This is a genomic window from Streptomyces sp. NPDC002125 (assembly GCF_053593715.1).
On sequence record NZ_JBSFDD010000003.1, the window covers coordinates 394,026 to 451,696 of the forward strand.

Here is a 57,671-nt window from a genome sequence, read left to right on the forward strand (position 1 = left end):
TTCAACCACAGCGCGGTCCCCGCCCTCAACCAGCTGCTGCTGCCGTTCCTCTCCCTGGTCTCCGTCGCAGAACTCGGCCGCAACCCCACCGTCAAGGACGAGATCGCCCACTCCCGGCAGGCCGCCGTCAGCGGACTCATGTACACCTACCCGGTGCACCAGGCCGCCGACATCCTGTTCTGCAAGGGCGACGTCGTGCCCGTCGGCCAGGACCAGCTGCCGCACCTGGAGATCACCCGCACCATCGCCCGCCGCTTCAACGAGCGGTACGGAGCCGTCTTCCCCGAACCCGACGCGCTGCTCTCCGCCGCGCCCCTGCTGCTGGGCACCGACGCCACCAAGATGAGCAAGAGCCGGGGCAATGCCATCGCCCTCGGGGCGAGCGCGGACGAGACCGCCCGGCTGATCAGGAGCGCGACCACCGACGCCGACCGGCACATCACCTACGAACCCGAGCGCCGGCCCGGGGTGTCCAGCCTGGTGCTGCTGGCAGCGCTCTGTCTCGGCCGCGACCCGTCCGAGCTCGCCGAGGAGATCGGGGACGGCGGTGCCGCGGGTCTCAAGCGGACCGTGACGGAGGCCGTCAACGCCCGCATGGCCCCGATCCGGGCCCGGCGGGCGGAGTACGCCCAGGACATGGGGTACGTGCGCGACGTGCTGCGCACCGGGAACGAGCGGGCCAACGCTGTGGCCGAGGCCACCCTCCGCGAGGTCCGGGAGGCGATGGGGATGTTCCGCTAGGCGGGAGACGGCCCCCGGACAGGGCCGCGCCGACCGCCCCGGGCGTGGTTCAGCGCCGGGCCACGGACCGCTGTCCCCGCAGCAGTTCGGCCAGCCCGCGCCGGGTCGCTGCGATCACGACGCGGTCGTCCGGCCGCAGCACGTAGCCCGGGTGCAGGTCCCAGACCAGCCCGGACGGGCGGTCCGGAGTCCCCTGCCCCGAGGGGTCGAGGGGGTCGTACGGGGGTACGGCGGCCAGGTCCGGGAGGCGGTCGGCGGGCGGGGTGGCGTCCAGGGCCAGAATCCGCCAGGCGCCGGCCCGGAAGGCCTGGTCGACGGTCCTCCCCTCCAGCTGGGGGTGCCCGGCCACCTCCAGCGCGGCGAACAGCATCACCTTGCGCTCGACCGGGACCGCGCCGAGGATCTGCCGGCCCATCATGGCGACCGCGAACGACGGGGCGGCCAGATGCGACACCGACCGGGACCGGGTCAGGGCCTGGGGGTGCGCCGTGCGCAGGGTGCGGTAGACGGCGGTGGCGAACTCGTCGTCGTACAGCCGCAGGGCGACTCTCAGGTCGGGCTTGACGGAGCGGGCGTACAGCGCGGCTTCGAGGTTCGTCGTGTCCACGCTGGTGAGCGCGAGCAGTGCGCGGGCGCGGCGGATCTTGGCCGCCTCCAGGACGCCCTCCTGGGTCACGTCGCCGATGACCGTGGGCACGTGCAGGCTGCGGGCCAGCGGGATGCCGCGCGCCTCCGGGTCCTCCTCGACGACCACCACGGGGATGTCCAGCTCGCGCAGCCGCACCAGCACCCTCGTGCCGATCTTGCCGAGTCCCAGCAGGACCACGTGGCCGGACAGTCCGCGCGGCGGGCGGCGCAGCGAGGAAGCGGTGCGCAGCGAGCCGAAGGCCTCCAGGACGGCGGCGACCAGCAGCGGCAGCAGCAGGAGCCCGGCCATGCCGGAGAGCAGCTGGATGACCTGGCGGGACGCCGAGTCGGTGTCCTCCACGGCGGGGTCGCCCATGGCGAGCAGGTCCAGCAGGGTCAGATAGGCCGCGTGCAGCGGGCTCTCCCCCGTGGTGATCACCGAGGCGACGGCGAGGGCGACCACGGCCGCCGCGACCCCCAGCGCCGACCAGCGCAGCCGGCGCGAGAAGACCTGGCCGAGCGGCGCGCCCCTGCCTCCCATCCGGGCGGGTCCCCGGTCGGGCCCGGCCTGGCTGATGGCCTCCAGGACGACCGTGCCCCGGCCGGTCGCCGCGTTGACGGTGGCCCGGTCGGGCAGCAGCTGCGGCCCTTCGTCGCCGCTGCTGTCGGAGCCCTCGGTGCCGGCCGGGTCCTGGCTGGTGGCGGAGAGCAGGGCCAGCGTGCACAGGCCGGGGTCGGCGAGCTCGCCCGGCCGGGGCGGGGTGCGCTCGACGGCGCGCAGGAGCAGGCCCTCGGCCTGGATGACCTTGCTGCTGCCGGTCAGCGCGGTGGCCGCCAGCGCGGGGGCGGCGGTGTCGGCGTCGGACAGGACGGTGGTGGAGGCGTCCAGCGCGGCCGGGTCGAGACCGGGCATGGAGACGGCCGCGGCCTGGTCGAGGAGCGTCTCCAGGTGCTGGCCGAGCTTGCGGTTGTAGAGCCGGATGACCAGGCGCAGACGCGGGTTGAGCCGACGGGCCGTCAGCGCGGCCCGGATGTTCCGCTCGTCGTCGTCGTAGACGAGCGCGAGCGCGGCGGCCCGGTCGACGCCCGCCTCCTCCAGCACCTCGTCGGAGGGCTCGTGCGCCTCCATGATGCGGACGGCCTCGACCCCGGCGTTCGTGTCGCCGTCCCCGCTTCCGGCGCCCCCGCCGTTGCGGTTCATCGCCGCCGACATCCGGCCGAACAGGGCACCCGCGCGGGCCCGTTGGGTCAGCGGCAGCTCCGGCCTGCTGGTGTCGCGGCCCGGCGGGAGCAGGAGCGTGACCCGCTCCCCGTACACGTAGCGCAGCTCCACGGCGAGCCGACGGGCGAGCGTGTCGTCGCCGCAGACCACCATGTGGCCGCTGATCGTGGGGCGTTGGGGTTGCTGAGGAAGTGATGACACGGAACCCAGCATGCCTTGGTCCCTCCGGTTCGGTCGTGTGAATGATCACCGCGTGAGGGGTCCGCCGAGTGCCTGCGTGCGCACCTTCGACGGGCGCGCCCGTGTGACGGCACGCGGAACCACGGGCCCCTGGGGGCCCGGCGGCGAGGAAGCGGGTCAGACGGCCTTGCGGGGCAGGGGGCGCGGGGCGAGCTCCGCGTCGTACGGCGAGACCCAGAAGAACTCGCCGTCGGCGTCGTACGCGTGGAGGAGCCCGGTGCTGCCGGAGGTGAACACCTCGTCCGGCACGGACGGCCTCCGTACCTGCCTCACTTGCACGATCGCGGTCGACCCGTCGGCCGCCGCGACCTCGGCCCGGCCGAAGTCGGAGCTGACGGAGCCCGTGCGGATCGTGCAGACCCGGCCCACGAAGTCCGCGCGGGATGGAGGAGGTTCCGCGGGGAAGAACCGGCGGAATCGGCGCAGGAGCATGCGGACCACCCCCCAGGCGATCAGAAGCGCACCCGCCAGGACGGCGAGGTGGAGTGCGGCCCGCGCGGTGCCGGTGGCTCCGCTGCGGAGCACCAGGACGGAGCCGGTGAGACCGGCGAACCAGGAGAGGACGACGAACAGCGTCACCGACACGGAGACCGGGACCCCGCCGAAGCCGACCGCCTCGGTGTCGAGGTCGGTGTCGAAGGTGTCGTGCCCGGCCGCTCCCACCAGCACCAGCAGCCAGAAGCAGATGACGACGACCAGCGCGCCGCCGAGGACGACGGCGGGGAAGGTGACCGCCGCGGAAAGGAACTCGTTCATCCGGTCCACCCCCCTGTGATGCCGGTGTACGGGCCGGGGGCCGGGCTGTGCCGGGCGGGACGGGGGTGGGGGGGCACCGGCGACGCGAGACCGCGAACGGTCCCGCGGCCACCGGTTCCTTCCCCCGTGATCCCCCGTGATTTCCCCCGTGTGCTGCTGAAGTGATCCTGTCAGCGGGCCCACCCGGGCGCACTGCCGCATTCCGGCAGACTTCGACGGCCGGCCCTGCCGGGCACCGGCACCGGACCTCGTGCGTTGACGGGATGACGTGCTGGTGAGGGCGGAGGAGAAAGACGTGGCGGAGCCGGAGATCCCCGAGAGGTTCCTGGAGGGCTATGCCCACATCCTGTCCGAGGCGGCGGACACCGGCCGCCGGCTGACCAGGGACGAACTGGAGACGCGGCGCACGCTCGGCCGGGAGGCCGCGGAGGCCGGGCACCAGCTGCGGGCCCTGGTGAATCTCCACCTCGCCGTCACCCGCACCGCGTGGCCGCTCTCCGCCTCCGCGTCCGGCAGGGCCGGCGCCGACGCGGTGCTGGCCGCGGTGGAGCAGGCGGTGGACGCCTTCGCGGAGGGCTTCGAGCGCGCGCAGCGCCTGACCGTGCGGAGGGAGGAGGCGGCGCGGCGGGAGTTCATCGACGACCTGCTCTACGGGCGCAGCGACCTGGGCCGGCTGGCGGAGCGCGCCACCCGCTTCGGGCTGCGGCTCTCCCGGGCCCACGCCGTCGCGGTGGCCGCCGGTCCCGAGGCGTACACCGAGTCGGACCCGGTGCCCCGCAGTGTGGAGGCCGCTCTGCTCGCCCGCTTCAGCGGCCGGAAGATCCTGCTCACCACGAAGGACGGCCGCCTCGTCTGCATCGCCCCCGGCAGCCAGCCCGACGTCCTGCGGTACTTCGCGAAGCAGGCGCACGCCGCGACGGACGGGGGGCAGGTCGCGGTCGGCCGCCCGCACCGTGGCCCCGGCGGCGTCGTCCACTCGTACGACGAGGCCCTCGACGCCCTCGACCTGGCCGAGCGGATGGCCCTGGACGACCCGGTGCTCTACGCCGACGATCTGCTGGTCTATCCGGTGCTGACCAGGGACAGACAGGCGATGGCGGACCTCGTCCGCAGCCAGCTCGGCCCGCTCAAGCGGGCACGGGGCGGCGCGGAACCGCTGCTGCGGACGCTCGCCGAGTACTTCGACGCGGGCTGCGTGGCCGCGGAGACCGCCCGCCGGCTGTCGCTGAGCGTGCGCGCGCTGACGTACAGGCTGGAGCGAATACACCAGCTGACCGGCTCCGACCCCTCCGACCCGATGCACCGCTACGCGCTCCAGACCGCGGTGATCGGCGCGAGGCTGCTGGACTGGCCGGCGAAGGAGCTCTGACGCGCGCCGTCCGGCCCGGGCGCGCTCCGGGCCGGACGCTCCGGGGACAGCCCTTAGAGGTCGAACTCGTGCGGCGGCAGGTCGAGCGCGAAGCACGCCTCCCGCACGACGGCCTGCTCCGACTTGTCGAAGTCGCCGTCGGCGCCGCCGATCACGATGCCGATCTGGATGACGGCACGCGCCTCGGCCGGCTTCTTCTTCGCCTTGGCGATCTCCTGGAGCACGCTGACCTTGCCGAAGGCGAAGTCCGCGGTCAGCTTGTCCACGTAGGCGTTGAAGCGGCGCTGGAGGTCGTCCGCCGGGAAGTTCTGGAGCACGTCGTTGGTGGAGATCAGCGTGGCGACGCGCTGCCGCTCGGACGGGTCGATGGAACCGTCGGCCGCGGAGACCAGGGCGCACATGGCCATGCTGGCGTCCCGGAACGCCCCGCTCTTCAGGTCGTTCTTCTTCGCCTCCAGCTGCGTCTGCATCGTCGACGCGGATTCCTTGATCCGATCCCAAAGGGCCATGTCGTCTCTCCATACGTTGCGGTGCGTGTGGTGCGGGAACCATCCGAACTCTACAGCTGTGTAGAAGAAGCGTGGGCGGATACCCGCAGTACGACGGACGACCCGCCCGCGCGCGGGTACTCAGTAGGATGCGGCGGATGAACAGGCCACGAGCAACGGACGACGACGGGGCACCGGACGGCCCACGGCTGCCCAGGCGCGGCCAGGGGCAGCTGGAGTCCCAGGTCCTCACCGTGCTGCGGTCGGCGGGCGGCCCCGCGACGGCCGGCTGGGTTCAGGAACACCTTGACGGCGACCTCGCCTACACCACCGTCATCACGATCCTTTCCCGCCTCTACGCGAAGAACGCCGTGACCCGCACCCGCCAGGGCCGCTCCTACGTGTGGACCTCCGCGTCCGACGAGGCGGGCCTCGCGGCGCTGCGGATGCGCCGCGTCCTGGACGGCGAGCGCGACAGGGAGGCGGTCCTCGCCCGCTTCGTCTCCGCGCTCACCCCGGGGGACGAGGCCAGGCTGCGCGAGCTGCTCTCCCGGGCGACGGACGATCCCGGGGGGCCGGCGGGGTCCGAGGGGCCGGCGGGGGAAGGCTGAGAGCCACCACGATGGGCGTCTTCGTCTACCTTCCCCTGATCCTCCCGCTGACCGCGCTGCCCATGGCGCGCCTCGCCGAACAGCATCTGCACCCGAGGAGCGCCACCCGGCTGCTGGCCGCGGTCGGGACGACGCTGGCCCTGTGCAGCACGCTCTGCCTGGCCCTGCTCATGGTGGTGGGCACGGCCCAGCTCCCCGGCAACCCGCTGCCAGACGGCTGGTCGGACCCCGAGGTGCGCGCGGCGGTGCCGTACGAGGAGAAGTCGGGCCTGGTCGCGATCGGCGTCCTGGGAGCGGTGCTGGCGGCCTGCGGAAGCACGCTGGTCCGGCACATCAGGACCCGGTTCCGCGCGGACCGCGCCCTGCTGTCCGCCGAGGACCACGGCGACCTCGCGCTGGTGCCGTCCGCCGACCCGTTCGCGTACGCCCTGCCGGGGACGCGCCGCCGGGAGGGCCGGGTCGTCGTCTCCACGGCGATGATGGAGTGCCTCGACGCCCGTGAGCGCCGTGCGCTCGTCGCTCATGAGCGCGCGCATCTGAAGGGCGGGCACCACCGCTATCTGCTGGTGACGCAACTGGCGGCGCGCGCCAACCCGTTCCTCCTGCCCCTGCGTACGGCGGTGGCGTACAGCACCGAACGCTGGGCGGACGAGGAGGCGGCGTACACGGTCGGAAGCCGGCGGGCGGTCGCCACGGCCGTGGGCAAGGCGGCCCTGTTCTCGCACGGCCCGTCCGGGCCCGCCGTGCTCCCCGCGTTCGCGACGGCCGGCCCGGTCCCGCGCAGGGTCGCGGCGCTGCTCGACCCCGAACCCTCGGCCGGGCTCCGGCCCCTGGCCTCGGCGCACCTGGGCCTGGCGGCGCTGATCGCGACCGTGGGGACGGCCGCCTCGGCGGTGTCGTCGCTCAACGCGACGGTGACGCTGGTCCGCATCCTGCACGCGGCGACACCGCTGCTCTGACCCGCGCCGGGCGCGTGCGCCCGGCGCGGTGCCCGCTCAGTCGGAGTCGCGCCCGGCGTGCTCCGGCGTGAGGTCGTCGTGCGAGGGCATCGGAGCGTCCGCCACCGGGACCGGCTTCTTCCGCCGGCCGGCCAGCGCGGCCTGGAGCTTCGACGCGACCGGCTCCGTCCACCGGGCGGTGAGCGGCCCGGCGATCACGAGGATCAGCACGTACGCGGTCGCGATGGGCCCGATGCGCGGCTCGGTCGCCACGGCCAGACCGGCGATGACGATCGAGAACTCCCCGCGTGCGACGAGCGTCCCGCCCGCGCGCCAGCGGCCCCGCGGACCGATGCCCGCGCGCCGGGAGGCGTACCAGCCGGTGCCGATTTTCGTGAAGACGGTGACGATCGCCAGCAGCGCCGCCGGAAGCAGCACCGGCGGGATCTCGGCCGGGTCCGTGGACAGCCCGAAGAACACGAAGAAGACGGCGGCGAAGAGATCCCGCAGCGGAGTCAGCAGCTTGCGCGCACCCTCGGCGACCTCACCGGAGAGCGCGATGCCGACGAGGAACGCGCCGACGGCCGCGGACACCTGGAGCTGCTGGGCGATTCCCGCCACCAGGACGGTGAGCCCGAGGACGACGAGCAGCAGCATCTCCGGGTTGTCGGAGGACACGGCACGGCTGATGAGCCGCCCGTGGCGCAGGGCCAGATACAGCACGAAGCCGACGGTCCCGAGCGCGATCAGCAGCGCGACGCTGCCGCCCGCGAGACCGACCCCGGCCAGCATGGCGGTGAGCAGCGGCAGATAGACGGCCATGGCGAGGTCCTCGATGACGAGGACTCCGAGGATGACGGGCGTCTCCCGGTTGCCGAGCCGCCCCATGTCGGTCATCACCTTGGCGATCACGCCGGACGACGAGATCCAGGTGACCCCGGCGAGCGCGACGGCCCCCACGGGCCCCCAGCCGAGCATCAGACCGGCGATGGCACCGGGCGTCGCGTTCAGCACGAAGTCGACGGCCCCGGACGGGTACTGCGTCTTGAGACTGGTGACGAGCTCCGAGGCGCTGTACTCCAGCCCGAGCAGGAGCAGCAGCAGGATGACGCCGATCTCCGCCCCGATGGCGGTGAACTCCTCGCTGGCACCGAGCGGCAGCAGCCCGCCCTCACCGAACGCGAGTCCGGCCAGCAGATACAGCGGAATCGGTGAGAGGCCTATGCGTCCGGCGAATCGCCCGATGATCCCGAGGCCCAGGATGACGGAGCCCAGCTCCACGAGCAGTGCGGTCGTGTCGTGCACGATCAGCCCTCCGCAATGATCTCGGAGAGCGCGTCGACGCCCTCACGCGTTCCGACGACGACGAGCGTGTCCCCGATGGCGAGCCGGAAGTCCGGCCCCGGCGACGGATGCGCGCTGTGCGTGCGCAGCACGGCGACGATCGAGGCCCCGGTCCGGGTCCGCGCCCGCGTGTCCCCGAGCAGCCGTCCCCCGTACGGGGAGCGGGTCCCGAGCGGGATGTGCTCGGTGACCAGGTCGATCCCCTCGGTCCGTACGGCATCGATCGGCGCGGCGTCGATGAGATGCGCGAGCCCGGTCGCCTCGGTGGTGGTCAGCGGCACGGAGAGCACGCACGAATCTGGGTCGTCCTTCTCGTAGAACCCCAGGAACCGCCGCCCGTCGTGATGCACGACGACGGAGATGTGCTGCCCCGACTCGGTGGTGTAGTCGTACTGGACGCCGACTCCTGGCAGCGATGTGCGGTGGGTTCCCATGGCTTCCTCCGGAGAGCGCGCGGCGGCAGTGCGACGCTTTTGATCATCTCTTTATCCGCCCATTACCCTAACGGGCCCTTGGATTCGCCTGTCGAGCCCCGGGGCGGGCCCACCGGCGACGGATGGCGTCAGGGGCGGTACCGGACGGGCATGATGTCGGAACAGCCACACCGTGGACCCGGACGGGAGCGGAGCCTCATGACGAGCGCGCCTGACTACAGCCAGGGCGTCGATGCCGAGCGTGCCCTCAAGTTCGCCGTACAGCATGTGCGTGGCGATCGCGTCCAGATCATCGAGGGGATCATCGAGCCGGTGTCACCGACCTGGGATCACGAGCGCGCCGCCAGACTTGTCCGCCGTCAGATCGAGGACCGGGTCGATGAGCTGGGCTGCGTCGAGGGCTCAGGCAACCTCGACCTGCCGGGGTCGTCGAACTGGTACGTCCCGGACATCGCCGTGGTGCCGGAGGAGCTCGCGAAGGGCGGGGGCGCGCTGCTCCCGGATCAGACTCTGCTGGTCGTGGAGGTCACCTCGGAGTCGAACGCGGAGACCGACCGGGTGGTGAAGCGCCGTCGATACGCGGAGTACGGGGCGCCTCTGTACCTCCTCGTCGACCGGATGGAGGGCAGTGTGACGCTGTTCTCCGATCCGGGCCGGCTGGGATACACCCGCGTCGACGGACCGCATCCCTTCGGCGCGGTGGTGCGCCTGCCCGCACCGTTCGAGGTGGACATCGACACGAGCGGACTGCCGTCCGCCTGACGGCGCCTCCGGCGGCGTCAGGGCCCCGGATGTGCCTGCCGAGCGCCGTGACGGTTTTCGGCGCCGGGCGCCCGGCCCTGCTCCCGCGCGGGGATGGCCTCCCGCACATGGAGATCCATGACGCCCGCACCAGCAACGCCGGAGAGGGTGTGGGACGGCACGGGGCACTTTCCTGGGGAGTTGAGGAACGACGGAGCCCCGTCCGCCAGTCGTTCACCGTTGGCTGTCGGACGGGGCTCTCTAGGGGCGTGGGCGCCGAAGCACACAGAAGAAAGCACCCCCACCAAGACCTCACCGGTCGCTCGGCACTACGCGGCGCAGCTTTCCCACTCGACCGCCGCAGTGAGCAGAACGGCACGGTGGGGCATCGGGGCTTCCTCGGCGCGGTGCTGCCAGAACGCCCGGATGGTGCGGGCGAACGTGCCGAGGGCGGCGGGGTCGGCTTTCGCGTAGGCGGGCACCAGCCGGGCAAGGGCGTCCGCTTCCCGGAACTGGTGCCCCGCCGCGATGAGCCGGGGAACCCACAGGGCGGCATCGGCCCACGCGGGACCGGGGCAGGACAGTGCCCAATCGACCAAACGAGCGGTACCGCCGTCGACCAGGATGTTGCCTTCCCCGAGGTCGGTGTGTGCGAGTGCCGAGCCGGCGAGCGCCGCCCCCTGCCCCTCGGGGATGAACGGCGCCAACCGGTCCCGCAACGGACGTTTGCCGACGGCGGCCGGCCACCGGGTCCCGGAAAGCAGCGTGAGCACTTCTGCGACGGGGCCGAGGTCGGGAGAGCCGAGCGTGAAATCGGCGTGCCGACCGGGCACCACGCTGTACCCGTAGAACGTCCACCCGCCGCCGTTCGTCTCCCACTTAGGGAGCGGCGCCATGGGCACGTACTTGATAACGCGCGCTTCATGGCGATACGTCCACGCGTCGGGGGCGGTAGTCGGCGTCCCCTTGGCGAAGAACGCGCCGCCCCCGGCGTCCAGTCGGGCCACGAACGCGGACATGACTCCGGCATCCGGCTCGGTCACGGAACGCACGGGGCCGATGACGGCTTCAACGGCGCGGCGTGCGGCGGCGGGCAGGTCCGCCCAAGGGGTACGGGTCACGGTCGTGAACTTTCTCGGTCTGCGTGGGCCGGTGCCCCAGACTCTCCGGAGCACCGGCCCGCTGTGAAGGGGTGAGCGTCAGCTCTCGGGGGTCAGAGGGCTGTCAGAGCAGTTGGCGTGGCACTGCGAGCACTCCGCCAACTCGATCTCGGGCCAGAAGTCGGGATCCACCAGGAACCCCAACTCCGTGATGGTGTCGACGGCGTACTGTCGGAGCATCTTGCCGCCGCCGTGCTCCTCGGGGTCGAGGTAGCCGGGCTTGTGGTGAACCTTCTTGCCGAAGCGGTCGGCGCACCATGTGTCGTAGTCCTCGGTGTGCATGAGGAACGCGTGCCAGTAGTCGTCAACCTCGGGCGACGGGCTGAGTGGCCGGTCGGACGTGGCGCATGCCGTGAGGAACGCAGCCATCTGCCCGATGCCGGCGTCCGCGCGGTCCTCGGTGATCTGCGGGTGCTGCGCGCGAACGGTGGTGCTGATCTTCTCGCGGATCTCCGGAGAGATGAGTTCGCGCGGGTCGACCAGGTGAGCGGTCGTCTCGGTCATGGCTTCCCTTCCTTGCTTTGGCGTCCGGCACTCTGACTGGAGCGCCGTCCTTGCTCGGTGCGGTCGTAACGTGCCCCAGGTCGGGGCGCCCCTGCCGGAAGGCAAGGGAGTCTTGGAATCACTCGGACGGGTCCGGCGCGCTGTTATCGGCGTGCACGATCTTCAAGTGCCGACGGAAACGCACCCGTTCGTCCACGGCGCGGGAAGCGTCGCGTGTGGTTTCCGCGTCCGTCTCAGCCTTGACCAGGCGGGAGCATTCCGCGCATCCGGCCACCGGTTCGGAGCGGGCAGGTGAAGACCATGGCAACTGCGCCTCGGACGGTGGGGGTGAGTGAGGGATGAAGCGGGTGGACACGGTTTCCTTTCTGTTCGTAGCGGCGGGCAACGGTGTGGATCTGAGTGGGGGACCGGATTGTCGGAACGATCAGGGCGCGGGCTGAGAGTGCGTACCACTCGGCTCCGTCGCGGAGGACCAGTTCCACGGGCTCGCCGCGCGTGAGGGGCCCGGGAACGGACCGAAGCATGGTGCGCGCGCTCACGGCGTCGGCTCCGGGCAGCGGGTCTCCGCGCGGTGCAGATACGCGAACGTGGCGCATTCGCTTGCACGTTCGGCGTCATGCGCACGCCACGCAGCCGCTTCCTGGTCCGCCCAGTGCGCGCAGCGGGGGCACGCCTGCGGAATGAGCAGCGGGAGCGTGCCAGCCTTGGCGGCCACCGGGGCATCCCCCGCCATACGGGCCGGGCGGGCTCTCTCGACGGTCTCCCGTTCGGCCGGGGTCGGTGCGCGGACGGAACCGGGCTCGGCCTCCCACTCGCACCCGCCGCCCAGGGGGCGGAGCATCAAGCGGGGACCGGCGGTGCCCATGTACGTCCCGACCCGGCCCCGCTGGTCGACCACCAGCGCGCCTACGGGCGGTGCGTCGTCAAACTTCATCACTATCCCCTGTGTCGACCTGTCGTCGCACTAGGCAACCGTGCGATTACCGCGCGCCGGTAGTCTTGGCAGGGACACAGGAGTTAAGAGCGTTAAGCACTTAACTCCTCTGCACACGGGAAGTTGGCGAACGTGAGCATCCAGGGGACGAACGTCCAGCTAGAACGCCTCTTACGTGAGGCCGGTTGGACCTTGCGTCAGTGCGCCCAAGCTGTGAACCGCATCGGGACAGAACGCGGGACCCCGACGCGGTACACCGCACCGTCCGTGCATCAATGGATCAGTGGAAGCGTGCCGCGCGACGATGCGAGGCCGCTCGTTGTTGAAGCCTTCGCGCGAAGGCTGGGCCGCCCCGTCACCACGAAGGACTTGGGGTTCCCCGCCCCGCAGAATGCTGGGAAGGAGGACCCCACCAGCACAGCGGACGGGCTCATTGATCTTGGGAGAGCAGACATGGACCCTGCCCGGCGCAGCATGCTCGGGGCGGCCCTCTTCTCCGTAGCCCTGTCAGTGCCGGAGTGGCCCGACGTCGTGGGGCGAATGGAGCGTGCCCAACTTGGGTTGACCACCCGGATCGGACGCTCAGATGTGCAATCGGTCATCGCCATGACCGAGAAGCTGTCGGAGATGGACGACCAGTTCGGCGGACGGACCGCGCGACCCCTCGCAGCGGCGTTCATGGTCAACACTGTTGCTCCCCTTCTGCGGACGGAGGGGCCGGACGACGTGCGCAAGGCCATGATGTCCGCCGCTTCGGATCTCTCATACCTCACCGGTTTCATGGCCGTTGACGAAGGGTTGCAAGGGCTCGCCCAGCGGTACTACCTGCGCGCGCTTGAACTAGCTGGTGCCTCGGAGGACCACCTGACGTTCTGCACCACGCTGCGCGGGATGAGTGTCCAGGCGGTCGACCTGAAGCACGGTCCAGTTGCCATGCGACTTGCAGACGCGGCAGCGGCGGCAAGTCCGGCCGCTGGGCCCCGTATGCGCGCGTTTCTCGCGGGGCAGCAGGCGCACGCGGCGGCGCTGGTCGGGGACCGCCGGAGTGCGCTGATGTACTTGAATGAAGCCGAAGCCGCGATGGACCGAGCAGAGGCCCGGGGACGTGTGTTTGGGTCGTACGACCCGGCGGCGCTCGCCTACCACACCGCCCAAGTTCGCTTTGAACTGGGCGACACCAACGGCGCTGTCACGGCGTTGGAGCAGTCGGACCGGCTTCGTCCCAGCGCCTATCTCCGCACTCGGGTGCAGCAGCGCACCATCCTTGCCGAACGCCAGCTTGCAGTGGGCCACTTGGAACAAGCGTGCGTCACATGGAACGCGGTGCTTGACGACTTTCCGTCGGTGCAGTCCGAACGTATCGACAAAGCCTTGACGAACATGATGGGGCTCATCGCCCCCCACATAAGGAATTCGGCGGCCCAAGCGCTCCATGAGCGGGCTCGGGTGAACCTCCGGCCAGATCTCGTCCCGGTACGCCAATAGCCCCGCCGACCCCCTGGCAGGGGATCGCGACAGGGCGGTAGTCGGGCAGCGTGGTCGAGTTGGTGCATGCGGACGGGAGCGCCGAGGGCGGGTACGGCTCCGGCTCCGGCGAGACGTGTGAAGTGGGAGCGCACGGCGTGGACGGCATTGACCGGTAGGGCGGGACCTCAAGATCGCCAAGGTGCCCCACGCACCTGAACGTCCTGTCTGCCGTCAGCCCGGGAGGCGTGAGCCCGCTCTCGGGGCGGCTGCCGGCGCGGTGAGGGGCGTGCCGGTCATTGAGCGTAAAAAAACCTCTGAGCAGGCCAGTTGGGCATTTTCGGATGCGGCGCGGCGGAGGTTTCAACTGCGGTACCGTAAGCGCGTCATCACGCTCTGTGCCGATACGTGCATGGGCGGCGGTCCCCGGGAGTGTCATCAGCACCCACCGAGGACCTTCACCGCCAGTGGAAGAGACCCACCAGGATGCTTTGGCATGCTATCGCGCCATCACGTGCCTATACGAAGGCCGCGAACGATTTGGTCCGCAATCCGCGTCTGAGCAGTGACGCGAAGATCCTCCTCCTCTATGTGCAGGGCCTCCCCGACGACCGGCGCGGTGTGGCCCTCAGCGAGCATGCGCGGGCCCTCGGGATCACCGGGCGGGCCTATCAGAAGGCCAAGAAGCTGCTGGTCACGCACGGGTACCTGTACGAGTGGCGGCAACAGGGCGGGCGGGGGTTCTGGACGACCGAGCAGCTCCTCGCCAATGTGGCCCTCGGTCCGGACGAGGCCCGGCAGTTCCGGGACGGGGGCCCGGCGCCGGTCGCCGTGCCTCCGGGTGAGCGGAATCCGACGGTCGGACAGCCGGGGAGCCGGGTTGTCGGTCGTTACAAACCGGTAGACGAAGAACTGGGGAAGAACTCTTCCCACCCACCCACCGAACCGGCATTGCAGGACGAGGAGTTGCCCGTGCCGGAGCCGGAGGACGACGAGGCCGAGCGGGTGTTGCTGTCGCTGCGGCATGCTCACCGCTCGCTGCATCTGGGGGTGGCGGAGGCCCGGAAGCTGGTGAAGCTCGCCGTGGTGTGGCTGCGGCGCGGTGTCACGGCGGCCGAGATGCGCAGGGTGCTGGTCAGCGATCTGCCGGTGGGAGGGGTCCGGTCGGCGGTCGGCTTCCTGCGGCACAGACTCGTACAGAAGCTGCCCGAGGCGCCCACGCCCGCCCCGGAGCCGATTCCTGAACCAGCCGTAGCAGTAAGTCCGTTGGTGACCTGTGCGGGGCGCGGGGACGAGGAGGAGCATCTCTTCCGGCCGGGGCCCGACGACGACGGCGAAACGCTCTGCGGGCCGTGTCGTCGTGAGGCCGCGTGGCTGGTGTGGGAGGAGAAGCGTGCCGCCCAGCTCGCCTCGGAGGCGGAGGCGGAGGCGGAGGCGGAGGCAGAGACGAAGGCGGCGGCGGGGCCTTATGAGGACGACGGCGATCCGTACGCCCGTACGCCCTGGCGGGAGAAGTTCGCCGCCGTCCGAGCGGCGGAGGCAGCGGCGGCAGAAGCCGGAGCGGTGGGAGACGCGGCACGCACGCGCCCGGATACGGCTGTGCCCGGCCGGTGAGGTGAGGGCGGCCGGGCACAGGGAGAGGGACGGGCGGGGTCAGTCCTTGATCTCGATCTTCTCGCCGTTGGCCGAGGGGGCGGGGACCGCCGGGGCGGCCGAGCCCGCCTTGGCCTGGAGGTTCTGGAGCAGGGCGGCCAGGTCGACGCCCGTGGTGGAGCTGAGGAGTTCCAGGCCCTGGGTGACGTTGTCCGTGACCGTGCGGGACAGCTGCGTGGCGCCGTCCGTGGAGATGACCGTCAGCTTGTCGATGGCGCTCAGCGGTTCGGACGCCTTGGCGACGACCTGCGGGAGCACCTCGACCAGCATCTGGAGGACGGCCGCGTCGCCATACTGCTTGAACGCGTCAGCCTTCTTCTGCATGGCCTCGGCCTCGGCGGAGCCCTTCGCCGCGATGGCGGCGGCCTCGGACTCGCCCTCGATGCGGACGGCGTCGGCGAGGGCCGAGCGGTGGAGCTTCTCACCCTGACCGGTCAGGCGGGAGCGCTCCGCGTCGGCCTCGGCCTCCTTGACCTGGGCGATACGGCGGGCCTCGGCCTCCTGCTCCGCGCGGTAGCGGGCGGCGTCGGCGGGCTTGCGGACCTTGGTGTCGAGCTCGCGGTCGGTCAGGGCGGCCTGGCGCTGGGCCACCTTCTCCTGCTCGGCGAGGACCTCCTGCTGGCGGGCCGCCTCGGCGAGGGGGCCGGCCGCGTTGGCCTTGGCGGCGGCGGCTTCGGTCTCGGCCTTGATCTCGGCCTGCTTGAGGTAGAACGTCCGCTCGGCGATGGCGATCTCCTCGGCCGCCTTCAGCCGTGCCTGCTCGGAGGCGCGCCGGGCGATGGCCTCGGCGATGTCGGCCTCCTGCTTGGCGCGGGCGGCCTCGGGGCGGCCCAGGTCCTCCAGGTAGGAGCCCTCGGTGGTGATGTCCTGGATCTGGAAGGCGTCCAGGATGAGGCCCTGGCCGGAGAGGCTGGCCTCGGCCTCCTCGGCGACCTGGCCCGCGAAGGCGGCGCGGTCGCGGATGATGTCCTCGACCGACATGCGGCCGACGATGGCGCGCAGCGCGCCGGAGAGCACTTCCTGGGTGAAGCCGACGATGCCGTTCTGCTGCTGGAGGAAGCGCTGGGCCGCGGCGCGGATGGCGTCCTCGCTGCCGCCGACCTTGACGATCGCGACGCCTTCGAGGTTGGACTTCACCCCGCGCAGGGTGACGGCACCGCGTACGGCGACGGGGATGTGGCGGCTGGAGAGGTCCAGCGTGAACTTCTGCTGGACGAAGGGCACGACGAAGACGCCGCCGCCGACGACGACCTTCTGGCCGCTGTTGTCGATGCTGGTGCGGCCCGTCACCGGGTCGACGGACTTCTTGCCGCGGCGGCCCGTGATGATGAAGGCCTGGCTGGGGCCCGCGACCTTGTACCGGGTGATCACGGCGAGGGCCAGGAGCACGACAAGGACGACGATGCCGATGACGGCGATCACTACTGGACTCATGAGAGGTGTCCCCCCTGCCCTCCCGACGGGACGGCAGTGTTTTCGGCTGTACGGACTTCGGACAGGCGTGTGGCTCGGTGGTGGTCAGCGCTCGACGGGGCGGACCGTGACCGAGGTGGTCGAGAGCGTGGCCTCGACCCAGACCTCGGCGCCGCGTTCGACCGGCACGGCGCTCTTCGCGGCGAACTTGACCGTCTGGCCCGCGAGCCGGAGCAGGACCTCGCCGTAACCGTCGGCGGGGATCGGTGTGACGACCGATCCGGAGGTGCCGACGAGGTCCTCGCCGCGCGGGGTGGCGGTGGTCTGATCCCGCATCAGGGCCTTGCTGAACTTCCAGGTCAGCCAGGCCGCGACGATCCCCGCCCCGGCCCCCGCGGCGATGGCCACCGGAGTGCCGGCACCCGTCGTGCCGAGGACGATCGCGCCGCCGAAGCCGAGCATGGACACGAAGCCCGCGATGACGGGCAGCGAGAGCAGCCCGTCGAAGAAACCGTTCAGCAGCCCGCCGAGCGCATCGCCGAGGAGCCCTTCGAGAATGCCGTCGAAGATCAGAGAGAGGACGAGAAGGACGATTCCCGCAATGCCGAGACCGAGAAATATGGTCACGCGATCACTCCCCCAGTGTTCGCAGTCCCCCGAAGTGTTTCTGTCGAACTGGCTGAATGGTCCCATACGCCGCCCGCCACGGGTACTGCCGGAGTCCGGCAGTTTCTACGCGGTTCTGATGCCGGAAAGCTGCTCGGCAAGCGTGTCGAGCGACTGGAACGTGGCGCCGAGCAGGGCGACGTGCTTCCACCGCAGCACACCGTCAGGACCGATCAGGAAGACCGAGCGGCGTACGCCGATGCCGGGCGCGGTGACCCCGTAGGCCCGGGCGGTCCCGCGTCCCTCGTCGGCCAGGAGCGGCATGCGCAGACCGAACCCCCGGGCGAAGGACTCATGACTGTCCACACCCTGTGGACTGATTCCCCAGACCTCGGCGTCGAGGCCCTCGAAGGTCTCGAAGCCCGAGGAGTACGAGCAGAGCTGCTTGGTGCAGACGGCCGTGTTGTCGCCGGGATAGAAGGCGAGGACGACGCTCCGGCCGCGCGCGGCGGACAGCGTGTAGTCGCGCCGGTCGAAGGTGTCGTCGGCGAGCGCGCCGCCGGGGAGGGTGAAGTCCGGTGCGGGCGAACCGATCTGGGGTCCTGACGCCATGTCGGCGCCTCCTTGGGTCGCGTACGGATGGATTCGTGCCTCGTACAGTGAACGGCACTTTCCACTCATCGACAGGTTCGACCCATCCGTAGAGCCTCCGGCACCGAATATGGGGGTGAGCGAGGGCAACGGCCCCGCATCCCGATCTGGAGGTACGTGTGGCCGAACGACGGCCGTCGGCAGCGGTGCTCATCCTCCACGGCGGCTACGAGACGGGCATGGCGGCGCCGGCGCCGGGCGCCATGAATCTGCCGGGCCTGCGGATGCTGCCCGTCTCGCGCGTCGTGGCCCGCGCGGTGCGCGGTGACTCCGGGGTACGGGTGCAGCGCGTCCGCTACACGCACCGCGGCTGGAACGGCGCCCGCAAGGACCCGCTGCACGACGCCTTACGGGTGCTGGACGACCTGCGGCGCGAGGCGGGGGACATCCCCGTGGTCCTCCTCGGGCACTCCATGGGCGCCCGTGCCGCACTGCATGCCGCCGGGCACCCGCTGGTCCGCTCGGTGGTGGGCCTCGCCCCGTGGTGTCCGCCGGGCGACCCGGTGACGCAGCTGGCGGGGCGTGACGTGGTCCTGCTGCACAGCACCAGGGACCGGGTGACGAGCCCCCTGGCCTCGCAGTCGCTCACGGCCAGGGCGCGCCGCGCGGGCGCCCGCACCTGTCTGGTGACCATCCCGGGCAGCGACCACGCGATGATCCGCCGGGCCCCCGCCTGGCACCATCTGGCAGGACTGCTCGTGACGGGGCTGCTGGGCCTCACCCCTGTGCCGAAGCGGGTCGAGGCGGCCTTCGGGCTGCCGCCCGGCGCCGCGGCGTCCGAGGGGACGCTGTCGCTGGACGGACTGGAGGGACTGGACGCCGGAGCACCCGCGCCGCGGAGATGCGGGCCGGTGCGGGGCGGCAGACGATGAGAGGCCGGGTGCCCGGCGGCGGATGAGGGCCGGCGCCCGGGCCGTGCCGGGCACGCATCCCTCTGGAGGCTCCGTTGCAGGCCGAAGAGCACGCCGACCCGACGCCCTTCGACGTGTCGATGCTCGCCGCGGTGATGGCCAGCAGCCCGGCGGGGGTGGCGGTCCTCGACACGGATCTGCGCTACGTCTACGTGAACCCGGCACTCGAACGGCTCAACGGTGTCCCCGCCGCCGCACACCTGGGCAGGACCGTCGCCGAGGTGCTGCCGGAGATGGACGTACGCACGGAGGTCATGCGCGAGGTGCTGGCCGACGGGCGGCCCCGCGAGATCACCACCAGCGGCCAGACCTGGGTGGACTCCTTCTTCGCGCGGCGTTACTGGCGGGTCGGCATGCACCGCATGGAGGAGAGCGGGCGGGTGCGGGGCCTGGTCGCCATCGTCCAGGAGGTCACCGCCACGCAGAGCCAGCGGGAGGAGCTGCGGCGGGCCAGGAGCTATCTGACCCTCCTGGACAACGCGGCCTCCAGCATCGGTACGACGCTGGACGCGGAGACCACCTGCCAGGAGCTGGCGGAGTTCGTGGTGCCCGTGATGGCCGATGCCGCCATCGTCGACATGCTCCCCGAGGACAACGGCCGCAAGCGGCGCGAGCCGGCCGCGGGAGTGCTGAGGGTGCGGCGGGGCGGTGTGGCGGCGGCCCCGGAACTCACCGATGCCCTGGACCAGTTCGGTGGTGCGGACATGGACGTCGACTACCAGGAGGACGCGGCGGTGGCCCGCTGCCTGGCGGAAGACCGCCCGGTGGTCGTGAACTTCGAGGACGACGAGCAGTTCGGCCGCGCAGCACCCACCCCCGAGCGCGTCGCCGCCTACCGGGCCGTCGGCCTGCACTCGGCCGTCGTGGTGCCGCTGACCGCGCGCGGGCGCCCGCTGGGGGCGCTCAGCCTGGTGCGGGCCGGGGACTCGCCACCCTTCACCGAGGGACTGGACGTCGTCGTCGCCCGGACCCTCGCGGGGCGTGCCGCCGTCGACGTGGACCACGCCCGGCGTTACGCGCACGAGCACCGGGTCGCCCTGGAGCTCCAGCGCTCCCTGCTCTCCGAACCCCGCCTGCCGAACACGGGCATCGAGATCGCGTCCCTCTATCTGCCCGCGGGCGAGGGGGCGTTGGTGGGCGGTGACTGGTTCGATGCCATCCCCCTCCGGGGCGGACGCCATCTCAAGGTGATGGGCGATGTGATGGGCCACGGGGTGGAGGCCGCCGTCGCCATGAGCAACTACCGCTCGATGTTGCGCATCATGGCCGAGGACGACCAGCCGCCCCACCGCATCCTGGAGCGGCTCGACCGGGCGGTCGAACAGTCGGGCCTCGACCGGGCGGCGACCTGTCTCGTCGCGGTGGTCGACCGCCGCAAGGGGGTCTGCGAGGTGGCCAGCGCGGGCCATCCGCCGCCGGCGTTCATCGACCCGGGGGCGTCGGGGGCCCGCGTGGCGAGGATGCCGGTGGGACCGCCGCTGGGCACGGGCTTCGGCGGCTACGTGACGACGGTGCTGCCGTGCGGTCCCGGGACGGTGCTCTTCATGTACACCGACGGGCTGGTCGAGCGCAGGGGTGAGGACATCGACGTGTCGATCGACCGGCTCTCCCGGCTCACGGTCCCGGTGAGCGGTCGGCTCGACGACCTGCTCGCGGAGGTGGTGGACCGCTTCGCGGACACGGCCGAGGACGACATCGCGGTGCTCGTGTCGCGGAGCCGGGGCTACTGAACAGCGCCGTACGGCGGGGGCGTTGTCAGTGGCGGGTGCGACGATGCACGGCATGGAACCTCTGCTGCTCACCGACATCGAGGCCGCCGTCCGCGGCAGCTGGGGCGCGGACACGACCACGCCCGAGCACCGGCCGCGGTGGAGTGCCAAGAATCCGGCCAGGGACCAGTGCGGGGTCACCGCCCTGGTGGTCAACGACCTGCTCGGCGGCGAGCTGATCCGGGGCGAGGTGCGGGTCGACGGCGAGCGTGTCGACTACCACTGGTGGAACCGCCTCGGCCCGGGGACGGAGATCGACCTGACGCGCGAGCAGTTCGCCGCGCACGAGATCGTCTCCGGGGGCGTGGTGATCGAGCGCCCGGCCGAGATCGTGCGGCTCCGCGCGGAGTACGAGCTGCTGCGCGCCCGGGTGCTGGAGCGGCTCGGCGGGCGGATACGGACGGGCGCGGCCGACCGCGCCCTCTGAGCCCGGTCCCGGGGGGCTCAGCGTCAGGCCCGCTGCCCGGCGCGCTCCGGCAGGCTCACTGCCCGGCGCGTCGGCGTCAGGCCCGCTTCTTGGAGCGTCGCAGCCTGCGCAGGACGATCAGGGCGGACGTGACCAGGGGCAGCAGTCCCGCCACGGTGTTCGCGGTGGTCAGCTTGTCCTGGGAGCCCCTGGTCCTGCGGAGCTGCTTGACGGTACGGACGACGGCGACTGCGCTGCCGCCCAGGCTCAGCAGCAGCCCGGCCTTGGAATTCGTGGGTGTCCTGGGCATACGAGCGCCTCCCGGTTACGTCGCTGAGCCGCCCCCTCGTCCACGTAACCGGCTCCGGGGCGGGTCCGCAATCGGGGCCGGGGCCGCCGGTCCGGGGGTCCGCCGGTGCCCGGACGATCCGGGGCGGGCCGGGGCGGTGAGCGCGAGGGCCCATGGGGGCGTGCGGGGCCGTGCGAGGCGCCGGGGGGCGCACGTGAAGTAGCCCTTCACGACGGGGGATGCGTGAAGGGCTACCGGGAGCAGTATGACCGTTCCCAGGTCTGCCGACAACTGACCCATCGGTCAGCCCTGTTGGGGTGATCACGCGGCTACGGACGGCTTCTTCCGCCGGGTGCCCGGCGCGGGGGGCGCACCATGGACGCCGGGACCGGTGGAAACCTGTTCCGGCCGCGATAGACATGACCTACCCCTACGCCTAGGGTTTCTTGTGCAGCCAGGCCATATCGGTGGTCCGGTGCACAGCAGAAGAGGTGCAGATGCCCCCGGAATCTCCGTCGAATGCCACGGACCGTCTCGATGACGACGACTACCCCGCTTACACGATGGGGCGAGCCGCGGAGATGATCGGTGCCACGCCGGGTTTCCTACGGGCCATCGGTGAAGCCCGCCTGATCACCCCCCTGCGCTCCGAGGGCGGCCACCGCCGGTACTCGCGCTACCAGCTGCGCATCGCCGCCCGCGCCCGCGAGCTGGTGGACGGGGGCACTCCGATCGAGGCCGCCTGCCGCATCGTGATCCTGGAGGACCAGCTCGAGGAGGCCCTGCGTCTCAACGAGGAACTGCGGCGGCCCACCGCCGGCCGGAGCGGTGCCGGTTCCTGACGGTGCGGCGCCCATTCCTGACCGGTGCGCGGGTGTATATCTGTTTCCGTCGGCACAGAAATACGCTTAATGAGCGGTGAGAGTTTATACCGTGTGCGGCGGAGCGCCGGGTGAGTGATATGGCGTACAGCTCACTTGTGACCGAATCGTGCTACTGTTGATCTCAGTTGCAGTTGTGGTTCCCAAAACTTCAAGTGCTCTCGCCTTTTTCACTCGGGTGGGCGCGCTTTTGTATTTCCGGTCTCTTCCGGACGGGGCAATCATTTGCGGCGACGTAGGACGCGCACAGTGTGCGTCCACGGGCAACGCCCCGAAGGAGATATGACATGGCTACTGGCACCGTGAAGTGGTTCAACGCGGAAAAGGGTTTCGGCTTCATCGAGCAGGAGGGTGGCGGCGCTGACGTCTTCGCCCACTACTCGAACATCGCCGCCCAGGGCTTCCGCGAGCTGCAGGAAGGCCAGAAGGTGAACTTCGACGTCACGCAGGGCCAGAAGGGCCCGCAGGCGGAGAACATCACCCCCGCCTGATCACTCAGGCGTATGGCGCAGCTGGGGCCCGCACCTTGGGGTGCGGGTCCCAGCTCGTTGTGTTTTTCCCGGCCGTGCCCACGGCCGCCGCCCCCGTGAAGAAATTTTGGGAGTGCGCGGCCGGCGGGGCGGTCGTCGAATGCAGTCATATGGAGTGCCGAATCCGGCTGGTTCACATCCGGCGGACGGGCTTCGTTCTCGTTATTTCACCGGCTCGTTCTTGCGATTCTTGGCGCCGTACATGGCTGCAGCCGCCCGGAAAGAATCCCTCGACACGTGCCATTCGAGGGAAGGGTTCTCCTTGAACCGCGATCGCACATCTCGCACGAACGACCGATTTTCCCGGACGCGCTCCGGCGGCTCCAACGGCAGCCGCACCGCCAACGGTTTCCGCTCGGCGGGCTCCGGCCGGCCCGGTGCCTCCGGCGGGCAGGGCCGCTCCGGCGGGCCGAAGCGCTCCGGCGGTGGCTACGGCCGTCGCTCCTCCGCCGTCTCGGGTGAGTTCGCCCTGCCGGTGACCATCACCCCCGCCCTCCCCGCCTCCGAGTCCTTCGCGGAGCTGGACATGCCCGCGCCCCTGCTGGCGGCGCTGGGCGCCGAGGGTGTGACGCAGCCGTTCCCCATCCAGGCGGCCACCCTGCCGAACTCGCTGGCCGGACGTGACGTCCTGGGCCGCGGCCGTACGGGATCGGGCAAGACGCTCGCCTTCGGTCTGGCCCTCCTCGCCCGCACCGCGGGCAACCGCGCCGACGCGCGACGCCCGCTGGCCCTGGTCCTCGTCCCCACCCGGGAGCTGGCCCAGCAGGTCACCGACGCCCTCACCCCGTACGCCCGGTCCCTCAAGCTGCGGATGGCGACGGTCGTGGGCGGCATGTCGATCGGCCGCCAGGCCAGCGCGCTGCGCGGCGGCGCCGAAGTCGTGGTCGCCACCCCGGGCCGGCTCAAGGACCTCATCGAGCGCGGCGACTGCCGGCTCGACCGCGTCGCCATCACCGTCCTGGACGAGGCCGACCAGATGGCCGACATGGGCTTCATGCCCCAGGTCACCGAGCTCCTCGACCAGGTCAACGCCGACGGCCAGCGGATGCTGTTCTCGGCGACCCTGGACCGCAACGTGGACCTGCTGGTCCGCCGCTACCTGCACGACCCGGTCGTCCACTCCGTGGACCCCGCGGCCGGTGCGGTGACGACGATGGAGCACCACGTGCTCTATATCCAGGGCGCCGACAAGTACGCCACGACCACCGAGATCGCGGCCCGCGACGGCCGGGTGATCATGTTCCTGGACACCAAGCACGCCGTGGACAAGCTCACCGACCACCTGCTGAACAGCGGTGTACGGGCGGCGGCGCTGCACGGCGGCAAGTCGCAGCCGCAGCGCACCCGCACCCTGGACCGCTTCAAGACCGGGCATGTGACGGTCCTGGTCGCCACGAACGTCGCGGCGCGCGGCATCCACGTCGACAACCTCGACCTCGTCGTCAACGTCGACCCGCCCAGCGACCACAAGGACTACCTGCACCGCGGCGGGCGCACGGCGCGCGCCGGGGAGTCCGGCAGTGTCGTCACGCTCGTGCTGCCCAACCAGCGCCGCGACATGACCCGGCTGATGGCCGACGCCGGCATCATCCCGCAGGTCGCCCAGGTCCGCTCCGGCGAGGCCGAGCTCAGCCGTATCACCGGGGCCCAGGCGCCCTCGGGCGTGCCCGTCACCATCAGCGCGCCGGTGACGGAGCGCAAGAGCGGCGGCTCGGGTCCCCGTGGCAGGCGCGGCGCGCGTCCCGGCCAGGGCCGCCGTTCCAACGCCAACACGGCGACACCTCAGGCGCGCGCCGCGGCGGCGCAGCGCCGGGCCAACAAGGCCGCGTAGTCATCCGGCCGAACCCTTCCGGCTCTCTCTTCGACCCTGTTGAGGCACCATGCGCTGTGTGATCGCCCGTTTCCCCTTCGACCTGTTCAAGAACGAGGTCGAGGACTCGATGAAGGGCGTCAAGCCCGAGCCCGTCACCGGTGACGCGGTGGTCATCAGCCGCCGCGTCTACCCCGTCAAGCAGGTCGGCGAGATCATCACCCGGCAGGACCGCCGTGACTTCAGCGCCGCCGAGGTGACCAGGGCGCTGACGCGTCTCGGCTTCACCTGCCGCCCGGCGGAGGTGCCCGCACCCGCGGTGCCCCTCAGCCCGCTGGAGAACGCGTCCGCCCTGCTCGGAACGCCCGGCGAGGCCTGAGCTCGCTCTCCCCGCCGAACACCGCACCCCCGAGGCCGACGGCCTCGGGGGTGCGGTGCGTCCGGGCCCCGGCGAAGTCCGTCAGGACGCCTCCTTCGGCTTCCTGGCCCAGTCGAGCCTGGGCTCCACGACGTGGTGGAACACCCGGCGGACGGGCGGGCTGCACAGGGCCGTGACCACGGCCGCGCCGGCGACGCTGGCCAGGACCGTGCCCAGCGGGGTGGACAGGACGTCCGCCTGGTAGAGGTCCAGCCTGACCGCGCCCCTGACGACGAAGCCGTGCAGCAGATAGCCGTACATCGTGCTCGCGCCGAGGGCCGTCATCCACAGCCTGCGGCCCGGCACCCAGGCGAGGAAGCAGGCGCTGAGGACGACCGCGCAGACGAACAGGAGCAGGGTCACGGGGGCGCCGGTCCAGGCGGGCGAACCGAGCTGCTCGGCGCCGTACCGGCGGAAGAACCACGAGGTCGTCGTGCGCGGCACCGCCCAGTAGGCGGCGGCCAGGGCGACCAGGCACAGGGGTACGGACGCGATGCGCACGGCTCGGCGGCGTACGAAGGCGAAGTGCTCGGGCCGCAGCTGGAGGCCCAGGACGTAGAACGGCAGGAACTGCAGGACGCGCTGGAGCTGGAGGTCGCCGCCGATGTTGCTGGTCACCGCCCCCATGGCCGCCACGACCAGGGACACCGCCACGGGCCACCGGACCGTCTGCCAGAACGGGGTCGTGAGGCGCCAGAGGAGCAGCGCGGGCAGGAACCACAGCAGCCAGTACGGGCTGAGCGGGCTCAGCGGGAAGTCCGGGGCCCCGGTGAGGCGCTCGAAGAGGGTGTAGGCGGTCTCGAAGACGGCGTAGGGCACGACCAGGCTGGTGAAGAGTTTCCACACCCGGTCGGGCCGCAGCTCGAAGCCGCGCGAGAAGTAGCCGGCGATCAGGATGAAGACCGGCATGTGGAAGGTGTAGACGAAGGTGTAGGCCGTCTCGACCAGGCGCCCGCTGCCGGGCAGCGGTTCCCAGGAGTGGCCCATCGCCACGAGCACGATGGCCAGGTACTTCGCGTTGTCGAAGTACGGGTCACGGCCGGGCCGGGGCGGGGCGGGGGGCCCGGCCTCAGCGGTGGCCGGTCCTGGGGGGCGTGAGGTCAGCGAGGGCATCCGGTCACCCTACAAAGGTCCGCCGGGACCGGAACCCGCTCAGGTGGTCAGGATCACCTTGCCGGTCGTGCGGCGCGCCAGCAGGTCCTCATGGGCCCGCGCGGCCTCGGCGAGAGGATAGGCGGCGCCGGTCACCGGCTTCAGACGGCCGTCGGCGACCAGGGCGAAGAGCTCCCCGAGGGGCCCGCTGACGGCGCCCGGAGCCGCGAGGGCGGGGCGCAGCCAGAATCCGGTGACGGAGGCGTTGAGACGGTTCAGGGCGGCCGGGTCGACCGGGGTGAAGCCCGTGCGGGCGGAGTTGCCGTAGGTCACGAGCCGGCCGAAGGACGCGAGCGAACCCAGCGCCTGGTCGAAGAGCTCCCCGCCGACCGCGTCCAGGACGATGTCCGCCTTCTCCGCGAGGGGATAGCTGACGACCGCGTCGGCCCCGAGCTCCAGGACGAGCCGTTCCTTCTCCGGAGTGGAGACCTGGGCGAGCACCCGGCCCGCGCCGAACTCCCTGGCCAGCTGGATGGCCAGACTGCCCACGCCGCCCGCCGCTGAGTGGACGACGACCGTCTCGCCGGTGCGCAGCCTGGCGGCGGACCGCAGCAGGTGCCAGGCGGTCAGCCCCTGCATCATCAACGCGAGCGCCTGGGAGGCGTCGAACTCCTCGGGGATGTCCACGAGGGCGGACTCCTTGGCGGTCACCTGCTCCGCGTAGCCGTGCGAGACCCGGGCCAGTACCCGCCTGCCGTCGGGGGTGCGGCCCACGACCTCGCTGCCGGGGACGTACGGCAGGGCGTCGGCCGCAAGGTAGGAGCCGTCCACCTGATGAGTGTCCGCGAAGTTCACCCCGGCGGCCTCCACGGTGAGGAGCACCTCTCCCGGGCCCGGTTGGGGAGCGGCCAGTTCAACGGGGCGGAGGACTTCGGGACCACCGAAGTGGTCGAACTGGATGGCGAGCATGCCGCACGGTACCGCGCGGCTCCCCGGCGCTGCCGGGCGTAACGGGATCAGGTGTCGGTCTCGTCCGTGAAGTCGGATAAAAACAGAACGAGCGGTTTGTTATGAGTGTGGCTGTGTGTCGTATTCGTGGGGTACCCGACGGGCGGTGGCCGCGAAGCGCGCCGTCGAGGCCGTAGCCGTGGCCGGGGCGGCCTGCCAGACTGCGGCCATGAGTGATCTTCTGAACGGAAAAGTTGTCCTGATCACCGGGGCGAGCAGCGGTATCGGCGCGTCCGCGGCGCGCGTGTTCACCCAGGAGGGCGCGACCGTCGTCCTGGCGGCGCGGAGGGAGGACCGACTCGCCTCTCTGGTGGACGAATTGAAGCAGAAGGGGGCGCAAGCCTCGTACGCCGTCTGCGATGTCACGGTGGCGGAGGACGCCGCCCGGGCCGTGGCCTTCGCGGTCGAGACCTATGGGCGCCTGGACGGGGCCTTCAACAACGCGGGTCTGGGCGGAGACCGAACTCCCCTGCACCTGATGGGTGATGACGTGTACGACGCCGTCATGGACACGAATGTGCGCGGAGTCTGGAACTGTCTCCGGCACGAGATCGCGGCCATGCTGGACAACCCCTCGGGCGGCTCGGTGGTGAACAACAGCAGCGTGGGCGGACTGGTCGCCATACCCGCCGCGGCGCCCTACATAGCGGCCAAGCACGCCGTCGTGGGCCTCACCAGGGCGGCGGCGGACGAGTACGCCCAACAGCGCATCAGGGTCAACGCGGTGGCGCCGGGCACCACGCGCAGCGAGATCACGGCCGACTGGTTCGGGCGCAACCCGGGCCTGGAGGAGATGGTCAACAGCATGACCCCGCAGGGACGTACGGCCGAGCCGGAGGAGATCGCCAACGCGGCGGCCTGGTTGCTGAGCGACCGGAGCCCGTTCCTCACGGGCACGGTCCTCCCGGTGGACGGCGGCTTCATCAACCAGTGAGCCGGGACGGGTGAACCGGCCGCATCCCAGGGGCCGTCAGGCGCAGGGACCGCTGAACCGTCCCCGGAAGACCGTTTCTCCTTCCTGGGTCGCGGTGATCCGGACGGAGGCCTCCCCGGGGGCGGCCGGCAGCACCTCCGCCTCGATCCAGCAGGGGCGGTCGAACTCGGTGTACATCTCGAACGCGCAGTCCACGCAGGTCGCTTCGAGGGTTGCGGGATACAGGGCGGCGATCGCGGCCTGGTGGGCCGCCTCCATGAGGGCGAGCCCCGGGACGTGATCGACCGGGTGGTCGTACAGCACGGTGTTCTCGACGTCGTTGCGCAACTGCCAGCGAAGAGGCCTGTCTCCGGCCGACAGGGCCACGTCGGAGGGTTCGGTCCGGCGGACGGTGCGGGGATCGACCGGAGCGGGCAGCGGCCACGCGTTCCAGTCGACGGTGAAGTGGTCGCCCCGAAGCCGTCGGTAGACGCGTGTGGAGAGCCAGCCGAACTCGGAATCCGCGCGGGCAATCATGCTGCCGCCGTGGAAGATGCGGAACTCCATGTCGAGTGAACTGACTTGCCCGCCGCGCTCCTTGGTGCTCTTGACCGTGACCTCGACGCTGATGTCACAGGGCGCGTCCGGGGGTAACGCGAGTCCGGGAGCGACGGTCAGGTCGAAATAGTTGAGAACGGTGTGATCGGACAGAGGAGCGCCGTAGGCTGCGTGCGCGATGGTCAGACCGCTCTGCCGGACGGTCTGGGTAACCATCCGCTGGTCGTACGGAAGACCGGCGGCGGGAGCAGGCCAGCTGCCGGACAGCGAGAACTCGCCATCTTCCACGCGCTGCCAGGACGTGAGGAGAACCATGTCGGAACGTCGCAGGTGGACGTGGTCCTGGAGAATTCCGTTCCACCCCTCGGCCGCAGCGAGCGGTGGGTGCGTAACAGGAGATATGTCGGGCACGGCCCCCCCGGACCTGGCGCAAAATGGTTGTTACGGCGCTGATAGGATACCGGTTCACCGGTACTTTTTGAAGTAGCGTCATGCACGTTCAAGGGGGGCGCGAGTTGGCACGACAGCAACGGGCGATCCGCACGCGCCGCATCTTTCTGCAAGCCGCCGCCGAGGTCTTCGACGAGCACGGCTACGACGCCGCCACCATCGCCGCGATCCTCGACCGGGCGGGTCTCACACGAGGCGCCCTCTACTTCCACTTCACGTCGAAGGAAGAGCTGGCCCGCGGAGTCCTCCAGGAGGCGGTGACCCTGGACGGGGTGACCCCGCAGACCTTCAAGCTGCAGGAATGGGTGGACATGGCCCTCCTGCTCGCCTACCGACTGCCGCGGGAACCCCTGCTCAGCGCCTCGATCCGGCTCTCCGTCGACCCCCGGGCGCGCGGGCTCTTCGGTACCCGTTGGCCGGACTGGATCGCTCTCGGCACCGAGATACTCACCGAGGCCAAGGAGCGCGGCGAGCTCCTTCCGCACGTCGATCCGGAGGCCACCTCCAGGCTGGTCGTCGGTGCGTGGACCGGCGTCCAGCTGGTCACCGAGTCCATGGCCGAGCCGCTGGACCTGGTCGCCGAGATCTCGGCCCTCTTCGAGCTGATCCTCCCCAACAACGCGGTCCCGGGCGTGCTGGCCAGGCTCGACACCTCCCCGCACCGCGCGGCACGCATCATCGAGCAGCAGCAGGCGGTCGCCGCCTCCTGACCGCGCGGGCCGCCGCCCACTGCCGCAGCGGTCCCACTTCCCGTGTTCACCCGATCGGGCTCGCGTACCTGCGAAGCGGCAGGTCAGCGCGCATGGTGGGCCTATGTGGCTTCGCCGAACAGCCGTGGGTGCCATGGTCGTGCCGCTGGCGTTCCTGGTCCTCCGGGACGCGCCGGTCCGGCTCGCCGTGCCCGCACCCTCCACCGCGAAGCCGGCGACCCCGCCCGCGGCGCCGAAACCGGCCATCGTCAGCCGGGCGGCCTGGCACGCGGACGAGAGCCTGGTCAAGGAGGACGCGGTGTACACCGGGACGGTGAGGGCCGTCTTCGTCCACCACACCGGGCACACCAACGGCTACGACTGCGCCGACGCCCCCAGGATGCTCAGGGCGATGGAGGAGGCCCACGTCCGGGGCGAGGGCTGGGACGACATCGGCTACAACTTCGTCGTCGACCGCTGCGGGACCATCTACGAGGGCAGGGCCGGAGGCGTCGGACGCTCGGTGCGCGGTGCCCACGCGACCGGCTTCAACGCGCACAGCGTCGGCATCGCGGCCCTCGGCACCTTCGACCCCGGGGTCCCGGTGCCGAAGGCGCTCATCGACGGGATCGCGAAGGTCGGCGCGTGGAAGCTGGGCCGGGACATTGACCCGGAGGGCTTCGTGCGGATGGTCTCCACGAACGACGAGAGTCTCTACAAGCGCGGCGAGGAGGTCTACCTCCACGCCGTCGCGGGCCACCGCGACACGTTCCAGACGTACTGCCCGGGTGAGGCGCTGTACGCCCAACTGCCGACTATCCGCGCCGAGATGGCCCGCCTGCGGGCGGAGGCTAACGCGCGACGTACTGGGTGAGGACGGCCTGCACCTCATAGATGTCGACGCCCTTGGTGAACGTCTTCTGGACCGGGGTGGCCGAGCCCGACAGCCAGATCTTGAGCTCGGCGTCCAGATCGAACGTACCCGCCGTCTCCACCGCGAAGTGCGTGATGCTCCGGTACGGGATCGAGTGGTACTCCACCTTCTTGCCCGTGATCCCCTGCTTGTCGACGAGGATGAGCCTGCGGTCGGTGAACAGGATCGTGTCGCGTATCAGCAGATAGGCGGCCTGCACCTGCTCGCCCTGCCCGAGCAGCCGTGCGTAGTCATGCTGGGCCGCGGCCGGATCGACGGTGTGCGCGTTGCCGAACAGTGCCATGGAAGACCTCCACCGGAGTGAATGTACGAACGTCGTACGCGTCAAAGCAGAATAAAAACCATATCGGCGGCTTATCTGTTCGTGCCCTTGCACACCTTCTGGAGCACAGCGGAGGAAATACCGTCATGCCGGCATCACCCCTCGCCAAGCGGCCCGTCGAATCGGCGCTCGCCCTTCTGCTCGTCCTCCTGAGCGTGCTCGGCCTCTCCGGCCGCAGCGCCGAGGCCGCCGAGGCCAAGGCCCCCGCGCAGGCCGTCGCCCAGGCCGCTCCCGCCCGGGCCGCGATCGCGCCGACCGTCACCGCGCCGACCGTCGTCGCCGGTACGGACTGGGACCGCATCGCCGAGTGCGAGAGCAACGGCCGCTGGAACATCAACACCGGGAACGGCTACCACGGCGGACTGCAGTTCGCTCCCTCCACCTGGCGGGCCTACGGCGGCGGGCAGTACGCACCGCGCGCCGACCTCGCCACCCGGTCCGAGCAGATCGCGGTCGGTGAACGCGTCGCCCGCTCGCAGGGGCTCTCCGCCTGGCCGACCTGTGGACGCCTCGGTGCGAACGGCTCGTCCAGCTCCTCGTCGAACAGCTCAGGCAGCTCGAACGGCTCGAACAGCTCCGGTGGCTCGAACAGCTCGAACAGCTCGAACGGTTCCAGCGGATCCAGCGGTTCCGGCCAGGACACCACCCCGCAGGCCGCGCCCCAGCAGCAGTCCACCGGCGGCTCGTCGGGCAACGGCGGCGGCGCGACGCACTACTCCGAGGACCTCACCGACGAGGAGACCTATGTCGTCGAGTCCGGCGACACCCTCTCGGTGATCGCGGAGCGGGCCGATGTGCCCGGTGGCTGGCAGGCGCTGTACGAGATGAACAACGAGGTCCTGGACCGTGGACCGCACCTCATCTTCCCCGGTCAGCGACTCCGTCTGAACGCCTGACCCGTCCGGCCGGCAGCGCCGGGACGTCCTCGGGAAGCAGTCGGCGCAGCGCGTCGAGCCCGGGGGAGTCCAGCACGGAGAGCCTGCGGGCCTGGAGCGTGGTCATGACGTCGAGGATCTGTCGCGAGGTACGCGCGTTGCCGAAGGAAGCGTCACGCGGAAGCGCGTCCACATAGCTGTGAAGAGCCTTGAGCGTGTCGTCCGGGCAGTCGTAACCGGAGTCCGAGGCATGCCGGGCCATGATGCCGACCAGTTCGTCGGTGGTGTAGTTCTCGAATTCCACCGCACGCGAGAAGCGTGAGGCGAGTCCCGGGTTGGAGTCCAGGAAGCGCCGCATCTCGTGGGTGTAGCCGGCCGCGATGACGACGACGTCGTCACGGTGGTCCTCCATCAGCTTGAGCAGTGTCTCCACGGCTTCCCTGCCGAAGTCGGAGGTCGCCCCCTCGGGAGTGAGGGTGTAGGCCTCGTCGATGAACAGCACACCACCCAGGGCGCTTTCGAAGACTTCCTTGGTGAGCTGCGCGGTGTGGCCGACGTACCGGCCCACGAGGTCCGCGCGGGCCACCTCGACGAGCTGTCCCCGGGGCAGTACCCCCAGCGAGTGCAGGAGTCCGGCGTAGAGACGGGCGACGGTCGTCTTACCCGTACCGGGAGGACCGGAGAAGATCAGATGGTGGCTGACCTTGGGTGTCGGAAGTCCGGCGGCCTTGCGGCGGCGGGAGGACTCCAGGAGGGACACCAGGTCGTTGACCTCGCGTTTGACGGCGGCCAGACCGACCATCGCGTCGAGGCGGGAGAGGAGCTCGGCGGAGTCGGACGCGCCGTCGGCGGGTTCGGCGGGCGGAGCGACGTCCTCGGGCAGGAGCATCGAGAGGTCGCTCTCGGCGGGTTCGGCCATGCTGCTCAGCCGGAAGGCCTGGCGGTCGACCATCTCCTCGAAGACGCGCCGGGCGGCCCGGCCGTTGCCGAAGGAGGCGTCACGGGTCATGGACGTGTAGTGCGCGGCGAGGGCGTCGAGCGTGCGCGGGTCCAGCTCGTAGCGGTGGGTCTCGCACATGGACTCGGTGATCGTGACGAGTTCGGCGACCGAGTAGTTGGCGAATTCGACGGTACGGGTGAAGCGGGAGGCCAGACCGGGGTTGGACGTGAGGAAGGAGTCCATCTCGCCGGTGTAGCCGGCGGCGATGACCACGACGTCGTCGCGGTGGTCCTCCATGAGCTTGAGCAGGGTGTCCACGGCTTCCTTGCCGAAGTCGGCACCGGAGCCCTTGCCGTCGGAGAGCAGGGTGTACGCCTCGTCGATGAACAGGACGCCGCCGAGCGCCTCGTTGAAGGCCTCCGTCGTCTTGATGGCGGTGCCCCCGATGATCTGTGCGACCAGATCGGCCCGGGAGACCTCCACGAGATGACCCGAGCGCAGCACGCCGAGATCGGTCAGGATGCCACCGTAGAGCCGGGCGACCGTGGTCTTTCCGGTGCCGGGCGGGCCCGAGAAGACCAGGTGGCGGCTCATGGGCGGAGCGGGCATGCCGAGACGGGCGCGGCGCTGGGCGAGCTGGTTGAGATGGACGAGGGTGCGGACCTGGTGCTTCACGTCGGCGAGGCCGATCAGCGACTCCAGCTCCTCCAGAGGGCCCGCGGGTGGCGGGGGCGCGGTTCTGCGGCCGGTCGCGGTGCCGTCGTTCGCCGGGGCCGCCGCCGTGGCGCCCCAGGAGTCGGGCTGCGCGTTGTCGGCGCTGATCAGGTGCTCGACGGTCAGCCGGTCGCCCGCCGCGGTCTGGCGAAGGCCCGCGCCCCGGTTGTCGCGTACGGAGCTGTCGGTGACGGCGACCGGCTCACAGGTGTCGACGCGGATGCCGTCTCCCAGGCTCGCGTCGATCCGGCAGTCGTCGAGTGAGGCCCTGGCCCCCGCCGCCAGCAGGACGCCGTGGGCTCCGGAGCCGCCGAAGTGGACACGCCGCGCGATGAGTTCGCCGCCCTTCTCGACCAGGGCGCCGGACGCGGCGGACGCCCGTACGTCGCCGTCCCGCGCGGTGGCGATGCCCTGGGCGCCGACGAGGATGCCGGCGTCGCCGCTCTCGCCCACGGTGGTGTCGCCGATCTCCGGGTGGCCGCCGTCGGCGACCCGGATGCCCGCCCCGCCGGAGCCCTGGACCTCGCAGGACTCCAGCCGCCCCCGGCCGTCGTCCACGACCTCGATGCCGTGGCCGCCGGGCGTGGTGACCCTGGCGCGGCGCAGCAGGGGCTGGGCGCCGGAGCGGATCAGGATGCCCGTGCCCGCCGGGTCCATGACGTCCAGGCCGTCGAACTCCGCCACGGAGTCGTCCTCCAGGACGACGGCTGCCGAAGTGCCCTGGCCCGCGGCACAGTCGCGGACCGTGGTGGTGGTGAGCATCGGCGTACTCGATCCCCGTACGAGGACGGCGGGAGCGGCCGAGGCGTCGAAGTCGCAGCCCTCGAAGGTGCCCCGGGAGCGCTCGGTGACCGCGAGCCCGCCGCCCGCCGTGCGCAGGGTGCGGCAGTGGCGCAGTTCGGGGTCCGCGCCGGAGGCTAGGGCGATGCCGAGGCCCGTGGTGTCCAGGACGGTCACCTCGTCGAGGGAGGGGCGGGCGTCGCTGGTGAGGTAGACGCCGATGGCGGTGTCGTGCACGGCGGTGTTCCGGACGCGGGTGGAGCTGCTGCCTTCCAGGGCCAGGGCCGGTTTCTGCGCGCCGGAGATGTCGCAGTGCTCGACGACGCCCTGCGCCGAACCGTTGGCCAGGACGCCGTTTCCCCGGCTGTCGCGGATGCGGCAGCCGCGCACCGTCGTACGGGCCTCCTCGCTGAGGACGACACCCGAGGTGCCGAGGTTCTCCACGACGCAGTCGGCCAGGACGCTGCCCGTGGGGGACATGTCCACGATGCCCGCGCCCGCCGGGTTGGTGATCCGGCAGCCCCGCAGGGCGAGCGCACCTGTCTCCCTCGCCAGGACGGCGGTCCACCCCGACCCCAGGACCGTGCAGCCGTCCATGGAGAGCTGGCCGCGCGGGGCGTCGACGACGGGGAGGTCGTCGGCTCCGCCGCGCAGGGTGAGATCGGTGAGCATCACCGCGTCGGCGAGGAGGACGAGGGCGCTGCCCCGGCGGGGGCATATCTCCACGCTGCCCCGGTCCCCGTCGGCGACGAGTGTGACCCTGTTGCGTACTGTCAGGTTCTCGGCGTAGCGGCCGGGCGCGATCTGGATCACCGCTCCGGTGCGCGCGGCGGCCAGGGCCTCACCGATCGTCCGGAACGCGTTCGGCCGGTCCGGTGACACCGTGAGCAACTGCCGTGACACGCCCTGATCCTCCTCGTTTCGCCGCCGCGTCCGATCCTTCCCGACGCCGGGGGACGGGGCGGGAGGGCCCTGGTGTGCGCTGGGTGAAGCCTGGGGGAACGGCGGGTGTCCGCCGAGGTGTTGGAGGTGGCGGCCGTGTGCCGTACGCGTCGCCCATGCGTCATCTGGGGTGCCTAGCGTGTACGCCATGCGACGAGCCCGCTGCCCCCGTGCATCCGCAGGACCGGGAGCGGCGGCGGTCCTTGCCACGCTCACCGCCGTGCTGACAACGGCCCTCCCTACGCCGGCGGTTGCGGCGGACTCGGTCCAACTCCCCGTCGTGCGGGGCAGTCTTGCGCCAGGAGAGCCGTGCGTCGGCGCCTCCGGCAGGAAGGCCGAGGCGGAGCCCTGGTCGGCGGGGGCCCTGGGGCTCGGGAGGGCGTGGACCCTGGAGGAGGGCCACGGGGTGACCGTCGCCGTCGTGGACACCGGGGTGGGCGCGGAGGTTCCGGCGCTCGCCGGCCGGGTGCGCGCGCTGGGCGGGGCGGGCGAGGACTGCGTGGGGCACGGCAGTTTCGCCGCCGGGCTCATCGCCGGGGCGCGGATCGACGGGGTGGGGCCCGCGGGCGTCGCGCCCCGGGCGGCGATCCTGGCCGTACGCGGTACCGACGAGCGGGGTACGCCGACGCCGGGCCGGGTGGCGGCGGGCATCCGGGCCGCCGCCGACGAGGGCGCGGAGGTCGTCTACGTCGGGCAGGCGCTCGCCACCGGGAGGAAGGAACTGACCGAGGCCGTCGCGTACGCAGCCTCCCGCGATGCCCTGGTCGTCGCGCCCGTGGCGCCGGACGCGCTCGCCGAGGACCGCGACGAGCCGGGCGGTCTTGCCCCGGCGGCGCCCTGGTACTGGCCGGCGTCGGCCCCGGGGGTCGTCGCGGTGACCGACTTCGGCCCGGACGGCGGCCGGCCCGCGAACGCCCCCGGTGTGCGCGGCGCCGACCTCGCGGCGCCCGGTGACGCGGTGGTCGGCAACGGCCCGGAGGGGGCCGGGCACTACCTCGGCTCGGGTGCCTCGCTGGCCGCCGCCCAGGTGGCGGGGGCGGCGGCGCTCGTACGGGCGCAGCATCCCGGGATGACGGCGGCGGAGGCGGCCCGGCAGCTGACCGGGGCCGCGTATCCGGCGTCGCCGCCCAGGCTCGACCCGTACGCGGCGATGACGGCGGTGCTGACCGGGGACCCCGGAACGGTACCGGAGGCCGCCCGCGCGAGGATGCCCGCGCCGGAGCCCGAGGGGCCCCGGCACCGCGCGCTGCTCGTCGCCGGGATCTGCGGAGGCCTCGTCCTGCTGCTGGCGGGCGCGGCGGCGGTGCTGCCCCGGGGGCGGGCACGGGGGTGGCGTCCGGCGGGGGGTGCGTAGGGCCTGGCCTGGTGCGCCCGGCCCGTGCCCTACGCCCCGTCCGGCTGGTCCAGCAAGGCCGTCTGCATCTGTACCGTCCTGCGGCGCGCGATCCGGGTGGCCCGGCCCGGTGGGAGGTTGCGGCCCTTGACGTTGCCGAAGACGTAGCCCTCCGACGGCGGGCACGACAGCAGCAGGCCAGGGGTGTTGACCTCCTGGAGCCGGCGCATCAGATGGTCGCTGAGCCCTCGCCCGGCTCCGGCCGCCGAGCGGGCGACCACCAGGTGCAGCCCGACCTCCCAGCCGAGCGCCAGCTGGTCCAGGAGCGGGTCGAAGGGCGCGTTCATCGGGCCCGTACCGAGCATGTCGTAGTCGTCGACCAGCACGAACAGCCGCGGGCCCGTCCACCAGTCGCACAGCCGCATCCGGGCAGGCGCGATCTCCGGGCCCGGTACCCGGGTCTTCACCGCGCGCGCCGCGCCGTCCACGAGATCCTTGAGCGCGTCGATGGAGACGGCGTGGCCGAGCCGGTAGGCGTCGGGGACGGCTTCGACCAGCTCGCGGCGGTAGTCCACCACCATGATCCTGGCCTCGGCCGGGGTGTAGCGGTCCATGACGGCCCTGGCGGCCAGACGCAGCAGATTCGTCTTGCCGCTCTCGCTGTCGCCGACCACGATCATGTGCGGGCTTTCGCTGAAGTCGTGCCAGACGGTGGAGAGTTCCTCCTGCTCCAGGCCGAGCGCCATCCGGAAGTCCCCTTCGGCGGAGGGGAGTTCCGACGACGGGAGGGCGGTCGGCAGCATCCGTACCGGGGGTGCGGACGGGCCCTGCCAGGACTCCTGGAGGGCGGCGACGAGACCGGACACACCCTCGGTGAGGTCGTCGGAGCCCTCCACCCCGTCGATCCGGGGCAGCGCGGTCAGATAGTGCAGCTTGCCCTCGCGGGTCAGGCCGCGCCCCGGTGTGCGCGGCACCGTGGCGGCCTTGCGCATGTCGATCCCGGAGTCCATCGGGTCGCCCATCCGCAGCTCCAGATGGGTGGCCGCCTGGTCGCGCACGGCTGAGGAGAGCTCCACCCAGCGGGCGGTGGTGACGATCAGGTGGATGCCGTAGTTCAGCCCGCGTGCCGCGATGGCGTTGAAGGTGCTGATGTGGTGGTCGTAGTCCTGCCGCACGGTCGACCAGCCGTCGATGACCAGGAAGACGTCGCCGTGCCGCTCGCCGGGGAACTCACCGGCGGCGCGGCGGCGCCTGAACGTTGCCATGGAGTCGATGCCGTGCTCCAGGAAGAACCGCTCGCGGGCCGCCATCAGGGTGTTGACCTCGGCGATCGTCCGGCCGACGCGTTCGGTGTCGAGGCGGGCCGCGACGCCGCTCGTGTGCGGCAGCCCCGACAGTGACGCCAGGGTGCCGCCGCCGAAGTCCAGGCAGTAGAACTGCACCTCCTCCGGGGTGTGGGTGAGGGCCAGTGAGGCCAGGATCGTGCGGACCATGGTGCTCTTGCCGCTTTGCGGTCCACCGGCGACGGCCACGTGCCCGCCGGAACCGGCCAGGTCGATCTGGAGCAGGTCGCGGAGCTGGTCGAAGGGCCGGTCGATGATGCCGATGGGCACCCGCAGTGTGCCGCGCCCCTCCCAGCCCGCCGTCGTGAGGCCCAGCGCGCCGTCCGGTGTGAGGGGCGGCAGGATCTGGTCCAGCGTCGGGGGCAGGCCGAGCGGCGGCAGCCAGACCTGGTGCGCGGGCGGTCCCGCGCCCAGCAGCCGGTCCACGGCGACGGACAGCAGGGTCTCGCCGGTCTCGTCCGTCTCCGGTTCGGGATCGGGCACGGCGGGCAGATGCCGCGGCACCACGTAGGCCGTCGTCCAGGGCACGGTCTGGCTGGCGACCCTGGCCTGGTTCGCGCCTCCGGCGCGCTGCCGGTAGGGCCCGGACACATAGGCGGCGCGGAAGCGGGTCAGCGCCTCGACCCCCGACTTGAGATAGCCGCTGCCCGGCTGCGGGGGCAGCTGGTAGGCGTCGGGCACGCCGAGGACGCCGCGGCTCTCCATCGCGGAGAAGGTCCGCAGCCCGATGCGGTACGAGAGATGGCTCTCCAGTTGGTGCATACGTCCCTCGTCGAGGCGCTGCGAGGCCAGCAGCAGATGCACGCCGAGGCTGCGCCCGAGCCGGCCGATCATCACGAAGAGCTCCATGAAGTCACGGTGGGCGGAGAGGAGTTCGCTGAACTCGTCGACCACGACGAAGAGGCTGGGCAGCGGTGCGAGCGGGGTGCCCGCGGCGCGCGCCTTCTCGTAGTCCAGCGCCGACGCGTAGTTGCCCGCGCTGCGCAACAGCTCCTGGCGGCGGATCAGTTCGCCGTGCAGCGCGTCCTGCATGCGGGAGACCAGAGCGGCCTCGCCCGCGAGGTTGGTGATGACGGCCGAGGTGTGCGGCAGCTCGTCGAGTCCGAGGAAGGTGGCGCCGCCCTTGAAGTCGACCAGCACGAAGTTGAGCGCCTCGGAGGAGTTGGTGAGCGCCAGCGCGAGCACCAGCGTCCGCAGCAGCTCGCTCTTGCCCGAGCCGGTCGCCCCGATCAGCATCCCGTGCGGGCCCGAACCGCCCTGCGCGGACTCCTTGATGTCCAGCTCCACCGGGGTGCCGTCCGCCCCGACCGCGATGGGCACCCGCAGCCGGGCGGGCCCGGTGCTCCGCGTCCACAGGGCGGGCGGGTCGTGGCGGTGGAGGTCGCCGATGCCCAGCAGGGCGGTGAGCTCCACATTGGTCGCGAGCGGCTCGCCCGTGTCCGGGCCGGTGCCCATGCGGTACGGGGCGAGACGCCTGGCCAGCGCGGTGGCGCCGGTGGTACCGAAGCCGTCGGGGCGCCCGAGCAGCGTCGTCTGCTCCTTGCGGTCGCGGTCGGTCCGCACGAGCCCGAAGGTGTCCGCGGTGACGTCGAAGCGGAGGGTGACCCGGCCGGGGCGCCAGGTCAGCGCCCCCGAGAGGTCGAGGACGACGGTGTTGCGGAGCCCCGGGCCGTCCAGCCGGTGGCCCGAGGGCACGGTCCCGCCGTCCACGACGATCACGGTGAACGGCTCCTCGCGGCCGGGCGCCGCGTCCGGGTCGAACGGGGGGCGCTCCAGGAACTCCGCGCCGAGCAGGTCCTCCAGCTCGTTGAACGCGGCCCCGGACATCCGGGCGGGGCCCGCGCCGTCGCTCTCCTGGGGATGCATGTGGTGGGGGAGCCACTTGGCCCACTCCCAGTCCGGGCGCCGCTCGTCGGAGACGCACAGGGCCACCCAGACGTCGTCCGGCGCGTGGAAGGTGACGAGCTGGGCCACCATCGCGCGGGCCACGGACCGGATGTGCTCCTCGTCGCCCCGGAACAGCACCCGCGCCCAGGCCCGCAGATAGATGGCGATGGGCTGCTCGGGGACGGTGGCGTAGGCGCGGATGAAGCTGCGCAGGGCGTGCGCGGCGAGCGGCTCCAGGTCCTCCACCGGGCTCGTCGCCATCGGCGTCAGCCGCAGTCCGAGCTTCTGCTCCCCGACGGCGACCCGTACCTCGCCGAAGTCCTCGTCCTGCGGGCGGCGTTCCCACATCCGGGTCGAGCCCGCCAGTGACCACAGGGCGGCCGGCTCGGGGTGGCGCCAGGCCAGGGCGCGCTGCTGGTCGACGACGGCCGCCCTGACCTTGCGCCGGGTCTGGCCCAGATAGCGCAGGTAGTCGCGGCGCTCGCCCTTGAGCCGCTCCTTGCGCTCACTGCTCCTGCGCATGGCCTGGCCGACCATCATCGCCCCGGTCGACAGGACCATCAGGCCCAGCGCGAGATAGATGAAGCCCCCGCTGCCTTTGGTCATGCCGGGGCGCATGAACATCAGCATCATCGACACGGACATGAGCGCCATCGGGAGGTAGGTCCAGACGGCCGAGGAGTCCGGGACGACCTCGGGCAGCGTGGGCGGTTCCTGAAGGCTCAGCTCACCGTCGGGCATCTCCGGGCCACGCCGGCGGGCCGGCCGTCGGAACAGGACCACGCTCAAGGAGGGTCTCCATCGTTCTGTACGGAATCGTTGCGCACGGAGCGGTCACACAGGGGTTCGACGAAAGCATGGGCCGGGTCCCGTGAACGGACGGACAACGCTCAGGGGCGGCTCCGTGAACGCTTGCGGAGGGTCGGCCCCCGGCCCCCTCCGGGCTGCCGAGTCGTGCTTACGATCCGTCAGGCGTACCCCCGAACCTCCCTGGCGGCGACGCCTGTTCGGGTGCTACGGGCCCCGCGCCGTCCGGCCACCGCACCTCGGGAGAGAGGCCCCCATGACCGACACCCAGGTGGCCGGAGTGTGCCGCCTGACCGTCCGTGCTCCCGCCCGGATCATCGACCTGGCGGTGCCCGCCGACGTGCCCGTGGCCGACCTGCTGCCCGCGATCCTCGGATACGCCGGCGACGACCTCGCCGAGGAGGGCATCGAACACGGCGGCTGGGTCCTCCAGCGCCTCGGCGGCCCGCCGCTCGACGAGGAGCGCACCCTCGACTCCTACGACCTGCGCGACGGCGAGACCGTCCATCTCAGGCCGCGCACCGAGGCCCTGCCCGAGGTCCACCTCGACGATCTGGTGGACGGCATATCCACCACCATGAACGGCCGCCCCTACGGCTGGGGGCCCGCGGCGGGCCGGCGGCTGCTGTGCGGCCTGGCCGTGGCGGCCCTGCTGGCCGGGCTGGCCGTGCTGGCGCTCCCCGCGCGGGACACCGGGCTGCGCGCGCTGTGCGCCGCCCTCGCCGGGCTGCTGCTGCTCGCGGGCGCCGCGTCGGCGAGCCGGGCGGTGGGCGACGCGGGGGCCGCCGCCGCGCTGGGCTTCATGGTGGGGCCCTATCTGGCCCTGGCCGGCTGGCTGTTGACCGGCGGCGATCTCGGCGGCCCGCACCACGAGGCCGTACTCGGCCCCCGGCTGCTCGCCGCGTCGGCGGCCGGGGCGGGCGGAGCGGTGCTCGCCCTGGCGGTGGTGGCGGCGTTCGCCGCGCTGTTCCTGTGCGTGGCCGTGGTCGCGGCGTTCGGCGCGCTCGGCGGCGTACTGATGATCACCGCCGGTCTCTCGGCCGGTGAGTCGGCCTCGGTGTGTGTCCTGGCCGCCGTGGTGCTGGGGGCCTTCGTGCCGTCGCTGTCGTTCCGGATGTCCGGGCTGCGGATGCCGCCGCTGCCCACCAACGCCCAGCAGCTCCAGGAGGGCATCGAGCCCCACCCCACCGCCGTCGTCGCCGCCCGCACGGTCCTCGCCGACGGCTGGATGACCTCGCTGTACGGGGCCGTCGGGCTGGTCTGCGCCGCCTGTCTGGGGGTGCTCGTGCGCCGTGCGGGGCTGCCCGAGACCGTCCTGGTGTCGGTCCTGATCCTCCTCCTCGCGCTGCACGCGCGGGGGCTCGGCCATGTCTGGCAGCGGCTCTCGCTCGTGGTGCCCGCGGCCTGGGGCGCGCTGCTGCTCGCGATGGCCGGCGCCTGGTCGGCGACGCCGGGGGACCGGCTGCTGGTCACCGGCACCCTGCTCGCGGTCGCCGCGCTCGCCGCGATCCTCTCCTGGACCGTGCCCGGCAGGCGCCTGGTGCCGTACTGGGGACGGGCCGCGGAGCTGCTGCACTCGGCGACCGCGATCAGCCTGCTGCCGCTGACCCTGTGGGTGCTCGGGGTCTACGGCGACCTGCGCGCCCTCAACGCCTGAGCCCGGGGGAGCACCGTGCAGTCCAAACGCGATCAGGTCCAGGCCCACATGTTCGTCATGGGGCGCCTCACCTCCGGGATGCTCCGGGGAGATCCGGACGCCCCGGAGAGCCCTCAGGGACGGACCAACCGGGGCATCGCCCTGGGCATCGTCATCGCCGTGCTCCTGTCGGCGGGAGCCTTCGTGTTCGGGCTGCTCAAGCCCGGCACGACGGACTCCTGGAAGGAGGCGGGGACGCTGGTCGTCGACAAGGGCACCGGCTCCCGCTACCTCTACCTGGGCGGGCGGCTGCGCCCCGTGCGCAACTACGCCTCCGCGCGGCTGCTGGCGGGCGCGGAGATGAAGACCGCGCAGGTCGGGAGCGCCTCGCTGCGGAACACCCCGCACGGCACCCCGGTCGGCATCGCGGGCGCCCCCGACGTCCTGCCCGCCGCCGGTGACCTGGAGACCGGTGCGTGGCAGGTCTGTTCGGGGAGCACGACCGGCTCGGATGCCACCACGCTGGCCGTGGGGGCGGACGGCGCGGGGCAGGGCCTCGCCGCCGGGCAGGCCCTCCTGGTGCGCGGGCCCGACGGCGCCGACCATCTCGTGTGGCACGGCAGCAAGCTCAGGCTGGACCGCGAGCAGGGCGCGGCGGAGGCGCTCGGATACGCCTCCGCACCCCGGCTTCGGGTATCGGCGGCGTTCCTCAACGCCCTGCCCTCCGGGCCCGGTCTGGAGCCCCCCGAGGTCGAGGGCCGGGGTGGGAAGGGGCCGGAGCTCGGCGGCCGTGGGACCCGTATCGGCGAGGTCTTCCGGATCACCGTCCCCGGCGCGGCCGGCCGCTACCACCTGCTCACCGAGGACGGCCTCGCACCGCTCACGGCCACCGGCGCCGCCCTGGTCCTGGGCGACCCGGAGACCCGGAGCACGGTGTACGGCGGCCGGTCGGCCACCGCGTCCGACCTGGGGGCGGACGCCCTCGCGGAACACCGTGCGCCGGTCACCGCGGACGACGGGGGCCTCCCGGAGTCACCGCCCGAAGCGGTGTCCCTCAAGGACGGGCAGACGCTCTGCGCCCGGGTCCAGGCCGACGCGTCGGGGACCAGGGTGAGCGTGGTGCTCACCCCGCGCGGCGCGCTGGGACCCGCCGCACAGGCCCCCGCCGACGGGCTGACCCCGGCCTGTGTGCGGGTCGGCCGGATCACCGTACGGCCGGGCGGCGGTGCCCTGGTGCACGCACTCGGAGCGGGCGGCGGTGCGGTGGGCGGCACGGTCTACCTGGTGACCGACACCGGCATGAAGTACCGGGTGGGCAGCGAGAAGGCGGCCGAGGCGCTCGGCTACACCGTGGGCCGGGCCGAGGGCCTGCCCGCTCCGCTCCTCGCGATGCTCCCGACGGGACCGGACCTGACGCCCGAGTCGGCGGCGACGGGACGTGCCGTCACCACCGCGGCCCGGTGCGATCCGAAATGACGGGATACCGGAAATGGGCGGCGTACGGAAAGTGAATTCCCGGGGCGGCGGTCGCCAATGGAGAGCGACGGACCGAGGAATTCCCAGCAATTCATTGCTGCCTCAACTGCCCCTTGTTTACGTTTGTTTCGACGCGACGCCCTCAGCCGTCGCCATCACCAGGAGGTGCTGTCCATGGCGGGCATGCAGCAGTCGGAGGCACGCGCCACACAGAACGGTGTGACCGCGCTGGAGCAGGCGTTCACCGGTATCCAGCGCAGCCGGCAGGACGTCGAGAACATGAAGTTCAACCTCGCCTCGGGGCTCAAGGGCTCGGACGGCAAGGCGTACCAGGACCTGCTGAAGCAGTGGGACGACCAGGCGGAAATCATCTCCCGCAACGTCCGCGAGATGGTCGACACCCTCAACGAGACGCTCCGGACCCAGGGCATGACCCAGGGATCGGCCAACGAGTCCATCAACCAGGCGTACAGCCAGTCGCAGTCGGTCTTCGACGCGCTGAAGGGCTGACCCTCCCGAGTACCGCGACGCCCCCACCGCAATTCCGTAACGCCGCGAAACGAGGCCGGACATGAGTGATTTCAGCGACGGTTACATCTATGTCGACTACTCCCATATGCAGAATGCCGCCGACGACATGGTCCAGCAGACCAAGGCGATAGCGAGCATTCTCGTGAACCTGGACGCCGAGCTCCAGGAACTCAAGAACACCTGGGAGGGCGAGGACCGCCAGGTGTACACGCAGAAGCAGGTGGCCTGGAACCAGGCGGTCGACGCGATGAAGGGCCTGCTCGCCAGCCACTCGGCGCTGCTCACCGACGTCTCGGGCAACTACCAGTACAGCGAGAAGTCCCTGACCCAGCTGTGGGAGGGCGTCCGCGTCGGTCGCTGACCGGCTGGACGCGTCCCGACGGGCGGCTGCCCCCGGCGCGGCCGTGGCGGCCGCCCCCACGATCTGTTCCCACGGCACCAGGAGGTAACGGCATGGCGCAGGGTGCGCCCGTGAACCTGGACAAGGTCTGGCTGGAGAACTTCCTCCAGCGCGACGTCCAGGGGTTCTCGGAGGAGATACGCAAGATCCAGGGCGACGGGCCGACCGTACCCGCGCTCTCCAGTCTGCTGCCGGAGGGTGACCACCCGGACGGTGTGCTCGCCGGTGCCGTGCTCCCGCTGACGATCGGCGGAATGACGAAGGACGGCGTCACCAACGGGCAGCGCCTCAACAAGGCGGTGGTCGACATGATCAACGACGTCACCACGATCCTCGACGAGCAGAAGACCCTCTTCACGAGCATCGAGGACAGCCTGGAGACGACGATCGAGAAGCTGTTCAAGACGCAGGGGGAGAATCTGGAGAAGATCGACGGACAGAAACTCCTCGACATCTTCTCCGACGTCGACGACGTGCTCGGCGGAGGCAACGGCGAGGACGACTGATCATGGCCGACGAGAACGTGAAGCCGCTGACCTCGGCCAACGACTCCTGGCACCAGGCCGTCTGGCTCTTCACCGGATACAAGGCGCCCCTGCGTGACACCCTTTTCACCAGCCTGACCGGCAATGAGGGAATTCCGCAGATGAAGGTGGAGATCAGCCGGCAGAGTTCCGTGACGTACGTCGATGTCAACGACCTCGACTGGATGACGGAGAACTCCGGCTGGCGCATCGAGAACACGGACTTCGTGATCCCCTTCTACGCGACCGGTGAGGACGACGCCTCCACGGGCGACCAGGTCTCGATGTACAAGGCCCGCTTCACGCTCCTCGGCAACAAGAGCAACGACGGCCCTCCGGTCGGGGGCGTGGTGGAGGGCGGTGAGTTCAAGAGCCAGTACGACAACCACCTCGGTCTGTCGGGGGACAAGGCGACCTGGAGCACCCAGGACCTCACCCAGTACAGCTACGGCACCGGCAGGGCACTGGAAGCGCTGCTGTACAAGGACCAGGGGACGCACAGCTTCGCGTGGAACGGCCTGGACGTCCCGAACGACCAGGCCGTCACACTGTCCTCCTTCGACACCGCGGCGGCCTCCTTCGACCGGGCCGCGCAGTTCTTCGTGGACCGCGCGGCGGCCGTGCAGGAGTGGGAGAGCAGGCTCGGGACGGAGCAGAACGAGGCCTGGCGCGGGCAGGCGGCGGGCGTCTTCTGGAACCTCGTGCACACGCTGGGGAAGCAGTACGCCGGCTATGCGAAGGACATGCGGCCGGCCGGTACGACGGGGTCCCTCCAGGGCGCCGAGATACGCCAGGCGAAGACGGACTTCCGCAATGCGGTGGTCGAGCTGCACCGCCGGTGGATGGACTGGGAACTCTATATGGGGAACCCGCTGCGATGGCTCCACGATCTGCTCAAGGAGATCGCCGACCATGTGTGGCACAACAACATCAGGCAGATCACCTACAAGGTGAACAGCACGGGGGGAATGTATCCCTCGTACTACACGACGTATCACACGACCGGCACCTTCGATCAGGACGCGACCCGGCTCGGAAAGGCCGATGCATTCGGCCCGCTGAAGGAACTCTCGACGTGGAAGAAGGTCGGGGAAAGGGCCATCGAGAACTGGCAGGCGTCGGTGATCGAGAATCTGGTGAAGCCCGCCGACGACGCCATCGAGAAGGTGCACAGCAGCTGGAGCACCAAGAACTTCGACCTCGGCTCCATCCGGACGAGGGGCAGCGACGACCTCTCCTCCCTGTACGCCGATGACCAGGCGGCCAAGGAGAAGGCCGAGGCGGAGGCCGCCGCGGCCGAGGCCAAGCGCCAGCAGGAGGAGTTCATCCAGTGGCAGAAGGACCAGGCCGCCGCCGCGGCAGCCGCCGCCGCCGCGGCCAAGGCCGAACAGGAGGCCAAGGAGAAGGCGGCCAAGGCGGAGCAGGAAGCCAAGGAGAAGGCGGCCAAGGCCGAGCAGGAGGCCAAGGAGAAGGCCGCAGCGGAGGAGCAGGCGCGGCGGGACAGGGAGGCCGAGGAGAAGCAGGCCCAGCAGGAGGCGAAGCAGGAGGCCAAGGAGAAGGAACAGGAGGCCAAGCAGGAGGCCAAGGAGAAGGAGGCCCAGGCCGCGCAGGAGGTGGCGCGCAAGGAGCAGGAGGCCAAGGAGGCGGAGGCGAAGGCCCAGCAGGAGAAGCTCCAGGCCGAGCAGGAGGCCAAGCAGGCGGAGCAGGAAGCGAAGCAGGAGGCCAAGCAGGCCGAGCAGGAAGCGAAGCAGGAGGCGAAGGAGAAGGAGGCCGAGGCCGCGCAGGAGGCGGCGCGCAAGGAGCAGGAGAAGCAGCAGGCCGAGCAGGAGCAGCGGCAGCTGGCCCAGGAGAAGGAACGCGAGGAGGCCCAGGCGCAGGCCCAGGCGGCCTACGACGAGCAGCGGCAGCAGATACTGGGCGGGGGACCGCTCAACGGCGGTTCTCCGGAGGCCCGTTCGCTGGAGGAGGCGCTCAGCAGGATCGGCTCCGACCCCGGAGTGATCGGCAGCGGTTCGCTCAACGGCTCCCTCGGCAGCGACGATCTGGCGTCCCTGTCCCCCACGACGATCAGCGGCCCCGTCTACCAGGGCGACGGCCTTCCCGGCCCCGACGGCGCACTCACGCACCTGGACGCGGACGGCCGGGTCGTCACGGACTACCCCGACGGCAGCAGCACGGTCATCGACCCGGACACGCACACGGCGACGGTCACCCGCCCCGACGGCACCTCCCTGACCGGCCCCCTGAACACCGGCGACACCCTGCCGAACCCCGACGGGAGCCTGACCCACCTCGACTCCGAGGGGCGGATCGTCACCGAGTTCCCCGACGGCAGCACCTCGGTCCTGGACCCCGGCACCGGCTCCACGTCGTACACCCTGCCGGACGGCACGACCACCTCCGGCTATCTGAACGGCACACCCGGCGCCCCGCTCACCGGGGACGCCTCGTACGCGTACGGCTCCTCCGACTCTCCGTACGGCTCCTACGAGGAGGAGCTCTACGACGAGCTCCCCTACGCCTCGCCCTTCGACCGGGCGGCCTCGGCGGACGCGACCACCTCCACACCGATGATCGGCACGCCGCTGAACACCGGGACGCTCCCCGGTTCGTCGCTGAGCGACAGCGGCCAGAGCGGCCAGAGCGGCCAGCCGACGGGCATGCCCATGGGAGGCATGCCGATGGGCGGGATGCCCATGGGCGGCCAGGGCGGCGGGCAGGGCCAGGGGACGAACGAGCGCATCCGCAGCGTGATCGACGGCGGCCAGGTCGTCAGCAACCGCAGACCCAGGGGCGGTACGGGCACGACGGCGGCCGGGAGAGCACCCGACGAGGCCCCCATCGCCCTGCCCAGGAACGCCACGACCACCAGCGGCATGCCCTTCGTGCCGCCCGCCGGCGGCGGCGCTCCGGCCCGGCCGCAGACGGAGAGCGGCGACCGCGCGAGAGACGCCTGGATCCAGGAGGAGGAAGACGTCTGGGGCACGGACGAGGGAGGCGCGCCCGCCGTGATCGGCCGATGAACCCGGGGGAGCCGCGCGAGCCCATGGAGCAGCGCATCGCCAAGGCCATGGCCGAACTCCAGGCCGTGGAGACCGCTGTCGCCCGTGCCGAGGAGGAGCTGCGCGACTCCTCGCTCACCGTGCGCTCGCGCGACCGCGCGGTCGAGGTGACCGTGGGACCCCAGGGCGAGCTGACGGGGCTGCGCTTCCTGGACAGCCGCTACCGGAACATGCCGGCAGCCCAGCTCGCCGCCTCGGTGCTGGAGGCCGCCGACCAGGCGCGGGCGGAGATGGCGTACCGGGTGCGGGAGATCTTCGAGCCGCTGACCCGGCCCACCGGCGTCGCCCCGGAGTTCGGCGGCTTCGACGTCGACTGGGACCGCGTCCTCGGTCCCGCGTACGGCGGGGAGGGAAGCGGCCGTGGCCGTTCGGCGAGCGACCGGCTGCGGGACGAGATCCACGACGACTCCGACGACACACGGCCGGGCACACGAGGAGGGGGCAGACGATGAGCGGGGTGTACGAGGCGGACCCGGGCGGGCTGCGGCGCAGCATCGAGGAGATGAAGAGCCTGCCGGCGCTGGCGAAGCGGATGGGCCAGGACTTCCGGCGCCAGGAGAACGACTACACGGACTGGCCGGGCTGGACCGACGACTTCGCCCGGGAGGTGCGCCCGAAGTACGAGGAGAACAACGCGTACTGCACCGACATCGCCCACGGCCTGTACGAGGCGCTGGACGTGCTGGTCTCGGCGACGCTCACCAACCTGGAGAACATCGAGGGCACCCGGACCGACGCCACGGAACAGATCGCGGCCCACCGCAGGAAGACCGACGAGGCGCTCCACGGCGACGGCGGGCAGGGGAAGCGCTGAGTGCAGGAGATCAATTTCCCCGAGGACGTCAGGAAGATGCTCTGGATCCTGCTCGGCGAGATGCCGTTGCAGGCCCGGGAGAACCTGGCGTGGGAGAGCCGTGCCCTCTACCTCGACCTGGGGAAACGGGTCCTCGAACTGCGTGACGCCGTACAGCAGTCGGTGCTGAACGCCGGGCGGGCGCTCCCGGAGGACGTCGCGCGGGGATACGTCCAGGGGCTGTCCCTGCTGACGGACGACGGCGGGGTCAACCGGCTCCAGGAGCTCGTCGACCAGCTGGACGACATGGCCGACGGCCAGATCGACTACTCGATGAAGATCCAGGAGTCGAAGTGGGAGATCATCGCCGAGATCGTCATGCTCCTGATCGAGCTGGCCTTCCTCGCGGCCATGGCGTTCTTCACCGGCGGCACCTCGATCTCCCAGATGGCGCTGGCCAGGGCGCGCAGCCGGCTGGCGGTGCTGCTGATCATCGACCGGCTGCTGCGGATGACCCATATCGCGCCCGCGCTCAGCGGGGCGTTCGCCGAGGCCATCCAGACGCTGGCGGTCAAGCTCGCCCAGATCGCGTTCAACCCGCCGGCCCGCAGGCCGCCGGGCATCGACTGGGGCGATGTCGGCAAGGCGGCGGCCTTCGGGGCGCTCGGAGGTCTCTTCGAGGGCGCCTTCGGGCACTTCTCGGACAAGTTCAAGAACTGGTTCAAGAACAGTGCCGACTCCTTCGACCATCTGGACATCATCGACTTCCCGAAGCGGAATCCGTTCCTGGCCAAGGGGCTCAACGAGGTCTACGACATCCCCGCCGTCTTCGTCGTCTCGGGGCTCAGCGAGACGCTCGCGGAGGTGCTGGTCACCGGACTCTTCGACGGGAAATGGGAGTTCAAGTGGGAGACCTTCGTGGGCTCCGGCACCAGCGGGGTGTTCGGCATGTACGCGGAGTCCGCGATCGGGGGCGGGGCGCTGTGGCTGAACACCAAGTTCTTCGCCACCCCGGTGCCGCAGGGCGGGGTCAACGATCTGCCCGGGCCGGCCGACAGGAGTGGTGACGGCCCGCCGGACACCACCCGGGTGCCCGTTCCGACGGTGACCACGGGCGGGCCGTCCACCGCCGTGCCGTCGCCGCTGCCGCCCGTGCCCGCGGCGACGCTCTCCACGCCGCCGCCCTACACCGCGCCGCCGGTCTCGCCGCCGCCCCCGTACTCCCCGTCGCCGGTGACGGGCGACCTGCCGTCCCCGTCCATGGCCGTGCCGCCGGTGCCGACGGTGAACGGCAACCTGTCCTCCACCGTCCTGCCGCCGGTGTCCGCCGGGCAGCCGACCGGGACGGGGCCGTACGGTACGACGCGCACGGCGCCGCCCGTGATCCTGCCGGAGACGTCGCCGGTCGTCCTGCCGGCATCGTCGGTGCCGCTGCCGCAGTCCTCGCTTCCTGGTCCGCCGGGTGCGGTGCAGTCGTCGTCACTGCCGTCGTCGATGCCGTCCTCGCCTTCGGCGTCCCCCGTGTCGTCCTCCCCGGGATCGCCGTCGCCCGGTTCGTCGCCCGTGTCGTCGGCGCCTTCGTCGTCCGTGCCGTCCGACGGGCGGGGGCCGGAAGCGGTGCTGCCCGATGCCGTGGACGCGGACGCGGAGGAGGAGGCGGCGGCCACGTCGGGGCCCACGGCCGCGGCGCCGTCCTCGGTGCCGCCGCCGGGCGCCGCGTCGGCATCCGCACCGGCCGGCGCGCCCGCCTCCTCGCCCGCGCACGGGTCCGCCCCCGGCGCGCGCCCGGCGGGCGTCGGCGAGCAGCAGGGGGCGCCGGACGCCGTGCGGGACCCGGTGCGGGACCTGGCCACCGGTGAGGACCTGGAGGGGGAGCACCAGGGCCCTGCGCGGGAGCCGGAGCCCGAGCGGTCCGGCTCGCAGGCGGAGGGCGGGCCCGTACGGTCCTCCCCGCTCCCCGAGGCCGCCGCCCCTGGCTCGCCCGCCTGGGAGGCGGCCCGCTCCGGCACCGATCCGGTGACCCGTGCGCACACCTGGGTCGACCCCGTGTCTGCGGCTCCGGACCCGCAACGGCCCGGCCGGACCACGCAGTTCGCCGTGAACTCGAAGTTCGACGTACGCCGCTTCGAGGTCGGAGGCGAGAGCGTCACCGATCTGACCGTCAAGGTCGGTGCGGGCGCCACCGGCGAACTCCCGGACAACGTATGGGAGAAGGTGCTCAGCGGAGTCGGTGAGGCGTTCAACGCCCCGGGGCACCGGCTGCCGAACGGGGACCTGCTGCACGTGACCGTGGAACGGGTCGAGACCGACCCGCATCCGAGCGGGCTCAACGTCCGGTTCATCCCCCGCGACGAGCAGATGACCCGGTCCGCATGGTGGGCCGACGCCGATCCCGTCGACTACGCGCACGAGATCGGCCATCTGCTCGGGCTGCGTGACGAGTCCCGCCACGCGGTCGCGCCGCACCGCCCCGATGTCGAGGGAAGCCTGCTGGGGGACTACCGGCGCCCGGCGCCCGAGGGGCTCGCGCAGGGCGGGCTGCGGGGCCGCCACCTCCAGCTGCTGGCCGCCCACATCGGGGACGTCGGCCCCGCCGGGACGACGGCCGCCGCGCCCCCGCCGCCCGCCCGGCCGCGCACCGTCGGCGGGCACCCCGGCGCGGAGCCGTACGCTCCCGTCCTTCCCACGCAGGAGAAGGAGGCGCCGGCCACCCCGAAGCCGACGGTGACCGTCTCCGGGACGCTCCCGAAGCCGGAGACCGAGCCGGAGACCAAGCCGGAGACCGAGCCGGAGACCAAGCCGGAGGTCGAATCTCAGCCGAAGGACAAGCCCGAGCCGAAGCCGCAGCCGAAGCCGAAGCCCGAGCCCACCCCGCCCCCGAAGCAGAAGGAGTGGATCCGCACCACTCTCGACCGGACGCGGCCCCCCGTCCTGGACCCGGCCCTGACCCGGCCGCTGGGCGGGCGCCGGGCTCCGGTGGACTTCGGCAACGGCACCCGTATGCCCGACTACATCGACGACGTACAGGCCCTGCTGGACGGTGTGCCCGACGACATCATCGGCGAGCTGCTCTCCGGTTCCCTGACCTTCGGGCACAGCGATGTCGTCCTGCGCGGCACCGGACAGGCCCTGGCGGAGATCGAGCGGGTGCTGGCGGGAGACGCCGGCGACGTGATGGGCGACGTGACGTACGCCTTCCGGCACGAGCCCAAGACCCTCGCCGGGGACGGCCGGGTGTTTCCGTACACCGCGGCGGACGGCAGCGTGCGCAAGCTGTCGCTGGTCGTGCGGCACCACGGCGACTGGGAGCAGTTCGACGACGCCTACGGCAACCCGGTGAAGGTGGACGGGATGCACCGCTCGGTGGCCGCCGCCGGGCAGAGCAAGACCATGCAGTCCACCACCCAGATCGCGCTGGGCGGACCGGTCGGCCCCATGGGGACGGCCGCGTTCAGCGGATTCGGCCGGCTGGGGCTGCGGTTCGGGTTCACCGACAAGGTCTCGTACGGGCAGGCCGACCAGCACACCAGCCAGACCGAGACGCGCGCCCTGGACGGCTCGCGGGTCTATCTGGACCACGCCTATTACGAACTGCGGCTCACCGACGCGGACGGGCGGCCGGTGGACGGCCTGCGGCCGGGCACGGAGGGCGCCGCGTTCCACGGCTTCAGCATGCGGGACGGCCTCTCGGTGCGGCTGCCGGACAGCGTCACCAGCGGCACGGCCCGCCCGGGGCGCATCCCGCGCTCCCTGGAGCTGGGCCGGCAGTCGGCGTACCGGCTGGTGCGGACCGAGGGGTTCGGGCCCGTGGCCCGGATGCGGGACTGGGCGGCGGCGGAGATCGGTGTGCTGCCGGGCAGCACGGCCTACCGTGAACTGGACGCTTTCTTCTCCTCGTTGAGCTTCCAGCGGCAGGGCCCCGCGCTGTCGCGGGGCCGGGTGACGACCGTGCCGCTGGTCGCTGACGACACGGTCCGCACCCCCCTCGGCGTGTTCGTCGTCGATGTCGTGCCGGGCCGGGCGACGCTGATCACGGAGACGTCCGACGCCGAGATGCGCGACATCAACACCTCGACGGTCCGCAACGAGCGCGGCCTTCAGAAGACGGCGGCGTTCGGGATCGACGGTGTCGTGGGCCCGGCCTTCAACTTCTTCGACCTCGCCGACGGGAATCTCAACCTGCGGCTCCAGTTCGGGCCCGCGTTCCGCTATCTCTTCTCCGTGTCGCGGACCGCCGCGCTCGGCGGCTCGGGCTCCGTCAAGTCTGCGGGCCAGGTGAAGGGCGACCTGACCGGGCTCTACCTCGTACGCAAGACGGTCTACGTCAACCGGAGTGGCAGCACCGCCCCGCCCCAGCGGTTCCACACCTGGAGCGTGGACCGGATGACGCGCACGGAGGCGCGGCGGCTCGCGGGCTGGGACGACGGGCTGCGGCGGGCGCTGACGGCGGGCGCGCCGCCGCCCTTCGCGCCCGCCTATCTGACGGTGGACCGCCCCCCGACGCTGGGCATGCACCGGGTGGAGGAGTTCGCCTTCACCGACGGTGCGCGGTCGGCGGTGACGGATGCCTCGGGGCGTGAGCGGACCATGCTGGACACCTTCGCCGACGAGGTCCTGACCAGGCTCGCCGCGGAGTATCCGCGCCTCGTCGCGCGGCTCGACCAGCTCGCGCCGCGCGAGCGCAGGACCTGGCGTGAGCGGACCGTGGCCCTGCTGGAGTCACCGGGGCCGTTCGCCCGCCCCGCGTCGTCGCTGTGGCGCACCGACGAGGAGTACCGCACGGCGCTCTCCAACACGCTGGAGGTGCTGGCCGCCCTGTCGTACCGGAGCATGGCGGGGAACCTGGAGGCGCTGACGACGACCGGGATCAGAATCCGGTTCAACGAGCCCGGCAGGCTGGGTCAGGGGCACCGCTACATCTGGCTGCACGCCGAGCTGACCAACCGCCGCTTCGAGGGTGTCCAGGACGACTTCAAGCTGCGCTACAGCACGGTCGGCGTCGAGCGGGTCGACGGCCAGAAGAGCGCCAAGCGCGTCAAGGAGCTCGGTTTCGAGGGGCAGTTGGCCTTCCGTGATCCGAGCGCGGACGACATCGGCGCCCCGAACAACGCGGGAGTGCTGACGCTCGGGGCGCGCAAGGGGTGGCAGTCCGACCAGGAGACCGGCTTCGGCGCGACGGCCACGTACGAACCGATGACCGTGAGCGCCGGGCCCTCCCACCTGTACCGCTACGACCTCGCGCTCACCGTGGACCGGGGAGGCTACTGGCGGTTCCGGGGGCTCCTGAGGGGGACGGCGACCCTGGGGCTGCTGGGGACCCAGCCGTTCGTCTTCCACCAGGCCCGCGACCTGCTGATCGGCTCCCGTCCCGGTGGCGGCACGATCGGCGGCGGGCCGATGACGGGGCAGGTGCTGATCAGCATCCCCGGCAGTCACGCGCCCGCCGTCGATCCGCACGCCCGGGGCAGGGCCAACCCTTTCCTGAGCATCGGGCAGCAGCCGGTGCGCCATCTGCGGCCCGAGCGGGCGAGGGCGCTGGCGCTCGGCGAGCCGGCCCGGTCCGGGACCCTGGTGCGTGCCACCGACGTCGTCGGGGACCCGGGTCCGGTGTCGGCGGACGGCCGGGGCTCACGGCTGTTCCGAGACCTCCAGAACCATCCGTTCCTGACCATCGGCGTCGTGCCGTCCCCTGCCCTCATGGACGCGCTCGGCGGGCTGCTGGACGCCGGGTCGGGCGGGGCGTGGCAGCTCACCGAGGAGGGCGCCCCGACCCGGGAGTCGGTCCTGCGCGCCTTCCAGGCCCAGTACCTGACGGCGAACTTCGACCAGAGCTCGGGTCCGCTCGGCTGGACCGCGGCCGGGCTGATGGGCAAGGGGCCGTACGCCACCCTCTGGGCGACCTTCCGCCATCTGACGGCGGTGAGCGACATCCGGGCCCTGACCGGCTCCGTCCCGATGGACACGGAGATGGTGCTCGGCGGTACGGGCCAGACCTCGGGGAAGCTGACCAGGACGTCGACCTTCTTCACCGGCGGGCAGCTCACCTACGCCCGTTCCCACGCGACGGGGCCGGGACTGCTGGGCACCTACGGCCTGGTCGCGAGCCCCTGGTCGACGGCCGACCAGTCGAACACGACCGTCACCCGTGCCGTCGTCCACGACATGAACCGCAAGGGCTTCGGCCACCAGGTGCTCGTGACGGGCACGGTGGAGCACTGGCTGGCGCTGGCGGCGAGCCTGATCGGCGCGCGGGCGGCGGGCCGGGCGCTCGTCCCGGACTGGCTCGCGGCGGCGGCGGGCCGGATGACGACGGTGCCGGGCGGCTGGCTGGCCCATGTGCCCGAGAAGAGCGCCCACCTGGTCGGCCTGATCGACGACGGCATGGGCGACGTGCCGCGCTACACCGCCCGCCGGTGGTCCCCGCAGCCCTGGTTGCAGGGCAACAGCTTCGGCACGTACCCCGTCAACGCGCTCGATCCGACGGCGGTGCTCGCCGCGTTCGACCGGAAGACGCACGCGCTCGGGCTGGACGAGGCCGGCCGGGAGCGGGTCCGCACCCTGGTGTCCTCGCGTGTGCTGCGCTCCCTGGACAAGGAGATGGCGGGCACCGGCACGTCGGTGCCCGCCCGTACGGGGGCGTGGGGGTGGCACAGCTTCCGGATCGGGAAGCGGCAGGTCCGCATCCGTGTCCAGGTCCTGCCCGGCACACCGTCCTTCGAGATGCTCGACCACAGCGTGGAGATGGAGGAGAACCGGCGGGCCATCGAGACCGTGCAGGAGGGGGCGGAGTCCTCGAAGGGCGCGGACGTCGGCTATCTCGTCGGCGAGGGCGTGCACACCGGGGACCGTACGGCCCCGGCGGCCGGCCCCACCTTCACCGAGACGGGGTCCGGACGGCAGACCACCGGGGCGAGCCGGACGGCCTCCACCCTGACGGTGTTCCGGGCGGCGTCCACGGAGCCGTACGCGGAGATCGCCACCCCGTACCGCATCCGGATCACCCTGGAGGCGGACGACGCCCCCGCCCCGGACGAGGCGGACACCTCGCTGAAGGGGCGGGCGGTGGCGGCGCGCGACCGGTTCAGGGGCAAGCAGGTCCTCACCGAGGAGGGCCCGGCCGGAACCCTGCGCGAGCACGTGCCGCTCAGCCTGATGGCCCCGGACGGCGACCCCGGCTCCGATCCCCTGCCACCGCCGTCCCTGCCCGCGCTCGCCCCGCCCCGGCCGGGCGTCCCGGAGAACGCGCTCGGGCCGTACACCAAGCACGGCGACGGCAGCCTGAGACCGTTCCGCTTCCCCGACACCGGCTTCGACGTCCGCCGGATCATCGGGCTCGCGGACATCCGGATGGCCAGCACCTACGCGGTCGCCCTCTCCTACGACGCGGGCTTCTCCACGGACGCGGACGACGCCCCCTACCGGGCCAGGGACACCGGACTCACCCGGCTGGGCACCGGCTCCGCGCAGGCGCTGGAGGACGGGGAGAGCAACGCCGCCCTGTCGGCGTACTACCACCAGGCCGTCACCCTCGGCGGCTACCGCGTCCCCGGGCTCACCGAGAAGAGCGTCATCGGCAACGAGAGCGCCCAGCTCGACCTGTACGCCAAACCCGACTTCAGCCGGGCCACGCTGCTCACCGTCGCCGACGGCAAGAAGATGGAGATGCTCCGCCGGGCGGGCGAGAGCGCCGCGACGAGCGTCGGCCGGGAGAGCGTCCAGGACTCGGCGATCGGGGCCGGTGTCCTCATCAGCTCCGACCGGACCGGGCTCAACCAGCTCGGCGCCTCGGGCACCGGACCGTACGCCGGCACGGGCGACTCCCTCGCCACCTCCGCCGACCAGCTGACCTCGGTCAACACCAAGCCCAAGACGGGCCGGGTGTTCCTCTTCGCGGTGCCCACCACCTGGCTCAGCGTCGCCGACGTGCAGCGGGGCATCAAGGACAGCCGCATCGGACGGTTCGTCGGCGGCGCGTTCGGGAGCGTCAGGCCGGGGCTCAAGGCGGTCGCCTCGGAGGCCTACGCGGTCGTGTGGGTACGCGACGACATCGCCCGGGAGCTCGGGCTGATCGACGAGACGAACTTCCCGGCCCGGGTCGGCGCCGCCTGGGACGCGGTCGGCAGCGCGAGCAAGGCCTGGGTCGACGCCGACAAGGCCTACTGGAAGAAGCGCCGGGGAGCCCTCGCCCTGCGCGAGGCGCGGGACGCCGCCGAGAGCGCCCTCGCCCCGGTCCTCGCGACCGCCACCGCCGACCGTCGCCGCCTGGACCTGGCGTACGACGCCGCCGAGACCGCCAGGACCGCGCACGAGGCGGCACAGCTCCGGCTCGACTCCGTACGCGACACCGGGCAGCGGGCGGTGCGGGACGCGACCGCGGCCCTGGAGACGCTGGAGGAGACCGACACGGGCGAGGCGGCCCACGACGGCTGGGCCGGGCTCGTGCGCGACCAGATCGACGACGCCCGCGCCGCTCTGAAGGCCGCCGAACAGGCCGCCCGGGACCAACTGGCCGCGGAACAGGGCCGCATGGACGTCGTACGCCGCCGCACGGAAGTGGTCGACCGGCGGGTCGCCAGGGCGGAGAAGGACGTGGCCTCCTCGCGCCGCCGGGTCCAGGAGGCCACCCGGCGACGGGACGCCGCCCTCACGGCCTTCGGCAACCGCCGGACCCTGCTCGACGGGCTGAGGGCGACGGCGGAGACGGCGGCGGCCGAATACCACCGGGTCAGGGCGGGCGCGGACCAGCTCACCC

General features: G+C 71.7%; 46 protein-coding genes (2 of these 46 cut by a window edge). 28 read left to right on the plus strand and 18 right to left on the minus strand.

The window, feature by feature from the left end:
- Window positions 1–741, plus strand: the 3' portion of a protein-coding gene (trpS, locus tag ACWCQM_RS07720; protein ID WP_450914392.1) for a tryptophan--tRNA ligase. It extends 318 nt beyond the left edge of the window; the window shows 741 of its 1,059 coding nt (coding positions 319–1,059); its start codon lies off the left edge, out of view; it ends in the stop codon at window positions 739–741.
- Between the two features lie 49 nt (window positions 742–790).
- Here trpS and ACWCQM_RS07725 read toward each other — a convergent pair whose 3' ends face one another.
- Both ACWCQM_RS07725 and ACWCQM_RS07730 read right to left on the minus strand, forming a co-directional pair.
- Window positions 791–2,803: an NAD-binding protein gene (locus ACWCQM_RS07725; protein ID WP_450914393.1), complete on the minus strand. Its 2,013-nt coding sequence runs from the start codon at window positions 2,801–2,803 to the stop codon at window positions 791–793.
- Window positions 2,804–2,947: 144 nt separating this feature from the next.
- Window positions 2,948–3,586, minus strand: coding sequence for a hypothetical protein (locus ACWCQM_RS07730; RefSeq protein ID WP_450914394.1), 639 nt, complete (start codon window positions 3,584–3,586; stop codon window positions 2,948–2,950).
- Between the two features lie 295 nt (window positions 3,587–3,881).
- Here ACWCQM_RS07730 and ACWCQM_RS07735 point away from each other — a divergent pair, with 295 nt between their 5' ends.
- On the plus strand, window positions 3,882–4,955 hold the full coding sequence (locus tag ACWCQM_RS07735) for a PucR family transcriptional regulator (protein WP_450914395.1): 1,074 nt from the start codon (window positions 3,882–3,884) through the stop codon (window positions 4,953–4,955).
- Window positions 4,956–5,008: 53 nt separating this feature from the next.
- Here ACWCQM_RS07735 and ACWCQM_RS07740 read toward each other — a convergent pair whose 3' ends face one another.
- Window positions 5,009–5,464, minus strand: coding sequence for a tellurite resistance TerB family protein (locus ACWCQM_RS07740; RefSeq protein ID WP_073750474.1), 456 nt, complete (start codon window positions 5,462–5,464; stop codon window positions 5,009–5,011).
- Between the two features lie 137 nt (window positions 5,465–5,601).
- On the opposite strand from ACWCQM_RS07740, the gene ACWCQM_RS07745 reads away from it, so the two are divergent.
- The gene (locus tag ACWCQM_RS07745) at window positions 5,602–6,054 is read left to right on the plus strand and encodes a BlaI/MecI/CopY family transcriptional regulator (protein ID WP_450914396.1); all 453 of its coding nucleotides are present in this window, start codon (window positions 5,602–5,604) and stop codon (window positions 6,052–6,054) included.
- Between the two features lie 11 nt (window positions 6,055–6,065).
- The gene (locus ACWCQM_RS07750) at window positions 6,066–7,013 is read left to right on the plus strand and encodes a M56 family metallopeptidase (RefSeq protein WP_450914397.1); all 948 of its coding nucleotides are present in this window, start codon (window positions 6,066–6,068) and stop codon (window positions 7,011–7,013) included.
- Window positions 7,014–7,049: 36 nt separating this feature from the next.
- Here ACWCQM_RS07750 and ACWCQM_RS07755 read toward each other — a convergent pair whose 3' ends face one another.
- On the minus strand, window positions 7,050–8,297 hold the full coding sequence (locus tag ACWCQM_RS07755) for a cation:proton antiporter (RefSeq protein ID WP_450914398.1): 1,248 nt from the start codon (window positions 8,295–8,297) through the stop codon (window positions 7,050–7,052).
- Window positions 8,298–8,299: 2 nt separating this feature from the next.
- Window positions 8,300–8,770 (minus strand): cation:proton antiporter regulatory subunit, encoded by a 471-nt coding sequence (locus ACWCQM_RS07760; protein WP_073750468.1) that lies wholly within the window; start codon window positions 8,768–8,770, stop codon window positions 8,300–8,302.
- Window positions 8,771–8,968: 198 nt separating this feature from the next.
- On the opposite strand from ACWCQM_RS07760, the gene ACWCQM_RS07765 reads away from it, so the two are divergent.
- Entirely contained in the window at window positions 8,969–9,532 is a 564-nt protein-coding gene (locus tag ACWCQM_RS07765; protein WP_450914399.1) for a Uma2 family endonuclease, read from the plus strand.
- A 308-nt stretch (window positions 9,533–9,840) separates the two neighbouring features.
- Here the strand turns inward: ACWCQM_RS07765 and ACWCQM_RS07770 are convergent, their stop codons facing one another.
- From ACWCQM_RS07770 to ACWCQM_RS07780, 3 genes are all read right to left on the minus strand, one after another.
- Complete coding sequence (locus ACWCQM_RS07770; RefSeq protein WP_450914400.1) at window positions 9,841–10,554, minus strand: phosphotransferase; 714 nt, start codon at window positions 10,552–10,554, stop codon at window positions 9,841–9,843.
- 156 nt (window positions 10,555–10,710) lie between these two features.
- Window positions 10,711–11,175, minus strand: coding sequence for a glycine-rich domain-containing protein (locus ACWCQM_RS07775; RefSeq protein WP_450914401.1), 465 nt, complete (start codon window positions 11,173–11,175; stop codon window positions 10,711–10,713).
- 535 nt (window positions 11,176–11,710) lie between these two features.
- Window positions 11,711–12,109 (minus strand): hypothetical protein, encoded by a 399-nt coding sequence (locus tag ACWCQM_RS07780; RefSeq protein WP_450914402.1) that lies wholly within the window; start codon window positions 12,107–12,109, stop codon window positions 11,711–11,713.
- A 132-nt stretch (window positions 12,110–12,241) separates the two neighbouring features.
- On the opposite strand from ACWCQM_RS07780, the gene ACWCQM_RS07785 reads away from it, so the two are divergent.
- Both ACWCQM_RS07785 and ACWCQM_RS07790 read left to right on the plus strand, forming a co-directional pair.
- Window positions 12,242–13,594: a tetratricopeptide repeat protein gene (locus tag ACWCQM_RS07785; protein WP_450914403.1), complete on the plus strand. Its 1,353-nt coding sequence runs from the start codon at window positions 12,242–12,244 to the stop codon at window positions 13,592–13,594.
- A gap of 465 nt (window positions 13,595–14,059) precedes the next feature.
- Window positions 14,060–15,187: a hypothetical protein gene (locus tag ACWCQM_RS07790; RefSeq protein ID WP_450914404.1), complete on the plus strand. Its 1,128-nt coding sequence runs from the start codon at window positions 14,060–14,062 to the stop codon at window positions 15,185–15,187.
- 39 nt (window positions 15,188–15,226) lie between these two features.
- On the opposite strand, the gene ACWCQM_RS07795 is transcribed toward ACWCQM_RS07790, so the two are convergent.
- The 3 genes from ACWCQM_RS07795 to ACWCQM_RS07805 form a co-directional block, all read right to left on the minus strand.
- The gene (locus ACWCQM_RS07795) at window positions 15,227–16,660 is read right to left on the minus strand and encodes a flotillin family protein (RefSeq protein WP_450914405.1); all 1,434 of its coding nucleotides are present in this window, start codon (window positions 16,658–16,660) and stop codon (window positions 15,227–15,229) included.
- Between the two features lie 84 nt (window positions 16,661–16,744).
- Window positions 16,745–17,266, minus strand: a complete 522-nt coding sequence (locus ACWCQM_RS07800; RefSeq protein WP_450914406.1) for a hypothetical protein — start codon at window positions 17,264–17,266, stop codon at window positions 16,745–16,747.
- Window positions 17,267–17,371: 105 nt separating this feature from the next.
- Entirely contained in the window at window positions 17,372–17,857 is a 486-nt protein-coding gene (locus tag ACWCQM_RS07805) for a peroxiredoxin (RefSeq protein ID WP_450914407.1), read from the minus strand.
- Window positions 17,858–18,015: 158 nt separating this feature from the next.
- Here ACWCQM_RS07805 and ACWCQM_RS07810 point away from each other — a divergent pair, with 158 nt between their 5' ends.
- The 3 genes from ACWCQM_RS07810 (at window position 18,016) to ACWCQM_RS07820 (ending at window position 21,003) form a co-directional block, all read left to right on the plus strand.
- Entirely contained in the window at window positions 18,016–18,768 is a 753-nt protein-coding gene (locus tag ACWCQM_RS07810; RefSeq protein ID WP_450914408.1) for an alpha/beta hydrolase, read from the plus strand.
- Window positions 18,769–18,842: 74 nt separating this feature from the next.
- Window positions 18,843–20,537, plus strand: a complete 1,695-nt coding sequence (locus ACWCQM_RS07815; protein ID WP_450914409.1) for a SpoIIE family protein phosphatase — start codon at window positions 18,843–18,845, stop codon at window positions 20,535–20,537.
- Between the two features lie 52 nt (window positions 20,538–20,589).
- Window positions 20,590–21,003, plus strand: a complete 414-nt coding sequence (locus tag ACWCQM_RS07820) for a YunG family protein (protein WP_450914410.1) — start codon at window positions 20,590–20,592, stop codon at window positions 21,001–21,003.
- 76 nt (window positions 21,004–21,079) lie between these two features.
- On the opposite strand, the gene ACWCQM_RS07825 is transcribed toward ACWCQM_RS07820, so the two are convergent.
- On the minus strand, window positions 21,080–21,292 hold the full coding sequence (locus ACWCQM_RS07825; RefSeq protein WP_450914411.1) for a hypothetical protein: 213 nt from the start codon (window positions 21,290–21,292) through the stop codon (window positions 21,080–21,082).
- Window positions 21,293–21,768: 476 nt separating this feature from the next.
- Between ACWCQM_RS07825 and ACWCQM_RS07830 the strand changes: the two genes are divergently transcribed.
- From ACWCQM_RS07830 to ACWCQM_RS07845, 4 genes are all read left to right on the plus strand, one after another.
- Window positions 21,769–22,113 carry a MerR family transcriptional regulator gene (locus tag ACWCQM_RS07830; protein WP_450914412.1) on the plus strand — a complete coding sequence of 115 codons (345 nt, stop codon included), beginning with the start codon at window positions 21,769–21,771 and terminating at the stop codon, window positions 22,111–22,113.
- Between the two features lie 326 nt (window positions 22,114–22,439).
- Window positions 22,440–22,643 carry a cold-shock protein gene (locus tag ACWCQM_RS07835; protein WP_031090619.1) on the plus strand — a complete coding sequence of 68 codons (204 nt, stop codon included), beginning with the start codon at window positions 22,440–22,442 and terminating at the stop codon, window positions 22,641–22,643.
- A 301-nt stretch (window positions 22,644–22,944) separates the two neighbouring features.
- Window positions 22,945–24,513 carry a DEAD/DEAH box helicase gene (locus ACWCQM_RS07840; protein ID WP_450914413.1) on the plus strand — a complete coding sequence of 523 codons (1,569 nt, stop codon included), beginning with the start codon at window positions 22,945–22,947 and terminating at the stop codon, window positions 24,511–24,513.
- A gap of 49 nt (window positions 24,514–24,562) precedes the next feature.
- A complete protein-coding gene (locus ACWCQM_RS07845; protein WP_267074824.1) occupies window positions 24,563–24,871 on the plus strand; it encodes an SCO5918 family protein in 309 nt (102 codons plus the stop codon).
- 81 nt (window positions 24,872–24,952) lie between these two features.
- On the opposite strand, the gene ACWCQM_RS07850 is transcribed toward ACWCQM_RS07845, so the two are convergent.
- The gene (locus ACWCQM_RS07850; protein ID WP_450914414.1) at window positions 24,953–26,023 is read right to left on the minus strand and encodes an acyltransferase family protein; all 1,071 of its coding nucleotides are present in this window, start codon (window positions 26,021–26,023) and stop codon (window positions 24,953–24,955) included.
- A 39-nt stretch (window positions 26,024–26,062) separates the two neighbouring features.
- Window positions 26,063–26,971, minus strand: a complete 909-nt coding sequence (locus tag ACWCQM_RS07855) for a quinone oxidoreductase family protein (RefSeq protein ID WP_450914415.1) — start codon at window positions 26,969–26,971, stop codon at window positions 26,063–26,065.
- A gap of 208 nt (window positions 26,972–27,179) precedes the next feature.
- On the opposite strand from ACWCQM_RS07855, the gene ACWCQM_RS07860 reads away from it, so the two are divergent.
- Window positions 27,180–27,944 (plus strand): SDR family NAD(P)-dependent oxidoreductase, encoded by a 765-nt coding sequence (locus ACWCQM_RS07860; protein ID WP_450914416.1) that lies wholly within the window; start codon window positions 27,180–27,182, stop codon window positions 27,942–27,944.
- Between the two features lie 36 nt (window positions 27,945–27,980).
- Here the strand turns inward: ACWCQM_RS07860 and ACWCQM_RS07865 are convergent, their stop codons facing one another.
- Window positions 27,981–28,892, minus strand: a complete 912-nt coding sequence (locus ACWCQM_RS07865; protein WP_450914417.1) for a ScbA/BarX family gamma-butyrolactone biosynthesis protein — start codon at window positions 28,890–28,892, stop codon at window positions 27,981–27,983.
- A gap of 104 nt (window positions 28,893–28,996) precedes the next feature.
- On the opposite strand from ACWCQM_RS07865, the gene ACWCQM_RS07870 reads away from it, so the two are divergent.
- Window positions 28,997–29,641 carry a ScbR family autoregulator-binding transcription factor gene (locus ACWCQM_RS07870; protein ID WP_267074829.1) on the plus strand — a complete coding sequence of 215 codons (645 nt, stop codon included), beginning with the start codon at window positions 28,997–28,999 and terminating at the stop codon, window positions 29,639–29,641.
- 103 nt (window positions 29,642–29,744) lie between these two features.
- Window positions 29,745–30,494: a peptidoglycan recognition protein family protein gene (locus tag ACWCQM_RS07875; RefSeq protein WP_450914418.1), complete on the plus strand. Its 750-nt coding sequence runs from the start codon at window positions 29,745–29,747 to the stop codon at window positions 30,492–30,494.
- On the opposite strand, the gene ACWCQM_RS07880 is transcribed toward ACWCQM_RS07875, so the two are convergent.
- The gene (locus ACWCQM_RS07880; RefSeq protein WP_450914419.1) at window positions 30,472–30,837 is read right to left on the minus strand and encodes a PH domain-containing protein; all 366 of its coding nucleotides are present in this window, start codon (window positions 30,835–30,837) and stop codon (window positions 30,472–30,474) included. The genes ACWCQM_RS07875 and ACWCQM_RS07880 overlap by 23 nt on opposite strands.
- A 125-nt stretch (window positions 30,838–30,962) precedes the next feature.
- Here ACWCQM_RS07880 and ACWCQM_RS07885 point away from each other — a divergent pair, with 125 nt between their 5' ends.
- A complete protein-coding gene (locus ACWCQM_RS07885) occupies window positions 30,963–31,772 on the plus strand; it encodes a LysM peptidoglycan-binding domain-containing protein (RefSeq protein WP_450914420.1) in 810 nt (269 codons plus the stop codon).
- On the opposite strand, the gene ACWCQM_RS07890 is transcribed toward ACWCQM_RS07885, so the two are convergent.
- A complete protein-coding gene (locus tag ACWCQM_RS07890; protein ID WP_450914421.1) occupies window positions 31,735–35,088 on the minus strand; it encodes a right-handed parallel beta-helix repeat-containing protein in 3,354 nt (1,117 codons plus the stop codon). The two genes, ACWCQM_RS07885 and ACWCQM_RS07890, sit on opposite strands and share 38 nt — an antisense overlap.
- Window positions 35,089–35,275: 187 nt before the next feature.
- On the opposite strand from ACWCQM_RS07890, the gene ACWCQM_RS07895 reads away from it, so the two are divergent.
- On the plus strand, window positions 35,276–36,481 hold the full coding sequence (locus ACWCQM_RS07895; protein WP_450914422.1) for a S8 family serine peptidase: 1,206 nt from the start codon (window positions 35,276–35,278) through the stop codon (window positions 36,479–36,481).
- Window positions 36,482–36,510: 29 nt separating this feature from the next.
- On the opposite strand, the gene eccCa is transcribed toward ACWCQM_RS07895, so the two are convergent.
- On the minus strand, window positions 36,511–40,473 hold the full coding sequence (gene eccCa / locus ACWCQM_RS07900; RefSeq protein ID WP_450914497.1) for a type VII secretion protein EccCa: 3,963 nt from the start codon (window positions 40,471–40,473) through the stop codon (window positions 36,511–36,513).
- A gap of 280 nt (window positions 40,474–40,753) precedes the next feature.
- Between eccCa and eccD the strand changes: the two genes are divergently transcribed.
- From eccD to ACWCQM_RS07945, 9 genes are all read left to right on the plus strand, one after another.
- Window positions 40,754–42,154 (plus strand): type VII secretion integral membrane protein EccD, encoded by a 1,401-nt coding sequence (gene eccD / locus ACWCQM_RS07905; protein ID WP_450914423.1) that lies wholly within the window; start codon window positions 40,754–40,756, stop codon window positions 42,152–42,154.
- A 15-nt stretch (window positions 42,155–42,169) separates the two neighbouring features.
- Window positions 42,170–43,609 carry a type VII secretion protein EccB gene (gene eccB / locus ACWCQM_RS07910; protein WP_450914424.1) on the plus strand — a complete coding sequence of 480 codons (1,440 nt, stop codon included), beginning with the start codon at window positions 42,170–42,172 and terminating at the stop codon, window positions 43,607–43,609.
- A 174-nt stretch (window positions 43,610–43,783) separates the two neighbouring features.
- On the plus strand, window positions 43,784–44,119 hold the full coding sequence (locus ACWCQM_RS07915; protein WP_198959793.1) for a hypothetical protein: 336 nt from the start codon (window positions 43,784–43,786) through the stop codon (window positions 44,117–44,119).
- A 61-nt stretch (window positions 44,120–44,180) separates the two neighbouring features.
- Entirely contained in the window at window positions 44,181–44,501 is a 321-nt protein-coding gene (locus ACWCQM_RS07920; RefSeq protein WP_450914425.1) for a WXG100 family type VII secretion target, read from the plus strand.
- Between the two features lie 92 nt (window positions 44,502–44,593).
- Entirely contained in the window at window positions 44,594–45,046 is a 453-nt protein-coding gene (locus tag ACWCQM_RS07925; protein ID WP_450914426.1) for a type VII secretion system-associated protein, read from the plus strand.
- A 2-nt stretch (window positions 45,047–45,048) separates the two neighbouring features.
- The gene (locus tag ACWCQM_RS07930) at window positions 45,049–48,087 is read left to right on the plus strand and encodes an AAWKG family protein (protein ID WP_450914427.1); all 3,039 of its coding nucleotides are present in this window, start codon (window positions 45,049–45,051) and stop codon (window positions 48,085–48,087) included.
- 23 nt (window positions 48,088–48,110) lie between these two features.
- Complete coding sequence (locus ACWCQM_RS07935; protein ID WP_450914428.1) at window positions 48,111–48,578, plus strand: YbaB/EbfC family nucleoid-associated protein; 468 nt, start codon at window positions 48,111–48,113, stop codon at window positions 48,576–48,578.
- Complete coding sequence (locus ACWCQM_RS07940) at window positions 48,575–48,940, plus strand: hypothetical protein (RefSeq protein WP_267074839.1); 366 nt, start codon at window positions 48,575–48,577, stop codon at window positions 48,938–48,940. Before ACWCQM_RS07935 ends, ACWCQM_RS07940 begins: the two co-directional genes overlap by 4 nt.
- Window positions 48,941–57,671: the 5' portion of a lonely Cys domain-containing protein gene (locus tag ACWCQM_RS07945; protein WP_450914429.1), read on the plus strand. 5,519 nt of this gene lie beyond the right edge of the window; 8,731 of the gene's 14,250 nt are visible here — the first part of the coding sequence; it begins with the start codon at window positions 48,941–48,943; its stop codon lies beyond the right edge, outside the window.

Excerpts from the sequence above, each read along its gene's own strand:
- ACWCQM_RS07725 (WP_450914393.1), bottom strand. The coding sequence starts at position 2,803 with ATGCTGGGTTCCGTGTCATCACTTCCTCAGCAACCCCAACGCCCCACG.
- ACWCQM_RS07730 (WP_450914394.1), bottom strand. The coding sequence starts at position 3,586 with ATGAACGAGTTCCTTTCCGCGGCGGTCACCTTCCCCGCCGTCGTCCTC.
- ACWCQM_RS07740 (WP_073750474.1), bottom strand. The coding sequence starts at position 5,464 with ATGGCCCTTTGGGATCGGATCAAGGAATCCGCGTCGACGATGCAGACG.
- ACWCQM_RS07745 (WP_450914396.1), top strand. The coding sequence starts at position 5,602 with ATGAACAGGCCACGAGCAACGGACGACGACGGGGCACCGGACGGCCCA.
- ACWCQM_RS07750 (WP_450914397.1), top strand. The coding sequence starts at position 6,066 with ATGGGCGTCTTCGTCTACCTTCCCCTGATCCTCCCGCTGACCGCGCTG.
- ACWCQM_RS07760 (WP_073750468.1), bottom strand. The coding sequence starts at position 8,770 with ATGGGAACCCACCGCACATCGCTGCCAGGAGTCGGCGTCCAGTACGAC.
- ACWCQM_RS07765 (WP_450914399.1), top strand. The coding sequence starts at position 8,969 with ATGACGAGCGCGCCTGACTACAGCCAGGGCGTCGATGCCGAGCGTGCC.
- ACWCQM_RS07775 (WP_450914401.1), bottom strand. The coding sequence starts at position 11,175 with ATGACCGAGACGACCGCTCACCTGGTCGACCCGCGCGAACTCATCTCT.
- ACWCQM_RS07780 (WP_450914402.1), bottom strand. The coding sequence starts at position 12,109 with ATGAAGTTTGACGACGCACCGCCCGTAGGCGCGCTGGTGGTCGACCAG.
- ACWCQM_RS07790 (WP_450914404.1), top strand. The coding sequence starts at position 14,060 with ATGCTTTGGCATGCTATCGCGCCATCACGTGCCTATACGAAGGCCGCG.
- ACWCQM_RS07795 (WP_450914405.1), bottom strand. The coding sequence starts at position 16,660 with ATGAGTCCAGTAGTGATCGCCGTCATCGGCATCGTCGTCCTTGTCGTG.
- ACWCQM_RS07805 (WP_450914407.1), bottom strand. The coding sequence starts at position 17,857 with ATGGCGTCAGGACCCCAGATCGGTTCGCCCGCACCGGACTTCACCCTC.
- ACWCQM_RS07820 (WP_450914410.1), top strand. The coding sequence starts at position 20,590 with ATGGAACCTCTGCTGCTCACCGACATCGAGGCCGCCGTCCGCGGCAGC.
- ACWCQM_RS07825 (WP_450914411.1), bottom strand. The coding sequence starts at position 21,292 with ATGCCCAGGACACCCACGAATTCCAAGGCCGGGCTGCTGCTGAGCCTG.
- ACWCQM_RS07830 (WP_450914412.1), top strand. The coding sequence starts at position 21,769 with ATGCCCCCGGAATCTCCGTCGAATGCCACGGACCGTCTCGATGACGAC.
- ACWCQM_RS07835 (WP_031090619.1), top strand. The coding sequence starts at position 22,440 with ATGGCTACTGGCACCGTGAAGTGGTTCAACGCGGAAAAGGGTTTCGGC.
- ACWCQM_RS07845 (WP_267074824.1), top strand. The coding sequence starts at position 24,563 with ATGCGCTGTGTGATCGCCCGTTTCCCCTTCGACCTGTTCAAGAACGAG.
- ACWCQM_RS07850 (WP_450914414.1), bottom strand. The coding sequence starts at position 26,023 with ATGCCCTCGCTGACCTCACGCCCCCCAGGACCGGCCACCGCTGAGGCC.
- ACWCQM_RS07855 (WP_450914415.1), bottom strand. The coding sequence starts at position 26,971 with ATGCTCGCCATCCAGTTCGACCACTTCGGTGGTCCCGAAGTCCTCCGC.
- ACWCQM_RS07860 (WP_450914416.1), top strand. The coding sequence starts at position 27,180 with ATGAGTGATCTTCTGAACGGAAAAGTTGTCCTGATCACCGGGGCGAGC.
- ACWCQM_RS07875 (WP_450914418.1), top strand. The coding sequence starts at position 29,745 with ATGTGGCTTCGCCGAACAGCCGTGGGTGCCATGGTCGTGCCGCTGGCG.
- ACWCQM_RS07880 (WP_450914419.1), bottom strand. The coding sequence starts at position 30,837 with ATGGCACTGTTCGGCAACGCGCACACCGTCGATCCGGCCGCGGCCCAG.
- ACWCQM_RS07885 (WP_450914420.1), top strand. The coding sequence starts at position 30,963 with ATGCCGGCATCACCCCTCGCCAAGCGGCCCGTCGAATCGGCGCTCGCC.
- ACWCQM_RS07895 (WP_450914422.1), top strand. The coding sequence starts at position 35,276 with ATGCGACGAGCCCGCTGCCCCCGTGCATCCGCAGGACCGGGAGCGGCG.
- eccD (WP_450914423.1), top strand. The coding sequence starts at position 40,754 with ATGACCGACACCCAGGTGGCCGGAGTGTGCCGCCTGACCGTCCGTGCT.
- ACWCQM_RS07915 (WP_198959793.1), top strand. The coding sequence starts at position 43,784 with ATGGCGGGCATGCAGCAGTCGGAGGCACGCGCCACACAGAACGGTGTG.
- ACWCQM_RS07920 (WP_450914425.1), top strand. The coding sequence starts at position 44,181 with ATGAGTGATTTCAGCGACGGTTACATCTATGTCGACTACTCCCATATG.
- ACWCQM_RS07925 (WP_450914426.1), top strand. The coding sequence starts at position 44,594 with ATGGCGCAGGGTGCGCCCGTGAACCTGGACAAGGTCTGGCTGGAGAAC.
- ACWCQM_RS07930 (WP_450914427.1), top strand. The coding sequence starts at position 45,049 with ATGGCCGACGAGAACGTGAAGCCGCTGACCTCGGCCAACGACTCCTGG.
- ACWCQM_RS07935 (WP_450914428.1), top strand. The coding sequence starts at position 48,111 with ATGGAGCAGCGCATCGCCAAGGCCATGGCCGAACTCCAGGCCGTGGAG.
- ACWCQM_RS07940 (WP_267074839.1), top strand. The coding sequence starts at position 48,575 with ATGAGCGGGGTGTACGAGGCGGACCCGGGCGGGCTGCGGCGCAGCATC.